The following is a 44,336-nucleotide window of genomic DNA, read 5'->3' on the forward strand; positions in this document are numbered from 1 at the left end:
ATGTGGAGCTGACGAATACTAATCGATCGAGGACTTAACTATCATGATGAACGCTTTAAACCGTTCGTTTTCGATGTCTATTCTTCTTATCTAGTTTTTAGGGTATATCCTAAATAAAAAGGAAGATCTGTTAATCCCGTTCACGTCCTGTGAACAACACAGATCGACTTACATCCTGTAAGTCTGGTAATGATAGCGGAGAGGTCACACCTGTTCCCATGCCGAACACAGCAGTTAAGCTCTCCAGCGCCCATGGTAGTTGGGGCTTTGCCCCCGCAAGAGTAGGACGTTGCCAGGCAATACAAATTAAAGCTGACTCAAATGATCGCAATTAGCGAATTTGAGTCAGCTTTTTTTGAGTTAAGGTCCCTGTCGTGATACTCAATTCTTGTCGAAGTGGAAGGTGTACTAAATGCGGAAGTCTTACGGAGAAATCTCTGTAAGGCTTTTTTGCTTCCATATTCATTTGGCTAATTTTCGATATAAGTATGGTAAAATGCATGTAAGATTGTGAATTAATGAACTTAAAGTAACGAAGCAGTAATGTGGAATAAAAAGATCATCATTTCCTTTAAGTAGAACAATTTCTGTTTTAGATGACTTTGTGAAAGAATGTACTTAAGCTAAAAGAGGTGAATTATTTTTCAATAAGAGTAACAATAGTATAAATCTGCCATAACTTACACAACCTATAATTAATCATTTTAGGGAGGGTTAATTATGCCAGAAAAAGCATCAATTACATCATCAGAATTAGGAACGTTATGGCTTACATATCAAGAAAAAACAATGATTTTACGAGTGTTAGAATATTTTATAGAGAAAGCAGATGACGAAAAAGCTAAGGATATTATGATTAATTTGCATGAAGAGCTTGAAATATATGTTGGGAAAATAGTTCAGATATATGAAGAGGAAGGTGCTGTTATACCAGTTGGATATACAGCACAAGATGTAAATAAGGATGTCCCAAAGCTATATGATAATGGTTTTGACATTATGTTTGTTCGCCTTTTAAAAGAAATTAGCATGGGGTTACATTCGTTAAATTTAACGATGACGTTTAGAGAAGATATAACTATTTTATTTGAAGATCTTACTGCTATCACCCAAAAGTATTTCAGAATTTGCTCTCAATATTTGCTTGAAAAGGGGTTACTTGTTAGAACACCTTACGTTTCGATGCCAAAATCAGTTGAGTTTGTTAAAAATAATAGTTATCTAGGTGGGATAGCTCTAAATCCATTTAGCCAAAAAAGAACATTGAATACGGTAGAGGTTTCACACGTTCATAAAGCTATTGAATCAAATCTTACAGGTTTACAATTGATTTTAGGTTTTGCACAATGTGCAGATGATGGAGAGGTTAAGAATTTTTTTAATGAAGGGGCAGAACTTGCCAAAGGTATTATAAAAGAATTGAGTGAAGTCATGATTCAAACAAACCTTTCAATTCCTCAAACTCCAGGAGGAAATGCAACTCGTTCAACAGTAGCTCCATTTTCTGATAAACTAATGATGTATTGCACAAGTCTGTTTTGTAGTTTTTCGATGGGAAGCAATTCACTCGGATCTGCTTTTAGTTTACGAAATGACTTGCCCGCAAAAAATACGATTTTTATGAAAGATATTTTTGAATATGCTCATAAAGGTGCGAAAATCATGATTAAAAATGGTTGGATGGAAGAGCCACCTCAAATGGAGGACCGCAAACAAAAGATGAATTGAGTGATATTGAGTGAGCTGTTATAAGAAACCTAAAAAACATGAGGCTTTACTATGGAGCATAGCATTACCAGGTTTTGGTCAGTTCTTAAATAGAAGGTTATTTAAAGGGAGTATATTCATTCTTTTAGAATTTCTTGTAAATGTACTAAGTAACTTCAACTTAGCGATTATATATTCATTTACAGGAGAAATACAAAAAGCCATTGATGTTACAAATTTTCAATGGCTTATGTTCTATCCTTGTTTGTATATGTTTGCCATGTGGGATGCATATAGGGATGCAGAAGGAGAAATAAATCCATATTCGTATATCCCCTTTGTATTTGGTGCTTTTTTTATAACAATTGGGTTGATTTTTTCAACAAAACTAAAAATAATGGGGGTCGTATTGGGGCCAGTAATTCTACCTATACTTTCTTTAGTGCCAGGTCTAACGATAGGATTTATCATTTATCACATTGTTCTAACAACTAACTATAGAAGACACTAAAAGGTTACTTCTGTTTTTCAACTAAGAGAGCTTTAGTTGAAGAAGGAATGATTTTAAAAGGCTTCTTTGTTGCGCAGTACAAATATACTGCGTATTCAAACAACATCTTTTGTACTAACTTTGTGAAAGAATGTGCTTAAAGTAAAGGAGTGCATGAGTTAAATAAGGCGATCATCATTGGTCGTCTTTTCATTTTAGCTGATAATTTTTGGAATATTATGTTAAAATTAATGCGACAAAAACAAGATAACGGGTGGCAAGAGTGTAACAAGGAGTTGTTTATGCGACAGCTCCTATTGTGTTAGAGTGACAGGATAGTTTAATAACGAGTTTTCATTTGTTCAGTAGGAATTTCGCAAAGGTGGTTGTGATGAAAATAAAAATAGGTTTTACTATTACGGTTATCATTTTACTTTTGATGTTATCTTCTTGTGGTGTTCAAGAAAAGGTAGAGTATAGTGGAAGGTCTTACGATGAACCCTCTACTTATACTGCAGAGGAGTTTAATAAAAAGTATGCGAAAGTAGAACCAATCGGAGATAAAGTAAATGATATGGAAGTAATGCTCTCTGAAGAAGGACAAAAAATGATAGAAGAACAAGAAACAGTCCCTACGCTCCTCTTCCTGAAGAAAAACGAAGAAGAATATGTGGTGTATAGTTTACAAGGTGGTCCTTAATGCGTATCCAGGGTGCTTTTCTAAAATAAGGGCTAGTGGAATTTAAGTGGAGGGTTTTAATTGAAAAGAGGAGTAATTAGACCAATTGTAATTTGTATATTTAGTAATAACGAATCTATTCTTGTAATTAGAGAAGGAAGAGTTTAATAAGATGAAAGGAAAATAAAGGGCGGGATTAAATGAAAAAATTATTAATATTAATTGGAATAATATCGATTACCATTATTGGATGTTCAAAATCAACAACAAAAGATGTTAAAAACAATGGATTAGATATTAGCAATATGCAATTTGGCATTGGTGCCTTAGAAAATACAGACACGTTCGACAAGCAGAAATTTAGTTATAACATAACAATAAGTAATAAAGAGAAAACAGAAGTTAAAAAGGAATCTATTGAGATTGTTTTAACTGATTGGATTAAACAAAATCAAATAGAAAATAAGATTACAGAATTAACATTCGGCACTGGTAATATTATTATCAAGGGTTATGTCAATTTTTATACAAAAGGCTTAAATAAATATGAAATAGTTAATCACAAACCATTTATGGATGGTGTTAATCTTGTAACCAAAGAAGGAGAGAAGATTTTTTTAAAAGCCCAATTCCATTAAAGCGAGTAATCCTGGTTAAGCTAAAGGGTGGCAAGAGTTAAACAAGGCGATCATTGATTGATCGTCTTTTTCTTATAACAAATGAGAATAAAATTGGAATATTATGTTAAAGTGGATTCAAAAAGATATTGTGCTAACTAGACAGAAGATTTTAAGAGTTAACATTTAAAGAAAACGCTAAGAAAGAAAAGGGGCACGAGAATGAAAAAGGTAATAAAGGTGGCTTTTGGTATCAGTTTTTTATTTTACTTATTCGTATTGGTAAGACTATTATTCTTGCAAGATAGGGGGGATATGTGGACAGACTTATCATTGTTAGAATATATAAGGACTTCTTCAAATTTTGTTCCATTAAAAACAATCAGTACATATTTTCAGGTAATATTTGATGGTAGTATGAATATGGATATACCTTTAAAAAACCTTGTTGGTAATTTATTTATATTTTTGCCAATGGGTATTTATCTACCGTTTTTCACACACAAATTAAATAAAGTAAGCATATTTACTATTTTAATGATTATAACGTTATTCTTTATTGAATTTATACAATTAGTTACCAGAAGAGGTAGGTTTGACATAGATGATTTCATTCTAAATATGCTTGGTGCTTTAGTTGGTTTTGCAATTTGGAAAACAAGACTTGTTCAGAAAATAATAAAATAATATTTATTTCAACAAACGGGTAAGATTACTATAACAGCAGATAACGATTTTATTGTTGTTGCAGTATATCAAAAAACGATCCCACTAATCCCAAATTATTAAAGTTAATCGTTAGATAACCATAAAAATATATGAAGAACTTTTTTTATTAATGAAGGGGTGGGATCGTGGAATTTGAGGTTGGATAGGTATTTCATTATTAATATCGGGAATTAAGCACAAAAAGGATCATCACGAAGAACCATACAAACCTATTAAGATGGGTAAAGCAAAGTATGATGAAGATGCGGAAAAATCGGTTGTCGGTTTATCACTTTTTGGATTACTTAGTATGTTTCGGTTTATTGTTTTTATATTTCGGTTTTTTTGGTAACAAATAATCAAGCATATTTGTTTTATACTAAAGGGATACGATTGTTGAACAAGCTTAAATGCTATAAAAAAATATATATAATGGCTTTTAAGCTAAGTGGTGCAAGAGTTGCAAAAAAATTCGATTACGAGTGTTAATATTAATGTTACTAAGAATGATGTGTATTATAATAATGATATAACACCTTTAAAAGGAGGTATGGTCATATGAGCACGAAAGAAGAAGTAATTAAACTAATTAAGGATTTACCGGAAAATGTAACCCTTGATGATATTATGCGGGAGCTTTATGTTAGAAAAAAAATAGATAAAGGGATTCAAGAGCTAGATGCTGGAAAATTTGTTTCTCATGAAGTAGTTAAGGAGAAATTAGGTAAATGGCTGAGTTAAGATGGGCAGAGTCTGCTGTAAAAGATTTAGATAACATCTGTACCTATATTGCTGAAGACTCTGAAAGAATATGCAAGGATGTTTGCCAGGAGAATTATGGATGCAATTGAAACAACTGCTGTTTTCCCTCACTCTGGTCGTATTGTTCCGGAATTGAAAGATGAAAAGATTAGAGAAAAGGTCTTATCTAACTATAGGGTAATTTATCGAATTAATAATGATGCAGTAGAAGTAGTTCGAATCATCCACAATGCTAGGAATTTTAAAGATATAAACCAATAAACATCATAGCTTTGAATTCGTGGCTATGGTGTTATTTTTTTATATTAAAAATACTGATGTTTGTGAAGCAGTGTACTTAAAGTAAAGGAATGCGTTTCTGCAACAGCAGTAGTAACGCTTTTTTACTATCGAAGCATAATGTGGAATAAGAAAATCGTCATTTGCTTATTGCGTAGTAGACGGATACTGTGCAATAGAGTTCTTCAATTTTAGATGATTTTTTGAATAAATGTTCTTGAGTTAGCGAGTCTAGTTTAAGGTGGTATTTAAGTAATGTAAACTGACAACTAAATAGGTCTATAAAAAAGAAGACCCTTTAATGGGTCTTCAAAGTGGTCTCGTTAAAAATTAAGAATTAACTCCAAGTTGACGTAGAATGTCATGTACATCAACGTGAGATCTTTTCTCAATAATTTTGCCGTCAGCTATTCGTAATAGCATCATCAGGGAGAATTTAACGTTTTTTCCCGTAGCGGGAACTCCAAGGAAAGGAATACCTGTATGTGTACCTTCAAATATTAAATATACAGCTACTTGATCACCTTCAGCCAATATCGCTTTGATTGGCATTTTAAAGTTTGGAAATGCATCAAAGTTTTTCTTTTCTGATTCTACAAGACCTTCTACCCCGGGAAAAGGCGTATAAAGTTGTGGATAAAACACAAAGTCTTTATGGCAAAAATCTTTAAGTGCCTCATAGTTCTCTTGTTCAATCGTTTCATAAAAACGGCGAACTAAATCCTTGTTAGCTTCAACTGACATCATGAATCCCCCTTACAATTAAAATCTGTATGCTTCTCCGTCATCCGGTACTAAAATATTTGAGGAGATCCCTTTTTCGTTAGCAAAGCTTTTTAATTCTTCTCTTGATAATGTCCAATGATTCACAGCTTCCATATGGACAGCAATAATTTTTGCGTTAGGGGCAGCTTTATTGACTTCATATACGTCGTCTTTACCCATTACTAGAGAACCACCTATATTAAATTGATTATCTCCAGCATTTACGACAATAATTTCAGGCTTATGTGCGTTAATTACTTCCTGAACTGCATCATACCAAACCGTATCTCCAGCAACATATAATGTTTTCTCCGAGGCGTGTTTAAAAACTACCCCACATACGAGACCAGCAGCTTTTAAGATTTCGCCTCTTCCGTGTTCACCTTTTGTTTTAGTCAATTGAATATCTTCAAAAACGGTATTCTCTTGTAAAACCTCGACATTTTGGAAACCAGCGTTGCGTATATCTGTTGCATCTTCTTCATTTTGGGAAAATAGTTTCATATCTTTTGGCAATGCTTCTATAGCTTCCTTATCCCAGTGGTCAGGATGCAGATGAGTGACGATGACCGCATCAATATCTTGAATAATATTGTCAATGGATGTTGGCAAGCTTACCAAAGGATTGTTCTGTTCTTGTCTTGGTGCTTCAGGTAAGCCTACCGCAGGTCCAAAGGCAGGCAAAGTCCTTTTTTCGGCTAACATTGGATCAATTAAGAACTTTTTCCCTGCATATTCAACGACGATTGTTGCATTTCGAATTAGTTGTATATTCATTTATTAAAACTCCTTTTCTTTAAAAATGTCTTCGAACAATGTATATTCTAAACTATGACTCATGGACGAATACATAGATTAAATAAAGTCTTTTGGACGTTTGACTTTATTTATGAAAGGAGTTCAAGAAATGTTAGATAAAACGGATATTCATATTTTAGACGAACTATCCAAGAACAGTCGGATTACAATGAAGGAATTAGGCGAGAAAGTCCACTTGACTGGACCAGCTACCTCCGCAAGAGTGGCAAAATTAGAAGATAGCGGAGTTATTGAAGGTTATACCATTAAAGTTAATCAAGAAAAAATGGGGTATTCCGTTCACGCTATCATACACATTTTTCTTAAAAACACTAATCATCAACCCTATTTGTCGTTCGTACAAAAACAAAATCAATATATCATAAACAATTATAAAATCAGTGGAGAGAGTTGCTATCTTCTTGAATGCAGATTTCCATCTAATGAAATGTTGGATGAATTTTTGACTGACATAAGTAATTATGTAAGTTATAAATTATCGATTGTTATTAATAAATAATTCAACCCAAAAAGGATGTTTGTGAAATAATATACTTAGATTAAAGGGTGGCGAAAACGAAACAAGCATTATGATCATCGATGGCTGATCATTTGTTGGCAGGTTTGTTGAATAAAAGGGGGAAATATTATTAGGTACCTCAAATACTTTGTGATGTTAGTCATTGTTTTGTTAATAACAGGTTGTAGTTCTGCTTCTACGGGTAATCCAACAGCAAAAGAAATCTTAGATGGTAATAGTGATGCCGACATAATAAAGTTAGATGGTTTAATTTATTCAAGAAACACTAATCCTGATAGAAAACCAGAAAATGGTTATTCCAAAGGTAAAAAAATAGGGGAAATTAAGAAAAAAACGACGAATACTTTGTGGTTCAGAAATCTTTATGCGAGTAAGCTACCAAAAGGAACAGAAGTATTTTCAACAAATGAAGAATATAAAAGTGGTGATGCACCATTTGTAATTTTAGTTGAAGTGGACGGAGAGTTAATTGATTATCACGCTTTAGTTGAAGGTTAAATTAACTTTTTGTCTTCAACTATTGGGGTGCAAAAGTTTAACAAGATGGTCGTCAATTGTGGCGATCTTTTTCTTTTGAATTTAAAAGGTTAAATGGGAGTTTATGTTAAGATCAATGTAGCTTGTGGTTAATGGCATTAATCTTCAACAATAATTTGGTATTTTTATGGTAAAGTCGAACTAAAGAAAATGAGGGGGAGAACATTGAAAAAAATTATAGTTTTGTTTTTATTTATAATACTTGTAGCTTGTCAAGAAAATAATGAAACATTAAATATGGAAAACCTTGAAGTTGATCAAGTGATACAGAATGCGAATGATCATGAAGGGAAGCAATACAAAGCACCATCTTTAGATGTAGCGATTAACGCAATACCATTCAATTTAAACGTCCCAAACTTACCTAAAACATTTGAGCCGTTCAAACCAATATCCATAATAGATTGGTTAGATACCGAAGATGGTGAAGATATTTCTATTCAGCTTTTAGCATCTTCAAATGATAAGAACAGCAAAACATTAACGATTTATGCAAGGGATTTTGAAATAAATGACCTAAACGAAGATTCCGAAAAAATTACCTTAGACAATAATAAAGAGGTTTATTTTATACCAGATAGACTTTCTAATGACGGTCATTCCGTTTCTGTGGAATGGAAACAAAATGGCGTTTTTTATTCTCTTAATTTTAGTGGGAAAACCGATAATCCTAATAAAGCGAATGAAATGCTAATTGATTTAGTACATAAAATGCAGTAGTAACAAAAAATGCTGTTCTTAAACAAACAGGTGGCGAATATTTAACAAGTAGATCGTCAATCGTGGACGATAAGTGTCATTTTCATTGTATGTCTTATTGATTTGGTATTTATTCAGCTGTTAAGTACCAAGTTTATGAGATCTAGTCTTGATTTTGGCACTTATCACCGTTATAAGTGTCATTTTTGGTCGTGTGGTTATTCATTTTGGTACTTAATGGTGGTTTAAGTACTATTTTGACAAATTACTTTTTTCTTTATGGTACTTAACCTTGTGATATGATCAAACGATCCCACTAATCCCGAATTATTGAAAGTTAATCGTTAGATAATCATAAAAATATATGAAGAACTTTTTTATTAATGAAGGGGTGGGATCGTGGAATTTGAGGTTGGACGAATTATTGTGATAATTATAGGTATTTCATTATTAATATTGGGAATTAAGCACAAAAAGGATCATCACGAAGAACCATACAAACCTATTAAGATGGGTAAAGCAAAGTATGATGAAGATGCGGAAAAATCGGTTGTCGGTTTATCACTTTTTGGATTACTTAGTATGTTTCCGTGATGGTTTATTAAAATCGTTAACATATGTTTAGGTTTATTGTTTTTATATTTCGGTTTTTTTGGTAACCAATAATCAAACATATGTGTTTTATCACTAAATGGCGGGATTGTTGAACAAAAAGTGTGAAACTATTTATCAAAACGATGCGTCTTTATTATTAAGGAGACAATAAAAAGTGAAGTACTTCTTCTTGTGCTAAAGGGTGGAGTTAGTGGAAGAGTTCAGATTTTAACATGAAACTAAAATACGACATAAGGAGGAGATTTGATGATATCTTGGGTTTCTTGGTTTGCTGTGGGACTTATTGTAGCTGTATTAATTTATGCGATTTTTAGCATATATTTAAAAAAACAGATAGGCTTATATATTGCAGCAGCTTTCCATATTGTTTTAGGTATTTTGTCACTTCCTTCAATTGGATTATATGTTTTAGGATTAGCCATTCTTGAAATAATCGCAGGAATTGCAATGACTGTAAAATATCGTCGTACACGGACTATTTAACGGAAATAAATGTGGCTATTGGCAGTAGAGTTTAAGAATCCTTTTGATTGAGATGTGAGTTCTGCCTAATATGAATAACTTATCCCAAAGTATTCATTTTTTAATTAGGTAAAGTAATAAGAACATTTTCAGAAGTTGGAGTTGATTGAATGGGAATATGGATCAGGCGTCTTATAATAATAGGTTGTGTAATTGCACTTATACCGAATATTATTTCGTTTTTTTCAGGGCTAACTAATGAGTTACCAGAGAATATTAAAGGTAAAGTGAATAACGAGGATGCAGTACTTATTGATTTAGATAGAAAGGTAAACTTTGAAAATGATGAGATTTTGTTTAAATATCTTGTATTAGCACCAGATGAAACCTCATTAATTTTTGAGGTACACTCCAATGAAAACGGATGGTCATTTCCAGGATCTGCACTTGAATTAAAGGATAAACAAGGAAATACTTATCGAATAACAAGTGGCTCTTCTTCAGGACATACATGGGGGCAGTACACGATTAATAATTATGAACCTTTGGAAGCAGGTGTAGAAACAATAGTAGTAGATTTTGAATGGTTTGATCGGATGTTTCAAACGGAGTTTTCATTAGATCAGGGGGGAATGCAATGAATAGAGAAAAAATAAAAGTGATAATAGAATGGACCATTGCATTTCTATTAATCTTTATTGTTATTAAAGACTCCCCTTATTTTAGTTATTACGAACTTTCACCAGAAGCAGCATTTGAAAGATCTGAACGAACCTATCATTATGGTCCATCAGAAGTATTAGAAAAGGTAGATTTAGATGATGTTCAAATTTTCCTATCAAAATATAAGAACTGGTTTTCAGCTACTTTAGTTAACAAACATGCTGGCATTTTTTGGGGACCAGGTAGCGGTGTTGGTGGAATGGAAATTAAAGACGACCAAGATATTACACATTCTTTGGGTGGTACCACTATTAATGAGGATTACATGTTGAAGCGGTATTATGGTATTGTTACTAACCCAGAAATAAATAAGGTGGAACTAGATGTTGCGGAAGGGTATGGTTGGGATGAACAAGTCCCTGCAGAAGATATTGTTACGTTAGCTTATCAGTTAAAAGATCATCGCATGTTTTTATTCCATTGGAATGAAGCGGAAGATAACTATCTCAGTATAGCTTTACGAGGGTTGAATAGCGATGGTGAAGTTATTTATGAAGAAGACCTAAGGTGAGCCTATTAGAAATTACTTTACTTAATCATGATACAACATAAGTAAATATTTCTGGAGGTGACTCATGATGAAGTGGGAAGATGTATGCCAAGCTTTCCCAGAACAATGGGTATTGATAGAAACTGTTCGAGCACATACAAATGAGAAAAGTGAGCGTATTTTAGATGATATTGCTCCCTTGAAAAAGTTTTCTAATTCTCCAGATTAACAGGGAATTTAAGTCCCTTTCTTCAAACACGAAGGATAAGTACTCTTCTCTATTGAATAAATGTAATTATGCTAAATGGCAGGTTAATACAAAAAGATAGAAACTTATCTCCAAATATAAGCGTCATATACAGAGGAGGGGTGGTATACTTTGAACAAATTGGTATTTATTTCACTGCTAATTCTTTTATCAATAATTTTAACTGGCTGTAATTTATTTGATTCTAAACATAATTTACCGATTGAGATGGTAGCTTTCAATAGCCTTACGAATGAAGAAAAAGATTTAATTCCAGTAAGTCCTAAAGATTCAATCGTAAAAAAGGTAGCTGTTAACGATGATATAGAATCATTAATTGATAATGACTATGACAAAGATCATGTTTACTCTGTTACATTTAATAATACCGAGACTGATTCTTCTGGGAAACTTGTAGTTTTTGTTAATTTGGATAAAAAAATAGTTGTTGGGAAAGGAATTACCAGCAAATAAATTGTGTTCTTCTTTTTCTAAAGCAGCAATTGTTTCATTGATTTCTCAATATGTCTTCCAAGGTATTGTGAATTTTACGAACCAAAGGGGAATGACAGATGAAAAAATTATTAGTGTTAATCCTGTTATTTTTTCTAATGTTAATCTTTAGTGCCTGCGAGGCGAATCAGCTAGTAGCACCTGATCAAGAGACGCTCACCCATGATGTTGAACAGAACGGGCTTGCACTACAAGCCACGATAAAAGTAGGCAAAGACATTAATGTAGACGCATCGATTACGAATACAAGTAGTGAGACAATTATTTATAATGGTCGTTGCGGCATTCCTTTTAGGATATCTGTTCAAAAGGAAGATGCTCATGCGAACCTCGTCCCACGTAATCGCAAGGGAGGGGGATGCACTGATGTATTCGATCCTGATGATTTAAGGGAAATGAAACCGAATGAAACATTTGATAAAAAAATAACCTTTAAACGTGAGGTCAGTTTAACGAATAAACGTACTGTACCTGCACTAAACGGCGAGTATAAAGTGTTCTTTTCGTTCGAAATGCATGAGAAGGAGAGATTCTTGTCTTCATTACCTATTAAACTTACGAATAATAAAGAAACTGAAATAATGACTGTAGATCAAGCAAAAAAGATGGCCAAAACGAATAAAGAAGTGAAGCGATGGTTTGACGAGCATGAAAAACAAGACATGCCGATTGAATCAGAGGATGCCATTTTAAGCGAGGGGATGTGGACAGTTGCTTTCCATGCTATTTATCAAGATGGTGCTAACCGAATTGTCATCAACATGAATGCCGAAACCGGGGAAGTTAAGGCGATTCATTATGAAGAAGTAGGTAAAGATGTATTGGGATTTTTGAAAGATTAAACTTGAATCACAATAACTGAAACGTTAGGACCTTACAAAACCACTTCCTAAAACTACCTCAATAATGGGTTCTATGATTGATGAGATATAATATTACTGTACAATGGTAGAATGGGTGCATTGTTGAATAAGAATGCCATGGTCGCTACATTATATATATGAATAAAATGTAGCAACCATTTTTCATAACTAGCACTGAAAATGAAAGCTGCAGTTGGTTTAAAAGTAGCGGCCCGCAGTAAAATCTGACAACAATTTAAGTTTGCATTAAATTTAATCATAGTAGAATCATAAAGGAAAATCATCTAAAATTCCTTTATAGCCGAGGAGTTTAGTGGTTTGCTTTTAATAGGTTCTCACATGTCATGTGATGCACCATGTTTTTGTCGGGAATGGTTTTTATTTTTTACTTTATGTGATCCTGCTAATGGTTCACCATAGGGCTGTTGTACGCTTTTGGGTAAATCAGGTTGTTCCTGCTGTTTCGGTCCTTTACGATTTTTGGTCATATTTATTCATCCTCCATGATTTATTTATGGTCTTTGAGCATACTTAATAAAGGTGTTTTCGTCTTCAATTAAGCCACATACACCGCATTGTATTCTCCTGCTAGGGCCGTTGTAGGCGACATGAAAAGCTTCTAACGGTTCCTGCTCGTAATTATTGATCACTTCCCCAGTAGCTGTGTTTAATTTTACTGGTTTGGCAACTTGTTCAATTACATTAAATCGTGAACGGTTTGTTTTACATTTAGGGCACCGGTAAGGCTGATTCAAGAAAAACACCTCCATGGTTACTTTGTTATTTGTATGAGTATTGCTACAAAGTTTGAACCATACTTACCTTTTATTTTTTCTGATTTCTGCTAAATTATACGGAGGCTTTAACCTTTTTGATAAAAGGTATAAAGATTAACAAGCCACCATTTTAGTTTAGTGCTGTGGTTTTGTCTACTTTATAGTAATACTCAGTCTTTTTAACTTGTTTTTCTCAGATTCATACGCATATTTCTCACCTGAATTCCCCGTTTTCATATTCTATTGTGTGAATTATTACACTTAAAGTAAAGGGTGCGAATATTTAACAAGTAGATCATCAATCGTGGACGATAAGTGTTATTTTCATTGTATTTCTTATTGATTTGGTATTTATTCAGCTGTTAAGTACCAAGTTTATGAGATCTAGTCTTGATTTTGGCAGTTATCACCGTTATAAGTGTCATTTTTGGTCATGTCGTTATTAATTTTGGTACTTAATGGTGGTTTAAGTACTGTTTTGACAAAGTACTTTTTTATTTTGGTACTTAACCTGGTGATATGATCAACACTGTTCCATGATAATAAATGGACATCTAGTACTCACTCCTTTTTTGATATTTTAAATAAACGTAAAAAACGCCCACCCAAATATTCAAAGTTCTGTCTTAGAAATTTTGAAAGCTTGAGTGAGCGTTTTTAGAAGTTCTCTTGTTTTAAAATTAAATGAACATTATAACAAGTTGCAGTATAGATGGCTTAGAGTTTGGTTATTGATATTAGATAACGTATTTTTCCTCTCTTATTTGTTTTAGGATTTTTGTTTTGATTGGATCTAAAAGAAGATAAGAGTAAAAATTTAACACACTTTCATATTGCTTTTTCTCGCTATTCCATAGGGAAAAATGGTGAAATTTCCAAGAATCTCTGTTTGTTTGCAGCTCTTTCTTTAAAGTGATTTTGCATTTGTACCACCAGGGAAAAGAATAAAACAAACCTGTAACCTCCATGAATCTACAAGTGGGATGATACTCTTTCCTATTAATAATATAAATGCAATCCTTCTTTATATACTCTCGGCCTATTTGTATGTCTTTAATGTGTTCTTCATATTTCACTATTATCCCTACTTTCATTTTTGTTTCTCTTTTAGTAGGCAGTTTAGGCAAATCGGTAAAGAAAAATACATAGTAAATTGGAATGAAATAATATTGTGGAGATGTAGAGGAATGGCATGTCTGGCTTACACCAAGACATCGTTAATCTACTCGCTTTTTTAAGATATATGTCGGAGAGGGGACACAATCATATACCAAAATGGTTATGGGCTTTGTTGTTGTCCCCCTTTTTTATTCTTAAACAATCCGGCAACAAGCATTAATACAGGTAAAACCAATCCAAATGTTAAAGAAAAAGGAATCCATGCACTAGTTAAAAACTGCTTTTGCTCCACTACACTTGGCCTCATAAAAACGGCAAATACCAGTAACACATACACGAATGGAATCGTCGTTGTTTTATAATCCTTTAATTGTAATAATTGCTTAAATCCTATTATTAACACGTAATATCCAATTGTAATTTTGAAAAAAATGGTAAAAAACCAAATGATAGCTACTAAAATCTCTATACGCTCTAAGAAATCAGCAATAGATATTTTTTTACCCAGAATATAGGTAGGATATATATTCCGAGTCGTCATATCCACTCCTAGCACCAATAAACACACCAATGTAATCACGACTAGCAGAAGCCCGCCAATAGTGACACCCACAAGGAATTGTTTTTCAATCCTCTTGTTATTCACATTTTGCATAAATGCTAAGAAAAGTACCATTTCTAAAAAAGGATATCCTAATAATGGTAATGCACCTGCAAAAGCACCAGCTACATCGGTTTGAAGAATGGGTTGAATATTCGTAATCTCTGCTTCTGGTGTTACTAAAATAAGTAACAAAAATATAGATAGGATAATATACGGGAAAAAGATTTCTGCTGCTCTGGCAATGACTTCAATCCCATACCTTACTCCAAAGAAGCATGTAATTAAAGCTAGAAACATAACCATTTCTACTGGCGTTTCGATCAAAATTTGGGTCGTAATGAAATCACCCATTACCCGCAAATTACCAATCGTAATATGAAAGGCAAATAACATAAACAAGAAAGATAGAAGTTTCCCGATCCACTTCCCAAATAATAGTTCTAGCTGTTGATAAATATTTTTGTCAGGATTTTTCTTGTAAATGGCGTTATAAACGACAACCATACCAATTCCGAATATAGTTGCTAATAAAACGGAAAACCAACCATTCTGTTTTCCATAGGCAGAAACAATGGCTGGCACCGTAATAATTGCTGTTCCTAATACGTTCATAATCACGAGAATAGTAAACTGACGACCACTTATTTTCACAAGTTCACTCAAAATACTTCCTCCGTTCAGGTAGATGAACTATTTATAAGAATTACTGATCTTGAAAAGACTCAAGCATATTGGAAAAAGGCTCACCAACCGGTTGGAATACTTTCCCAACAAGCTTATTCATACTTGGGACAGGCAGATCAAGAATCATACTAACTATAAAATATAACGCGATCATAAAGCCGATACTAAGCGTCCATTTATCTTTTTTCGACTGTAATTTTTTCACTCGCTTATATTCCAAAAGAAATATGAAAAGGGATAGTAAGCAAATAAAGGATGCTTGCACCATAGTTATTCATCCTTTTTTTTATTTTTTTCCATTTTATTAAGGAAGCTTTCCGATATAGTACCTGTTCTCCGTATCTTTACATCCGCTTTAACATCAACATTTAGATTTGTAAATTCTTCGTCCCAATTTTGTTCCCAATTCTTCCACTGTTTTGGTACTTGTCGTTTTAATACTTCTCCAAACCCAAATATGTCACTGTTTAATTCTTTCGCTTTATCGATACTAGCATACATAATATCTTTCATTTTCTTTTCTACCTTTTTTTCAACATCTGAAATGTTCTTTTTTTTCATGATATCAATGGGACAAAGAACCTCTCCAATATTGACTTCACTTGTTACATGAACAACCATTTTCGGACTGCCATTTTCTGTTTTACCTTTAAGCTCTGTATTCGTATTAATAACCTCGATGACAATTCTCCCAGGCTTGTCACACGCAACCGAGCCAACTGTGTTTGATACGTTATTCGTAATATAGTTAAACCCTTTACTTTGTTCTTCATCTAACCATCCGATTAATTGATCGTGACGAAACACGCCGATATGATCAATTTTAATCAAAGTAGGTGAGTTTACTCTTTCAACATTATCTAGCGTAGATCCTATTTCTATATCACCTTGAACGTATAAACCATTTAAGACCGCTTGCTTACTAGGACTAGTAAGGGAGTCAATTAATTCATCTACATGAACAACTTTCGTTGGAGCCCAGGCATCCTGCGACATTTCCAGACTAGAAAAAACCTTGTTTGCTGGTACTTTTTCCAATGGCGTTAATATTTTTAACACATCTTCTGCACGCATACCTTTCGCGATGGATAAAGTAAAGTCTGTGCGCATTTCATGATCTCTAGAAACAAAATCTATCGCTCGACCAATGCCTTCTTCAGCTAATTCTTCTCCAAATATAATGATGCGAAGATGGGATAAATATAATTTTCTTGGTGTCGTTTGAGTTAACCGTCTAACTGCTTCAAAAATAGTCTTACCAGTAGTAGAGTACGTAGAGACCGATAATCGGTTTGTCATTTGTGCACCAGCAATTTCACCAGGATTTAACACTTGTGCAGTAACTGTATACTCGTCTCCTTCTTTATCGATCGCTAATCCAGTTGCTAATGCCATTTCTGTCAGTTCATGTGAATCCCAGCACCCAGCTGTTATTAAACACATAAAAAAACTAAGCAGAAGAATCATGATTTTTCTTTTCATCCCAAAAACCTCTTTACTTTATTGTCTCGTTGGCTTTGGCTCTTTTGTATTTGCTCGTATTTTATCTTGTTTATTTAGATATGTCGGTCTCCTACTTTGCATCCATAATGGGAGGCGAATAAGCGCATCTTTTTGATCTTTTATTCCCATTGGTGCCATCGGGGACAGATATGGAATCCCAAATGAACGAAGACTGGCTAGATGGAGTACCATGATGATTAACCCAAGGATAATTCCGTACAACCCAAAGATTGCTGCTAAGATCATAAAACAAAACCGTATCATTCGTACCGAAATCGCTATGTTATAATGAGGTAAAACGAAACTGCTGATAGCTGTTAAGGATACGACGATAACCATTGCTGGTGATACAATCCCTGCTTCCACTGCTGATTGCCCTAAAATTAACGTTCCAACAATCGAAATAGCTGATCCAACAGCTCTAGGCATTCGTATTCCTGCCTCTCTCAATATTTCAAAAGTGGCCTCCATCATTAATGCTTCAACTAAAGCAGGAAATGGAACGCCCTCCCGTTGTGCTGCTATACTAATTAATAGTGGGGTTGGTATCATTTCCTGATGAAATGTCGTTAAGGCAATGTACGCGGATGGAGTAATCATCGCTAAAAAGAATGCAAAAAAACGAAGCAAACGAAGCAAACTCGAAATATCACTTCGCTGATAATAATCTTCACTTGATTGAAAGAAATCAATAAATAACGCGGGTACTAATAAAACAAACGGTGTACCATCAACTAATATCGCCACTCTTCCTTCTAATAGTCCTGCACAAATCGCATCCGGTCGTTCTGTATGATACATCAATGGAAACGGTGTGTAGGTTTCATCCTGAATCAACTCTTCTATATATCCGCTTTCTAATATGGAATCAATATCAATTTTTTGAAGTCGTTCCTTGACTTCTGAAACAATATCGTCACTGGCTACCCCTTTAATATAAGCAACGGCAATATCTGTCTTCGTACGCTTACCAATTTTTTGGGTGTCAAACCATAGATTAGTATCTTTAATCCGTCGTCTAATTAATGCCGTATTTGTTCGTATCGTTTCTGTGAAGGCATCTTTTGGACCTCTAACGACTTGTTCTGAACTTGGTTCTTGTACTCCCCGATCTTGCCACCCTCTAGAACCAACACCAAATCCGTTAGTGAAGCCATCAAGCAACACAATGGTGTCCCCTGATAGTAAGTGATTAAAAATTGCTTTCATCGTAGTGATTTCCGTTAACTCTGCTCCAGTTAACGAAAATTCTTTAATCCTGTTGTATAAATCCTGTGAATTCGCTATTTGCTGATTTAATTCCGCTTCTCTAACATCAATCATTAAGGTTTCTAGCACATAATTATGTACCAAATCTTTATCTGCGAGTCCGTCCGTATACATCACAGCAGCCTTGATCGGATTCTTTTTCCCAAGCTTAAATTCTCTAATAACAATATCAAAGCTATTTCCTAATTCGGCGTTCACAAATGTTTTGTTTTCTTCAATTGTTTGCTTGATTGGTTGATTATAATCAGAAGAAATATTTTCAACGATTTTCTTCTTCTTCTTTTTTCTAGTACGTCTTAATATTTTCGCCATAGCATTCAGCCTCACCGTGAATGAAATAAATATACCAAAAACCAATGACAGGGAATCGGCAATATTTTTAACTAAAGTTAGTTATTTACAACTTTGGATTTGTTATTCAAGATCCCTGTCACTTCCTGTTTAAACGATAAGTGTCATTTTCATTGTATTTCTTATTGATTTGGTATTTATTCAGCTGTTAAGTACCAAGTTTATTAGATCTAGTCTTGATTTTGGCACTTATCACCGTTATAAGTGTCATTTTGGGTCGTGTGGCTATTCATTTTGGTACTTATCGGTGGTTTAAGTACTATTTTGACAAAGTACTTTTTTATTTTAGTACTTATTCAGGATCTCTATAAATGAGATATAGTTTTTAAAAAAAGTGCCTATCCTAAGAGATAGACACTTTTTCATTTTATTTATTTTGTTCGATGGGTTGGTTACGGTCACGCTCATGCGGCATTAGCAGGCGTTTTGGTTTTTGTTTGTTTTTGGTTAATTCGGAAACGATATAGATCATTAAAAATGCTGCAATCGTTGCCGTTGTACGGAAGGGGAATAATACTATCCCATCTTCAACCATTGGGTACGGCAAAAATGCAGGTAAACCAAAAGCAGGTTCACCGCCTCCTAAACGCAAGAAAATTGCTGCAAGGAAACCACTTAGAGCACCATAAAAGTTTGCGTTTTTATAGAATAAAGCCATCGTTAATTGAGGAAACAATATACAATAAACAAGATCTGAAGCTAAATACCAAAGCGTATAAACACTTTGAACACTTAGTGCAATAATCATTGTTCCCGTACCAATAATGATAATACTACGTTTAATCATTTTCTTCACATCATCATTAGTTACGCGTCTTTTTACAAGTGGACGATAAACATTCCAACCCGCCATAGAGGAAGCTGATAAAATAGATGAGTCCATTGATGACATGACAGCTGCAGCTAATGCTCCTAATCCAAGTGCAGCGACCCATTCAGGAGTTAGATAACGTAAAACATAAGGTAATATCATAGATGGATTCTCAGGCTCCGTTACACCGAAGCTTGCCCAGTCTGCACTATATCCAATTGCTCCAATTAATACGGCAGGAATAGCAGCGATAATACAGATGATTCCAGCTGTAATCGATAACCACATGGCTGTCTTTTCATTTTTAGCAGATAGAACACGTTGGAAATAAACTTGCCAAGCTATTCCGCCAAAAACTAGTAATAAGGCATAATCCCACCAGTTCCAATACCAGTTACCCCAAGCTGGGTCTTTCCAGCCATCTAATGGTGGAATGAGGTTTGCATAGCTTCCAAAATCCGCTTGGTAGGATGACCAGATTGCGCCAAGATTCCCCACGTTACCTAAGGCGAAAGGTACAACAAGCGCTAAACCAACAATTAAAATAACTAGCTGAATCAAGTCTGTATAGGCAACTGCCCACATACCTCCCAAAACGGTATAAGCAATGGCTATAACCCCTGATAGAATGATGGATGTTTGAAAATCAATACCTAAAATGGTACCGAATGTTGTTCCGAGAGCGGTCAGTATCGCTGCACTCCAGAATAGTTCACCTAATAATGCTGGAATATATAAAACTCCGGCTAATTTTTTTCCATAACGTTGTTCAAGTGGGTCAATAATGGTCATAAACTCATAACGGCGCATTTTTCGCGCATAGAAAATACCACCAATAATCAAGCTTAGCGCATATCCCCACGGGGCTTGTACCCAAGCCAAACCAGCGCTGTAAGTATATTCAGCGGTACCATTAATATAGCCTCCGCCAGTCCATGTAGCAGCCATCGTAAACATCGCAATTCCTAACGGGAGACTACGCTTCGCTACCATCATATCATCTAAAGTATCCGTTTTTTTCGTCGCAACAAACGCACCAATATAGTAAATCAATGCATAGAAGACTAACATGGAAATAAAGCCGCCCCAATGCATATCGGCGTTTGAAAATTGTAAATAGATGAATAAGCCTGCGAATATGGCTAAAAATCCTAGTACTTTGAAAGAGTTCTTTTGCTTTTCTGTCACTCTACCACTCCTATTAGTTTACTGTTTGAAATTTAATTTTTTGACATCATTTGACTCGAACACGTCTCTTTTCACAGAAATAGACTGTGGAATCTGTGAACGTGCTTGAACTAGTTTAATAAGTGAATGATCAAGCTACCATCACGAATGACAGTCATATTTATGGGTATGTCTTACCATTACGAATTCCGGCAATCCGTTTATCTAAAGGACCATCGCTTCACCAATGGATACAATGACAAGATCTTTAGCTTAGTCCATCGTCTGCTTGGCTTGATCATCAGATTGGTTCATTTCATAACCTCCTCTGATTTTGTTTATTTTGTTAAATATAAATTATACAAACTTTATATTAACGAATATGAGAAATATGTCAAAAAATATTTTTTTCTGAATAATCTCTAAGCCTTGGTATAAGGGCGGTTAAAACGAATTTAAAAAATTTTTATAGTTAAGAATAAATTTAACAAACTTAACAGTTAGCTTTTGAAAAGGAGGTAAAGCGCGCTTGGATTGAAAATAGATAAATAGCAATGGGAAATGGGTTGAAGCTAAACGGCTGGGACAGGGGGAAGAAAACATACTGGGACGGACTTTTTTATAAAGAGAAATTAATAAATGGAAAAAGTATGATCGAATAATGGGATATCTATTATCTGTGGGTGGGATAAGTAGATATGTGGGAAGTGCATATGGACATGGTGGCTTTCAATTAGAGGAACGATGTTTAACAAAGCTCAGACATGAATCTGAGCTTTTCATTCTTGATTAGATATCCCAAATTTGTCTGTATTCATAGGGGCATGTCTAACTCGCTATCTTCTTACTAATTTCAAGGGATTTTGTAGATCTTGTTTGATCCATGTTCATTTGTGATCGTTATCGTTTGGATGCGATTTTTCAATCGGTAAAAATTCAAAAATCTCACCAGATTCAATGGAATGGGCTAGCCGTTCCAGCCAGTGACAATAACTTCTGTATTCCTCAAGTTGCCGTAAATCTTGTTCGGCTCGTTGTTTCAATTCTTCTTCTGCTTCTTCATCTTCCAGTATTTGTTTCAGATTCTCTTTAGCATAATGGATGGCGGAAAGATTTAATTTGGCTTCCCTTTCCCACTTATCCCCGAAGAACTGGGAAAAATATTGAAAGAAATTTTTCTCGGCTAAAAACAAGTCCTTACGTGAACCTTTTTTCCAGACTTTCTTAACAATATTGATATCTTGTAATTTTCGAACAGCGGTACTCATGCTCGGCTTGCTCATGCCAAGGTCATCTTTCATATCATCAAGAGTCATCGGACTATGCTTAAAATACATGGTTGCGTATAATCTGCCGATTGATGGAGTAACGCCGTAAAGATCCATAGTATCAGCAATCGAGTTAATGACTGCGCGTTCTGCTTGTTCAAGCAATTCTTCTGCTTTCTCCTGTTTTGCATCTGTTTCTTCTTCCAATGAAATCCCTCTTTTCTCATTATGTTTTGCGGAATTTTAAAATTCAATTGATTAAATATAAATTGAATTACTTTAATTATTACTATAACGCATCTGGAGTAATTTTCAAAAACATGTAATTAAAAAAACGTTAGTTTACAAAAAAAATTCACTGTGATAGTATTAAAATTGTTAAAAACGTTAAAAAATAATTTAATAAAATAAACGCGAGGAGGAGATTAGATGAAAAAAATGTTCATCAACGGGGAATGGATGGAGTCCCGTTCCAAGAAAACGAGGGACATCATCAACCCGTACAATCAGGAAACCATTGCAACGGCAGCTGAAGGAAACGAAGAGGATGCGAAGATGGCAATCGCTGCGGCTCGAGAAGCCTTTGATCATGGGGATTGGAGGCATACACCGGCTAGTGAACGCGGTAAAAAAGTACTCCAAATCGCTGAATTGATCGAAAGGGATAAGGAAGAACTTACTGAGCTCGAATCACTTGATACTGGTAAAACAATGGTAGAAAGCCGTGAAGATATGGATGATATTGCAGGGGTTTTTCGCTATTTTGCTGGTTTAGCTGATAAAGACGGCGGAGAAATGATTGAATCACCAATTCCGAATAGCCAAAGCAAAGTAGTTCGTGAACCAGTTGGAGTATGTGGTCAAATCACACCGTGGAATTATCCACTTTTACAAGCAGCTTGGAAAATTGCTCCCGCGCTTGCGACTGGAAATACCATTGTGATGAAACCAAGTGAAATTACTCCATTGACCACTATTAAAGTGACAGAATTAATGGAAGAAGTAGGTTTTCCAAATGGCGTAGTCAATCTTGTACTCGGTAAAGGTGATACAGTTGGTAACGAGCTAGCTGTGAGCCATGATGTCGATCTCATATCTTTTACAGGTGGCATTGTGACAGGTAAGAAGATTATGCAGGCGGCAAGCGGAAACGTGAAAAAGGTTGCGCTGGAGCTTGGAGGCAAAAATCCGAACATCGTTTTTGCTGATGCTGATTTTGATACAGCACTTGATCAGGCTTTGAATGCCGTTTTCTTCCATGCTGGTCAAGTTTGTTCTGCAGGGGCTAGATTACTCGTTGAAGATTCCATTCATGACCGTTTTGTCGAAGCACTTGCTGAAAGAGCCAACCGAATTAAATTAGGCAATGGATTCGATGAAGAAACTCAATCCGGCCCATTGATTTCGAAAGAGCATCGAGCAAAAGTGGAAAATTACGTAGAAATCGGTAAAAAAGAAGGAGCTACCGTGTTAGTTGGCGGCTCTCGTCCTGATGATCCCGAACTGCAAAACGGATTCTTCTACTTGCCTACCATTTTGACTGACTGTCGTTCTGATATGCGGATCGTGCAGGAGGAAGTATTTGGTCCAGTTTTAACGGTTGAACGATTTAAAGGGGAAGAAGAAGCAGTACGTCTTGCTAATGACACCATCTATGGCCTTGCCGGTGCAGTATGGACGACTGACGTTGATAAGGCGGAACGAGCTGCATCTGCATTGAGGATGGGCACAGTATGGATCAACGACTTTCACCCATATTTTGCACAGGCTCCATGGGGTGGATATAAACAGTCTGGAATTGGACGTGAGTTAGGCAAACCTGGATTGGAAGAATACACCGAAACGAAACATGTTTATCGCAATCTTCAGCCAGAGCCGCTGAATTGGTTTAAGTAAATTTTATATACGAAACTACAAACTATTAATTTGTTTTTCTAACCGTATAGGAATGTATAAATTGTCAGCAAGGAAGTTATTACAGCGTAGTGGGCAATTTTAGGAATATAGATAAGCACAACTAGGCTATCGCACTGCGCCTAAAGGCTTGGCTAAGCCAAGTTTCCTTTATACTTTCATTCCTAGATTCAATATTTAAGGAGGTTCGTAAAATGAAAGAAAGATACGATTATGTAATCATTGGCGGCGGTAGTGCGGGTTCTGTACTCGGTAACCGTCTTAGTGAAGATGGGACACGCAGCGTTCTTGTCTTAGAGGCAGGACGTAGTGACTATCCATGGGATTTATTGATTCAAATGCCAGCAGCTTTGCCGTACCCAGCTGGGAAAAGCTTATACGACTGGAAATACGAGTCTGACCCTGAACCTTATATGAATGGACGGCGTGTCAAGCATGCCAGGGGAAAGGTGCTTGGAGGTTCGAGTTCCATCAACGGCATGATTTATCAACGCGGTAATCCAAAGGACTATGAACGCTGGGGAGCTGACCCAGGTATGGAAACGTGGGATTTTGCACACTGTCTTCCGTATTTCAAACGCTTGGAAAATACTTTAGCATCGGATCCAGATGATGAATACCGCGGACATGATGGTCCTATTAAATTAGAGCGTGGACCAGCCAAGAATCCTTTATTCCAAGCCTTTTTTGATGCAGCGGTCGAAGCAGGCTACTCTCGAACACCTGATGTGAACGGTTATCGTCAAGAAGGATTCGGACCATTTGATAAACATGTTTACAAAGGGAGACGCTTATCAGCTTCACGTGCTTATTTACATCCGGTTAAGCGTCGTAAGAATCTCACTATAAGAACACGTGCTTTTGTTTCAAATATCGACTTCGATGGTACCCGAGCTAAGGGAGTGACATATCGCCGAAACGGAAAGACTCATCAAGTTCATGCAGGTGAAGTGATTCTCGCTGGAGGTGCAATCAACACACCGCAGCTGCTCCAATTGTCAGGTGTGGGTGATGCAGAGCACTTGCGCTCACTTGGCATTAAACCGGTAGTTCATCTTCCAGGTGTAGGTGAAAACCTTCAGGATCACCTTGAAGCTTATATTCAATACTCTTGTCCAAAACCGGTTTCTGAGCAGCCAAACTTAAATAAAGCCCGTATGCCGTGGATTGGATTACAGTGGTTGCTCGGCCGAAAAGGTCCAGCAGCAACCAACCATTTCGAAGGTGGAGGTTTTATCCGTTCGAACGATGAAGTCGACTATCCTAACTTGATGTATCACTTCCTGCCGGTAGCGGTACGCTATGATGGACAAAAAGCGGATACGGAACACGGATTCCAGGTACACGTCGGACCTATGTACTCAGATGCTAGAGGGTCATTAAAGATTCGTTCCAAGGATCCTAAAGAGCACCCAAGTATGGTCTATAACTACCTTTCGACCGAACAGGACCGACGTGAGTGGGTTGAAGCAGTACGAATTACAAGGGAAATTATGTCTCAGTCAGCTATTGCACCATACAATTCAGGAGAAATTTCACCTGGACCTTCCGTTCAGACAGATGAAGAGATTTTGGATTGGGTGGCGAACGATGCAGAGACGGCACTTCACCCGTCTTGTACTGCAAAAATGGGACCAGATTCAGACCCTATGTCCGTTGTCGATCCGAAAACCATGAAAGTCCACGGACTCGACAATGTCCGAGTGGTTGATGCATCTGCCATGCCATACGTTACGAACGGCAATATCCATGCACCAGTATTGATGTTAGCAGAAAAGGCAGCAGACTTAATCATTGGAAAAGAACCGCTCAAACCTGTTTATGTTGATTATTACCGTCATGGAGTAGATCCGGCTGACGCTGGTACAGTAACTGGTTAAGCTTTCTCTGAGAAGGACTCTATCAAAATGTATTATACATTTTATGATAGAGTTCTTCTCTTTTTTTGGCTCTAAATATATGATTCTTATACAAACAAAGTTATAGGTTATGTACCGCAAGCAAACAAGTGTTGGTAACTGGATCAAACGATAAGTGCTATTTTTATTGTATTTCTGATTGATTTGGTATTTATTCAGCTGTTAAGTACCAAGTTTATTAGATCTAGTCTTGATTTTGGCACTTATCACCGTTATAAGTGCCATTTTTGGTTGTGTGGTTATTCATTTTGGTACTTAATGGTGGTTTAAGTACTATTTTGACAAAGTATTTTTTTATTTTGGTGCTTAACCTAAGATAAGGCCCCTGTCACTTACATCGATCGCTTGTTCGAAAAAAATTAACGCAATTAAAAAAGGAATTCGTTTGGTTAAAAGAAGTAGACAGCATTGCTCTACAGTCATCCCTTCAAACCGTGCTGATTCGTATAATCTATTCTTTAAGAAACAAAACCAATTACCACGGTTCAAGTCTAAAAAGAATAAGGTACGGTCTTACACGACTAACCTACGGCAACAATGCGGTGGTGGATCATAAGATAAAACAGAGCTTTAAGTAATGAGCGATCGCCATGTTATTTGGTCCCCTGCTGTTAAAGAAAAACTTACAAACTTGAGGTTTATTAATCCGTAAAAACAGAATTAACCTGTTAAAATATCTTCATTTGGATACTTAATTTTCTCTTCTTTTGGTTGTGCAAGCGAGAATGCCAACGTTAATGGTCCAAGTTTACCGATGAACATAATGAAAACTATTACGACTTTCCCTATAAAAGTAAGAGTACTAGTTAAACCCATAGAAAGACCAACCGTTCCAAAAGCAGAGATTACTTCAAATAAAATAGTTAAAAATGGTTGCTTTTCGGTTATGTTTAAAATGAAAACTGCTACAACAATAAATAGAATACCCATTGTAGAGATAGCTAAAGAGCGTAATATGAAAGATTGATCAATAGACCGACGGGCAATAGTTATTTCTTTTTTACCTCTTAAGAAAATCGAAACAGAAAATATAATGACCATAAAAGTGGTTAATTTAATTCCACCACCAGTAGAAGCACTACCAGCACCTATAAACATTAAGAGTAATATAAAGAATATGGTTGATTCATTCAAACTCCCTATATCTAATGTGTTAAACCCAGCCGTTCTAGGCGTAATAGCTTGGAAATAAGAAGCCCAGACCTTATCACCCAAAGTAGATAAACTGTCTAACGTCTGTGGATTACTGTACTCTAGTGTAAATACAGTAATCATAGCCATAGTATTTATAAGAAAAGTACCTATAATCATCATTTTTGAGTGAAGGGATAACGTTTTGAATTTCTTTTTGTACCACAGGTCGGAGAGTACTGTAAAACCAATCCCGCCAATAATAAACAAAAACGATATAACAATATTAACTACTGGATCTCCAACATCCCCCATTAAACTATCTGACCATAAGGAAAATCCAGCATTATTAAAAGCAGAGATAGAATGAAAGAAGCTGACATATATTCCTTGTCCCCATCCCATTTCAGGTACCCAATTTATAGATAAAAATATCATTGCAATAAATTCGATGGTTAAAGAAAAAATAAACAAATTTTTTACAAGTTTAATAACTCCTCCAAGGGAAGTTTGATTAAGAGCTTGTTGAACAACCAATCGTTCTTTAATTCCAATTTTTTTACCAAGCATCATGTAAATCAGTATGGCAAAGGACATAATTCCTAAACCGCCCAGTTGTATTAAAGAAACAATGACTATTTCACCAAACAAAGTAAAGGCAGCTCCTGTATCCACTACAATTAAACCTGTTACTGTCATAGCAGATGTAGCTGTAAATAAGGCATTAATCCAACTAATTTGATCAGTAGTCGCAAATGGTAGTTTAAGTAAAAAACTACCTATTAATATACAAATTGCAAATACAGTAATAAGTAGTTGGGAAGGGTTAAGTTTAATATATCTATATTTCATACTTTATACTCCTTCTTTTTCAAAGCGACCAATATCAGTATTATGCCCCATTATAATTAATATATCGTCCTTCAAAATGTGTTCGTCTGCTGAAGGACTTACCATGATTTTTTTCTCTCTTTCTATACCAACAATGGTTATTCCATATTTTTCTCTGACACTTAAATCGGTTAAAGATTTGTTATGAAGTTTATCGGAAGCAACAATTTCAACTATACTGTAATCTTCTGATAATTCTACATAGTCGATGATATTATCTGATACTGTATGATGGGCTATCCGTCTTGCCATCTCTCTTTCAGGGTGAATGACTCGTTCAACACCAATTCTACTTAAAACTTTATTATGATATTCATTTTGTGCCTTTGCCCAAACTTTTGGAACACCTAGCTCTTTGAGTAATAGTGATGTTAAGATACTTGCTTCAATGTTTTCTCCGAATGAGACAAAAGCATGGTCTACATTTCTAATTCCTGCTTGTTTTAAGGAGTTTTCATCAATTCCATTAGCTTGAATAGCATGTGTAGCAATATTTGAATATTCTTTTACTTTTTCTTTATCTATATCTATAGCTAGTACTTCAACTTCCATTGCGGAAAATTCTTTCACTAAACTACTGCCAAATTGGCCTAATCCAAACACTGCATACTGTTTTTTCATAACTATCCATCCTTTCAAAACGACAAAAAAAGACCACCCTTAAAAAGAATGGTCAATGAAATCATTAACCTTTCTCTCTACATTGCTTACGGAGTTAGCTGTCGGATTAGGGATTGAGAGTATCCCTTCTTAAACATACCTAGTATGTTTAAGATTCACCCCAAGATAAACATGGTTTATCAAAAATGGTTCCCCCGCTCATAACGATTCAGCAAAAAGGTTGTTGTATAAAATTGATAAATATAACATACTCCTTTGATAATCAATAGTCAATATTATTTTGACATATTTAACATTTTAATAAGTCAATTTGACACTGTTACAAAACATAGATTCCTATTACAAAGGACTCTTTATAACTGTCAAATGTATTAATAATAAACAATAGCATAAGTTTCAATCAGTTAACAGTAATGGAGTGATTGAAAATCGATTAGTCCACTGAAAAGGTAATTTCCGAAACTTTTAAGTAGCCTTTCATTGGTGAAATGGATGTGGAGATTCTATTATTGGTGCTTCTGGTATAAACTTCGTAAAAGTAAAAAATAGAAAAGTAATCAATAAGATACTGATACATAATCCGAAAGCCAATTGTTTGTGTGATAACAATTGGGACAGATGCCTTTTAATCTCTAAAATGGTCATACATACTAGTAAAAGAACGCTCAAAAGAAGTAAAAATAAACTTTCCGAAACGTGAAGCATAACGGACAGCATGGCTCCCATCATGGCAGACATCATTCCGGAAAAAAGACCTTCCAGGCAGACATGGTAACCTAACGGCAATCCGCTCACCGTTGTCATGATGGAAATAATGACTACGCTATATAATGTTGCCCAGAATAAATTATCATGAAAAAGGATACCTACCAAAAGACCTATACATAAACCGAAGGCCATAGGAAGTACCATGCCAATCATTGCAGGACGTCTCTCTTTTTCCTTGAAGATCAAAAAATAAAACGTCAAAACACACAAAATTAATATCCCTACCGTATATTGGATTAACATACATGTCCACCTCTCTATCATGTTTATGCTTTGTTGGGTGTTGGTATCCCTACAATGTTCTGGAATTTTGTCATATGCCTGATAACTTTCCTTAATCAAAAGAGGTTAAATTTCTTTTTAAAGACGAATTGTTATATAGAATAAAAAAACAGTTTTGCTAAAACCTATTTGTATCATTGATATAAGGAAGTGGTTGTTTTGGAACTTATCTATTCCGTCATCCCATCATTGGTCGCCATCATTATTGCCATATGGACGAAACAAGTGATTCCTTCTCTGTTAATTGGATTATGGGTAGGGAGTCTTTTATTAACCCAATCATTATTTTTATCTGTGGGGCAGACTATAGATTATATCGTTGGAGTGTTAACTGATACAGGAAATATAAATGTACTTATGTTTTTATATATATTTAGTGGGTTAGTAGCCCTTATTCAAATATCTGGTGGGATACAAGCTTTTGGAAATTGGATGAAAAAATATATTACCAATTCAAAAAGAGTGTTTGGTGTACTATGGGGGTTATTACCCATTACCTTTATCGATTGCGGATTTCGTGTAGTGGCTGCTGGTTCGATCGTAAAATCTCTTTCTCAAAAATATCATGTTTCCAGAGAGAGGTTAGCATATATGCTGAATAATTCCGCTAGCCCTGTTATTATTCTAATTCCTTTAGCGACAACGTTTGTCGGTTATGTTTTAGGTGTTGTAGAAAAAGGGATGCAAGCTTCAGGAGTAGAGGGGTCTGCATTAGCATTATTTATTCAATCCTTACCTTTTCAATTTTTTAGTTATACTGCGATAGGAATTGCCATTTTATCTATCATGCCTAGATTTAATTTTAGCGGGATGAAAGAATTAATAAAAATGAATCATGCACCGCTTAAACCTGCACACGATGCTGAAATGTCTGAGGAATTTCATCATCATGAAAAAGGGGAATCTGCAAAAGACCAAACAGGGAATGCAGTAAAGGGGAGTATGGAACACAACCATGATATGGATGAGAAACCAATTTTAAAACCAAGATTGATGAACTTGATTGTACCTTTAGTTGTATTAATTCCATTAAGTTTTTTCTTAATGTGGAATAGTGAAGAACCATCTCGCTCTATGTTGATTGCGTTATTGATTACAATGGTTATTACTTCCATATTATATAGGATACAAGGGATTAAGTTAGAAACGCTGGTTGAACGATTTATTAAAGGCGGTAATCAACTCATTGCTACCATTGCTATTTTAGCAGTAGCTTGGCCGATATCTGATGTATCACAAGATCTAGGGCTTGGTCAGTTAATTGAAAACACGTTAGCAGGGAATTTAAGTCCTTTTCTTGTCCCAGGTTTACTTTTTGTGGTGACAGGTGCTGTATCATACTTTATTGGGTCATCATGGGGAAGTTGGGCGTTGATGGTGCCTATTGCATTTACATTAGCTGTATCTACAGGTAGCGCTATACCGATTGCATTGGCTGCTGTATTATCTGGAGGTACTTTTGGAGATGTTACTTCTCCAGTATCAGGGATGACGGCAATGTCTGCTGGGATTGCAGAAGCAGATCACATGAAATATGTCAAAGCAATGTCACCCTATAATCTTACAGCAGGCGTAGTGGCGGCTCTGCTTTTCTTTGTTGTTCCTTTTATCATCTAGCTTTTCATAAGGATTCATTTTTTCATGATAAAGCAAACATATAAAACAGGAATAGCAGTGTAAGTGCAATGACGGATGAATGGAGTGATTGTTGATTATTAAGGCTATAGGGGTGGGCGAATGCTTAATATGAGTATTTGCTTAATTCGTTATTGAAGCAGGTTAGTTGAATAAAATTTCAACAATACATTTAAGACTGTTCTCTTAAATACCATTCTAATATTTCCTCTTTATGTTTTGAGGGAGTATGATTGTAATTAACTAATTTTAGTCCGTCAATTTCTCGTGTAAATTTAAGTGTATCGGTGCCAATTGTATTATGTGCACCAACAAAAGCATCCAGTTGAATTGTTATTTCAAAAGAAAGTCCATCTGTCATTTTTAAATCTAACACTTTTTTATTCCACGTTTGAACACCTGTAAGTCCTTCATTGTTCAGGTAGTATTCATCAACAGCTCGGTAAATTTCTTCCCACATTAAAGATAATAATGCTTTTTCATAATTGGATTGATTTGATGCAAATGCTGGAGTCGAAAACATAAGAAATAGCGATAAAAAAATAATTAATACTTTTTTCACTAACAACACCTCTAATACCTTTTAATGATATGTTTACCTAAAGAACTTCAAATATTACTAATAATATAGGATAACTATAATCTTTATTGTTGTTAGAAATTCAAGTAGCTCAGCAGAAGAAGTCTATAAGTTTTTAAGCAATGGTTAATTAATAAACAAACGAGCCTCGTTAGTACAATAAGAAAACCATATTTACCGTGTTATTAATCTTGAATTTTGGTATACTTCAATTGATAAACTAAGGAAAATGGTGAGGTAAAGAATATTTAATAATTTTATAGAGGGAGTGTGTTACATAATGGTTGGCGTAGAAATTGATATGGTTGTGAAAGATAGCTTAAAAGCATTGGAATTATACGAAAAAATATTTGAGATCGAACGAGTTGAGGTTTCAGACTTTCCTCGAGGCGAAAATGAGGTAATCTTTACCCTTTACGGCGTTCACTTTCATATGCTGGATGAAAACCCGGAATTCCACTTGATCGCACCAACCCCTGATGATCCTAAAACACTTTGGTTTAACATCATGGTCTCAGACATTGAGGATACCTATGCAAAGGCGATGGATTTAGGTTGTAAAGAGGTGCAACCAGTGACGGAAATACCTGACTACGGAGTATCGAATGCCATATTTATGGACCCTTTTAGTTATATATGGATGCTGCACCAAGTACATAAAGAGGTTAGTCATGAAGAACGTACCCAGCTTTGGGAGGAAAAAAGGGAGTATTAACAATGGGGGCGAGAGATGAAGATCAAAAAAAGAATGGCGGCTCTATTTTGGTTATTGAAGTAAAGAGGCAGATTTCTTAGAAGGAAAAGTCTCCTTTTTATTGAACTTTTTATTAGTACAGTAGTAAATTAGGTATATATATTTAAATAAATATATGAATACTCCAGCCATGTGTAACTATAGGAAACTGTAATACATTCGAAAAAAGGAGGTAACATTCATGAGTAACTATGGCAGTCTCTATGAAAAAGAAGGAAGACAGGTTTTGGTTTTTGAACGTAAATATCCATTTAGTCCCGAAAAAGTATTTCGTTTTATAACGGATCCTGATTACTTTACTCAGTGGTATCCATTTGCAACTGGAGATATGGATCTTACTGTTGGTGGAAAGATAAAGTTCGATGATGGTGAAGGGTCAATCTATGAGGCAGTTATTACCGAATTAAATCCCCCATATTCCTTTTGTTTTCGGGAAGTTGATGATTTGTTAGAGATAAGCATACATGTAGCGAATCAAGGGTGCACCTTGACATTTAGTCATACGTTTGATGATCGAGAAATGGCGATATATATAGCTGCAGGATGGCATAGATGCTTGGATGTCCTTGGTCAATTAATTCATGGGCGTTCAATAGAATGGGAAGATAATGCACTTGAATTACGTGAATACTACAAAAAAAGTTTGTATAAAAATTAAGCATTTTGTAGTTAACTTACATATATATTAGCAGAATGCACAATAAGTAATACGTTCAACAATAAAAGAATAGCCATGGTGGACATTCGTTCCTTTATTTGTGGAAAAATAGGTGTTTTTGGATGGCTAACGGACATTTGTTCCTTTATTCAGCGAAAAGGCATTCGTTTTCCTAAGGTTATGAGCATATAACGACTGATGTCCGAACCTCCTTCAAAAATGCCATTTTTTTAGAAAAAGGTACTCAGTGTCCGTAATAATTAGATCTCTTATCATAGTTTCAAAATGGATGTTGGCAAGCTTACCAAAGGATCTTGTCTTGGTGCATCGGGATAGCCTATGGCGGGTAATCCCCTTTCTCCGCTGTAGAACAGATAATCTTATCATAGACTAACTAATCAAGAACAGTCGGATTACGATGAAAGAATTGGGCGAGAAAGTCCATTTAACTGGACCATAATAAATAGTGATGGGATGGATAATAATTACATACACTTGAATCCATAATTACGACTGCTGAAGAAAAAAGCAGTCGCTTTTTTTGGCTAAAGTTACTAATTTATTCTAAATAGAAGCGTTTTATGGGGCGAATTTGGAATTGGAAAATTAGTTATGGAAAAAATAAAAACAAGTATCAATAAGGACAGACTAGGTAGCGTCCATTTTCGAGTTTCTATAATTGACAATTAATACTATAGGGGGGTATAGTATAATTACAAAAGAAAAGGAAGTGATTGGTTTGGAAGAAAACTGCTCTCAAAATCATCCAAGTACACCGAGAACAAAAGCTGAAATGGATAAAATAATAAACCGTTTAAAACGAATAGAAGGTCAAATTCGCGGAGTACAGAAAATGGTAGAAGAAGATCGATATTGTATAGATATTTTAGTCCAAATTACTGCCATTCAATCTGCATTAAAAAATGTAGGGTTCTCTGTAACTGAACGACATATAAACCACTGTGTTAGTGATGCCATTATAAAAGGTGAAGGTAAAGAATCTATCGAAGAATTGATGAATGTGATGAAGCAATTTTCCAAGTAAGGAGGGTGTGTGATGAGTGATGAAAAACATGTAACTCTTGGTGTAACAGGAATGACTTGTGCAGCGTGTTCGAACCGCATTGAAAAAGTTCTAAATAAAATGGATGGCGTAGAAGCCCAAGTCAACTTAACAACAGAAAAGGCGACGGTGGACTACGATCCAGAGAAAACGACTATGGAAGATATTACAAAGAAAATAGAAGATATTGGGTACGGTGTTCGAACGGAAAAAGCTGAACTTGATGTCTTCGGGATGACCTGTGCAGCCTGTTCTAACCGAATCGAAAAGGTTTTAAATAAACAAGAAGGAGTATCACTTGCTACTGTCAACTTAACTACGGAAAATGCTTCTATTGAATATAACCCTGTATTAGTAGATCAACATGCCTTGATCGAAAAAATAAGTAAGCTCGGATATGAAGCGAAACCAAAGGCAGAATCGGAAGAAAAACAAACCTATAAAGAAAAGGAACTGAAAAAACAGAAGACTAAATTATTCATTTCAGCGATTCTTTCTGCTCCCTTATTAATAACGATGCTGGTTCATTTATTTAACATGACGATACCGGGTATATTGATGAATCCATGGTTCCAATTTGCTTTAGCAACACCAGTTCAATTTATTATTGGGTGGCCATTTTATGTTGGTGCCTATAAAAATCTGAAAAATGGGGCAGCTAACATGGATGTGTTAGTTGCATTAGGTACTAGTGCTGCCTATTTCTATAGTTTGTACGAGTCATTTAGGACGATCGGAAATCCTGAATATATGGCCCATTTATATTTTGAAACGAGTGCCGTTTTAATCACACTCATTTTATTTGGTAAATATTTAGAAACAAGAGCCAAGAGTCAAACAACGAATGCTATATCTGAATTGCTCCATTTACAAGCAAAAGAAGCCCGTGTGATTAGAGATGGTAAAGAAGAGATGATTCCTGCCCGCGACGTTATAGTGGGGGATCATTTAATCGTAAAACCAGGTGAAAAGATACCTGTAGATGGTATCGTTGTGAAAGGGAGAACATCTGTTGATGAATCCATGCTCACTGGTGAATCGATTCCGATTGAAAAGGACTCGGGTGCAAAAGTCATTGGATCTACTATCAATAAAAATGGTTCGATTGAAATGGAAGCAACAAAGGTTGGGAAAGATACGGCACTTGCATCGATTATCAAAGTAGTGGAAGAAGCACAAGGATCAAAAGCACCAATCCAGCGGTTAGCTGATGTTATTTCCGGTTATTTTGTGCCGATTGTAGTCGGTATTGCCATTATTACTTTTGTTATCTGGATTGCTTTTGTAGAGCTTGGTCAATTTGAACCAGCACTGGTTGCAGCAATAGCTGTACTTGTCATTGCTTGTCCGTGTGCGTTGGGATTAGCCACTCCCACTTCCATAATGGTGGGAACAGGAAAAGCTGCGGAAAGTGGAATATTATTTAAAGGCGGAGAACACTTAGAAGGAACAAATCAATTAGAAGCAATTGTTCTTGATAAGACTGGAACAATCACAAAAGGAAAACCAGAAGTAACTGATTTTTCTGGTGATGAAGAAACATTACAATTATTGGCTAGTGCAGAAAGAGGATCAGAACATCCACTTGCGGAAGCGATTGTGACATACGCAACAGAACAGGATATTGATTTTGTTGATGTGGACGATTTCTCCGCTATACCTGGTCACGGTATCAAGGCAACAATCGCAGGAAAACACATTCTTGTTGGAAATCGAAAATTAATGCAAAATCATCAAATTGAGATGGAAGGTTCTGAAGAGAAGTTAGTTGATTATGAAAAAAGTGGTAAAACAGCCATGTTGATCGCCATTGATGGTCAGAATCGGGGTATAGTTGCGGTTGCAGACACCATTAAGGAAACAGCACCTGAAGCGATCAAGCAGTTAAAAGAATTAGGAATCGAAGTGATCATGTTAACAGGGGATAACGAAAGAACGGCACATGCTATTGCTAAACAAGTAGGAATTGATCAAGTAATTGCTCAAGTATTACCTGAAGAAAAGTCAGATAAGGTAAAAGAAATTCAATCGAAAGGTAAAAAAGTAGCCATGGTTGGCGATGGTGTGAATGATGCACCTGCATTAGTTACTGCAGATATTGGGATTGCGATTGGAACTGGAACGGAAGTAGCGATTGAAGCTGCTGACATTACCATTCTTGGTGGAGAGTTGTTGCTCATTCCAAAAGCCATTAAGGTCAGTCATGCAACAATTCGAAATATCCGTCAAAACCTTTTCTGGGCTTTCGGATACAATACGGCAGGAATTCCAGTTGCAGCACTGGGATTACTTGCGCCATGGATTGCTGGTGCAGCAATGGCATTAAGTTCAGTTAGTGTTGTTACGAACTCACTTCGTTTAAAACGAGTGAAACTATAAAAATATAAATTTAAAGGAGTGTAAAGTCATGGAAAAGACAATAAGCGTTCAAGGCATGTCATGTGGTCACTGCAAAATGTCAGTGGAAGGTGCATTAAAAGATTTAGATGGCGTTACAGCTGCTGAAGTTAATTTAGACGCGGGTAGTGTGGATGTTACCTATGATGACTCAAAAGTTACATTTGATGCTTTGAAAGAAGCTATTGAAGAACAAGGCTATGATGTGGAGGCTTAATCATTTTCTAATGGAAATCAACCCTCGGGAGTGTACCATTCAGGTATACGCTCTCTAGGGTTAGCATTAGTAGGTACTATATTGGCGATTCACTATCTGATTTGTGAAAGAAGGGGCGATTGTGGAATAAGCTGCAATCGTCTTTTCTGTTAGGCAAACGATAAGTGTCATTTTCATTGTATTTCTTATTGATTTGGTATTTATTCAGCTCTTAAGTACCAAGTTTATTAGATCTAGTCTTGATTTTGGCACTTATCATCGTTATAAGTGCCATTTTTGGTCGTATGGTGATTCATTTTGGTACTTAATGTTGGATTAAATACTAGTTTGACAAAGTATTTTTTTATTTCCGTATAGGAAAGCATAAATTGTCCCTTTCTTCAACACGAAGAATAAGCACCCTTCTTTATTGAATAAATGTAATTATGCTAAATGGCAGGAATTATAATGACATGTTGCATTTTGGTGGAAAAATTTACACTGAAAAATCCGCTGAAAAAGGTGATGTTGTGTTAAAGTGGCAGGTTAGTGGAATAAGTATTTAAATATTTTGTAGGGAGAGATATAATTTTGAAAAAAAAGATTACAACATTGTTAGGACTAATGATTCTTTTGTTGGTTGGATGCTCAAATGAAGAGATTCCTAACCATCTAGTGTTTGAAGGAAAAAGTGAAAATTTTAAAGTTCATTTTGAAGTAAGTCAATCCCCTAACGAGAATAAAAAAGGAAAGTATCATTATTCAGAAAGACCAATGATTGATTATATAGGAGATGATTACGAACTAGGTACTCATTTTAAATGGAAAATCACTGGTTCTGATATTATACAATCACGAGCTTCGGGTACTAGTAAAAAAAGAAAATTTGGTGTAATCCCACCCCAAAATTGGTATGAATCCACTGCATTTGATTCCTATCTAAAAGAAGATGCTTCACTTACTTTTAAAATGGATTGGGGACAAAAAAGTGAGTCTATCCCTTTAAAACTTACAAAAGTTTCATACACCGAATAAATTTCTCGATACAAAGAGATAAAACTAACAATAAATAGAAACATCTACCGAAATATAAGATAAATAAAGTGAAATTAAAGTATATGGGTCTCCTAATGGAGGCTTATCTGGAACAAGAAACGTAGACCTTATTGCGTTAAAGGGAAGGTTAATTTAAAAACAAAAATTTATTGATAGATTGGAGGAGTAAGATGTCTAAGCGGAAAATAAGTGTAATTGCTATGATTTCTATAGTGTTAAATATTGCTTTGATTTGGTTTGGATTTTCTTTTTATCAAGAAAATAAGACTATTAAAAAAGGAATTATTACTCAATATTCAACACAACAAGAGGAAGCACTGTTTGAATTGGAAAGAGCACTAGAAAATCAAGATGACAAAGAGGAATTTGTCAAAGCATTAACATCGGCATATGGAATCATATATCATAATGAAGTCTTAACGAGAACTTATACACCTATTGGTGAGAATGTGGAAATTCCTGAGAATATAAACATAATAAATAGTCCTTACACATCCAAAGCGATTGGGAATGCACTATTCGAACGAACAATGGATAGGATGGATAATGACGATATGCAAAAATTAGAAGAATATACATCATATGTTGATGATGTGGTTAAAACACTTGATTATCGAAATACAATAGAGGAAAAAAGTTTAAGCCAGCAATATAAAGTCTTAAATGAAGTTAGTAATTTAATCGAAGGTTTTGATTTAGAAGACTAAAAATGTAACTTCATCTTATTGTGTGAATTATTACACTTAAACAAACGAAGGGCGAATATTTAACAAGTAGATCGTCAATCGAGGACGATAAGTGTCATTTTCATTGTATTTCTTATTGATTTGGTTTTTATTCAGCTGTTAAGTACCAAGTTTATTAGATCTAGTCTTGATTTTGGCACTTATCACCGTTATAAGTGCCATTTTTGGTCGTGTGGTTATTGTTTTTGGTACTTAATGGTGGTTTAAGTACTATTTTGACAAATTACTTTTTTATTTCCGTATAGGAAGTATAAATTGTCAGCAAGGAAGCAATTTCGACGTAGTGGACAATTTTAGGAATATAGATAAGGGCAACTACGTCTCTGACTTCACCAAAGGCTCGTCAATCGACGAGTTTTCTTTATGGTGCTTAACCTTGTGATATGATCAAAGCTTGGTCAGTCAATTGAAAACACATTAGCAGGGAATTTAAGTCCCTTTCTTCAAACATGAAGGATAAGTACCCTTCTTTATTGAATAAATATAATTATGCTAAAGGGCAGTTATGTTGAAGAAGAAGTATCCTTTTGGTTAAAGTATAAGAAATGACAATGAAAAGGTGGTATAAAAAGTGATAAAAAGAGAACTTCGGAAAACAGCTGATGGTGGATGGCTTCGTTTACAAACAGTCACGAATATTTGTCAGAGCAAGTGTGGGAAGTATTAACAAATGAAGATTATGTTAATAAGTGGCATCCAGAACTTCGAATGCACCAACTACGTGACGGTGGTAACATAATTTTTGATTTCGGGAATGGTGAATTTCATAAGTTACCTATTCGAGAGTTTAAAGAAGGTAAGATTTATGGATTTGACTGGTACGGAAGTTACATACGATTTGAAGTGGAAGAGGATGGACAGTTGCTGATGACGTTTAAAGTCAACGAAGTAAATGAGCAATCACTTCGGGACCTTACAGGATGGACGATGATTAGTGAAGCAATTGATGCCACATTACGTGGAGAAAGTTTCACGTTTGATAAGGAACGGGCTGGAAAGATACGTCAAGAATATGAGCGTGAGTTGGAAGTATAGTTACTTAAAAAGAAATAGTTATTCAACTATCGCGTGCTTTTCTTCAATAAGATTTGAATCATTATCTTCCACAATCGAGGCACGATTGTGGAACTAGATATATCAAAAAAAGCAGATTTCTTAAAATTTAGGAAACCTGCTTTGTAAAAATGAATCCGAGTACTGGAATTAATGGGATCACCTATTAAATGGGTATATTTCAAGAAAATACTAAAAATGCAATAAAGTGCAAAGAGCGTAAAAAAAACTTGTTGTATCAAGGGTTTAACCCTCTGCAAAAAATGATGATTGCAATAAAAATGAAAGCGGTTTAATCTAAGTGTAAGACATGAAGCAGTTACCCAAGATTAATTGATAAAGTGAATGGATCAAGTAACTGAAAATGTGAGAAACAGATCTGAGTTGGCCCGTTTAAATGGTAAATCAATTAAAGGAATAGGCACTGCCAAGGAAGCAATTTCGACGTAGTGGACAATTTTAGCGAATATAGATAAGTGCAACTATGTCTCTGACTTCGCCAAAGGCTCGTCAATCGACGAGTTTTCTTTATATGCTTTTAAAGGAGGTGACTTTAAGTAACCTGTTGTGCCTATACTCCTTGTTCAGGGAAATAAGGAATCTATCAAACATTTAAAGCAAGGGCATTTAACTCGGAAAAATCATTAACGAGAGGAGACTTTTTTGTGAAAAAAATTGGAAGTTTGATTATGACTATTTGTATGCTTGCAACCGTGCTTACGACAAATACTGTTAGTGCGAATGCAGAGGGTTATACGGAGACGGGATCGAATTCGGCAATTTACTACATATCTCCAACTGGTAGTGATAGCAATCCAGGAACTAAAAGTGAGCCATTTAAAAGTTTGATGAAGGCGCAAGCCGAAGCTTCCTCTGGGGATACCGTATATATTCGTGGCGGAGTTTATGATGAGTTTGAGTTTGATCAAGATACAGATAATCTGCACGAGTCTGTTTATCATTTTGTGCATGATATTTATAAGAGCGGGATTACCTATCAGGCTTATCCTGGAGACGAAAGACCTGTTTTTGATTTCAGTAATGTACCAACTGATCAACGTGTAGCTGCTTTTTACATAGGAAGAGAAGTTACTGATATCAATTTCATCGGATTTGATGTGACTGGAGTTAAAGTAGGTGACCAAAAGCAGTCCGAAGCTTTTAGAATTGGTGGTGAAGCGAACTTCGAGAATATGGCTGCTTATAATAATGAAGCAAATGGTTTTTACTATTTTGCCAATGGGACAGGAGTTGTTCTAAATACAGATGCTTATAACAACATTGGACCAACTCCTAGATCAGCTGGAAATATAGATGGTTTTGGTGCTCATGGAGAAGCAGTTTGGTTCATTAACAGCCGTGCATGGAATAACAGTGATGATGGATTTGACAGTATCAATTCAAATGGGCCAGTAACTCATATCAATAGCTGGGCTTTTAATCATAATGGTAATCAAGAGCGTATAGGCGACAAAAATGGGTTTAAAGTCGGCGGATATGCTTATATAACAGAGGGACTTCCAGATCCATTGCCAGTTCATACCGTTATAAATAATTTATCTGTTAATAACGGAGGTAATAACTTTTATGCGAATCATCAGCCAGGGCAATCAGCTTATTGGATTAATAACACGGCTTCCAATCCTGGCTATGGTGCTAACTTCAATATGCTAGAGCGTGTCAGTCCAACTAGTACAGAAGACATCCCTGGTTACCGAGAAGTTTTACACAATAACATTGCTTATGAGGGTCCACTAACATCAAATTTAGACAATGATAAGACTCCGCAAGAAAATATAACGAATAATTCTTGGACCATAGATGGTGGTCTTGATGTCACTGCTGATGATTTTGAAAGTATGGATATGGAACAATTAACTGCACCTAGAAAATCAGACGGCAGTTTACCTGATGTGACATTTATGAAACCTGTACCTACTAGTCCGCTTTACCAAAACGGTTTAGGCTACCTTGCTGACAAAAATGATCCTTTTGTAACCTTACAAAAACTAGTGTCAGTATACGCCCAATCCGGAAATATAGATAATCATGGAATTGAAAGAAGTCTCCAGATGAAACTAAAGAACCATAATCTGTCTGGTTTTATTAATGAGTTAGAGGCTCAATCAGGAAAGCATATAGATGAGGAAACAGCACATAGTCTGACTCTAGTAGCGAATGCTTTGATAAAATAAGGAATTATGATCACTGAAAGAGGCACCTCATATTGGGTGTCTCTCTCTTTTTTTAATAAAAGTGTATTTTTCTAGTGAATGCAATTGCAAGTTTTATGCTTTATTTAGTTTTAGGAAAATTCAAGTTTTTTTGTTAATGTACGTATTTTTGTTAATAAAAATGTTCTTAGCACTATAATGGGCTTCTATTAGCTGGTTCGTATTATAAGGTTAGAAAGCACAAAGAAATCCTTTGAAAGTATAAAAAGTCAGCATTATTAAGCTATCCATAGGGTGGCATTTTTAATTTTGTTGTATATTAAATTAAAGAGAGAAACTCTCATGTGAAGCGTTTCACTTAAACAATCGGGCTAGTATTTAACAAGTAGATCGTCAATCGAGGACGATAAGTGTTATTTTCATTGTAATTCTTATTGATTTGGTATTTATTCAGCTGTTAAGTACCAAGTTTATTAGATCTAGTCTTGATTTTGGCACTTATGACCGTTATAAGTGCCATTTTTGGTCGTGTGGTTATTAATTTTGGTACTTAATGGTGGTTTAAGTACTATTTTGACAAAGTACTTTTTTATTTTGGTACTTAACCTTGTGATATTTTCAGCTGCTTGGTAAGTCGAAGTTGCAATATATTAAAAACGATCCCACTAATCCCAAATTATTGAAAGTTAATCGTTAGATAATCATAAAAATAAATGAAGAACTTTTTTTACTAATGAAGGGGTGGGATCGTGGAATTTGAGGTTGGGCGAAATATTGTGATAATTATAGGTATTTCATTATTAATATTGGGAATTAAACACAAAAAGGATCATCACGAAGAACCATACAAACCTATTAAGATGGGTAAAGTAAAGTATGATGAAGATGCGGAAAAATCGGTTGTCGGTTTATCACTTTTTGGATTACTTAGTATGTTTCCGTGGTGGTTTATTAAAATCGTTAACATATGTTTAGGTTTATTGTTTTTATATTTAGGTTTTTTTGGTAACCAATAATCAAGCATATGTGTTTTATCACTAAATGGCAGTTTAGTACAAGAATCAATATTTAGATACTCTTTACAAAGAATTACGATTCCTAAGTATGGATACTGACAACTAGTTACTTAAAATAATTTGTAGACTTACTTACAACAGAATAGATATGTTTTCCAGATTATAGTAGTATGAATCCTATTATTAGGTTCTCATTTATTGAGGGAAAGGAGTAGGAAATGTCAAAAATAGTTTCATTTGTTGGTGGAGTTCAAGGACCTTGGAAAGTTGTCAAAATTGAAAATGTAGTTGGAAAACCCATGGAACCAGTTGAGAAACTCCAAATAGTTGATGGTTCTGTAGAAAATCCTTCTTTCAACACAAATTGGATACTACGGGGTGTAACAAGCAACTTGCGTTATACCACAAGTCAAGAGAAAGAACATTTAAATAAGCATTCACCGCCACTTGGTAGAAAAGAAGATACTTGTGCTGCATTGATACCAATAAAGAAATCAGTTGAATGGTGGGAGCTTGCACAGGACGAAAGACGTGAGATTTTGGAGGAACAGTCTCAACATATTAAAATAGGACTACGACACTTGCCTGCCATTGCACGAAGATTACACCACTCGCGTGACCTTGGTGAACCATTTGATTTTATCACTTGGTTTGAATATTCTCCAGATTATTCTAGGGATTTCGAAGAGTTAGTATCAAGTCTTCGTACTACACTTGAGTGGAAGTATGTAGAGCGAGAAGTAGATATTAGATTGGCTTTAGACTAATTTTCCATAAGATAAACCAATAATCGTTTTTAAAAGTATAATTAAAAAATGATTTAAGATTAATTTTTTTAAGTAAAGGGGTGCTTATCTAGAAAGTTCCACTTAAAAGACCAAATGAATATTGGAGTGGAGTGTACTATGCGTGAATTGCTTCTAGAAATTGAACTATTTAAGAATTGGGCTAAACCAGCAGATAAATCCTTTGGAGAATGGGAAACTGAATACCTCCATTGGGACAGAATATATCACTTTGTTAACAAGCTAATTGAAGATAGCCCTGTTGAAAAATGGAGTCCAGACCTAATAAACGAATTTTTATATATTTTAGCGAGAGACAACGAATGCGAAATAATTATTGATACTTTAATAGAAAATCCACCTCAATTACTATCCATTGCTAAACACTCGGTATCGTTTCCAGACCACGATGCAAGGTGGCAAATAGCCTATGGACTTGGGGAAATAAATGAAAATGAACAAGAAATAAAAAATATTCTAAAAAAGTTACTAAATGATGATAAGGAATACGTTAGGATAAGAGCATCTTTTGCTTTTGAGAAAAAGGGATTTAAATTGTAATTCCTATATTGCATTAACGGGTGCGTTAGTTTAACAAGCCGATATTATAAAAATGGAACTTCCATAAACTAGGAAGTTCCATTTTTATA

47 protein-coding genes, 1 rRNA gene, 1 pseudogene and 1 riboswitch are annotated in these 44,336 nt (G+C 35.3%); of the genes and pseudogenes, 34 read left to right on the forward strand and 15 right to left on the reverse strand.

Going from position 1 to position 44,336, the window contains the following annotated elements; translation table 11 throughout:
• Window positions 1-182: 182 nt before the first annotated feature.
• The 8 genes from rrf (at window position 183) to GHD00_RS17780 (ending at window position 5,224) form a co-directional block, all read left to right on the forward strand.
• A 5S ribosomal RNA gene (gene rrf / locus GHD00_RS17745) occupies window positions 183-298 on the forward strand.
• Between the two features lie 422 nt (window positions 299-720).
• Window positions 721-1,728, forward strand: a complete 1,008-nt coding sequence (locus tag GHD00_RS17750; protein ID WP_163539550.1) for a DUF3231 family protein — start codon at window positions 721-723, stop codon at window positions 1,726-1,728.
• Between the two features lie 10 nt (window positions 1,729-1,738).
• Window positions 1,739-2,218, forward strand: a complete 480-nt coding sequence (locus tag GHD00_RS17755; RefSeq protein ID WP_163539551.1) for a hypothetical protein — start codon at window positions 1,739-1,741, stop codon at window positions 2,216-2,218.
• A gap of 370 nt (window positions 2,219-2,588) precedes the next feature.
• Window positions 2,589-2,897 (forward strand): hypothetical protein, encoded by a 309-nt coding sequence (locus GHD00_RS17760; RefSeq protein ID WP_163539552.1) that lies wholly within the window; start codon window positions 2,589-2,591, stop codon window positions 2,895-2,897.
• A gap of 179 nt (window positions 2,898-3,076) precedes the next feature.
• A complete protein-coding gene (locus GHD00_RS17765; RefSeq protein ID WP_163539553.1) occupies window positions 3,077-3,514 on the forward strand; it encodes a hypothetical protein in 438 nt (145 codons plus the stop codon).
• A 201-nt stretch (window positions 3,515-3,715) separates the two neighbouring features.
• A complete protein-coding gene (locus GHD00_RS17770; protein ID WP_163539554.1) occupies window positions 3,716-4,180 on the forward strand; it encodes a VanZ family protein in 465 nt (154 codons plus the stop codon).
• A gap of 579 nt (window positions 4,181-4,759) precedes the next feature.
• Complete coding sequence (locus tag GHD00_RS17775; RefSeq protein ID WP_163539555.1) at window positions 4,760-4,942, forward strand: hypothetical protein; 183 nt, start codon at window positions 4,760-4,762, stop codon at window positions 4,940-4,942.
• Between the two features lie 78 nt (window positions 4,943-5,020).
• A complete protein-coding gene (locus tag GHD00_RS17780; protein ID WP_163539556.1) occupies window positions 5,021-5,224 on the forward strand; it encodes a type II toxin-antitoxin system RelE/ParE family toxin in 204 nt (67 codons plus the stop codon).
• 348 nt (window positions 5,225-5,572) lie between these two features.
• Here the strand turns inward: GHD00_RS17780 and GHD00_RS17785 are convergent, their stop codons facing one another.
• A complete protein-coding gene (locus GHD00_RS17785) occupies window positions 5,573-5,986 on the reverse strand; it encodes an ester cyclase (RefSeq protein ID WP_240468745.1) in 414 nt (137 codons plus the stop codon).
• An 18-nt stretch (window positions 5,987-6,004) separates the two neighbouring features.
• On the reverse strand, window positions 6,005-6,784 hold the full coding sequence (locus GHD00_RS17790) for an MBL fold metallo-hydrolase (protein ID WP_163539558.1): 780 nt from the start codon (window positions 6,782-6,784) through the stop codon (window positions 6,005-6,007).
• Between the two features lie 130 nt (window positions 6,785-6,914).
• Here GHD00_RS17790 and GHD00_RS17795 point away from each other — a divergent pair, with 130 nt between their 5' ends.
• The 10 genes from GHD00_RS17795 (at window position 6,915) to GHD00_RS17840 (ending at window position 12,474) form a co-directional block, all read left to right on the forward strand.
• Window positions 6,915-7,325, forward strand: coding sequence for an Lrp/AsnC family transcriptional regulator (locus tag GHD00_RS17795; RefSeq protein ID WP_163539559.1), 411 nt, complete (start codon window positions 6,915-6,917; stop codon window positions 7,323-7,325).
• A gap of 168 nt (window positions 7,326-7,493) precedes the next feature.
• Entirely contained in the window at window positions 7,494-7,844 is a 351-nt protein-coding gene (locus tag GHD00_RS17800) for a hypothetical protein (RefSeq protein WP_205600787.1), read from the forward strand.
• A gap of 204 nt (window positions 7,845-8,048) precedes the next feature.
• Window positions 8,049-8,603, forward strand: coding sequence for a hypothetical protein (locus GHD00_RS17805; protein ID WP_163539561.1), 555 nt, complete (start codon window positions 8,049-8,051; stop codon window positions 8,601-8,603).
• 378 nt (window positions 8,604-8,981) lie between these two features.
• Entirely contained in the window at window positions 8,982-9,176 is a 195-nt protein-coding gene (locus GHD00_RS17810) for a hypothetical protein (RefSeq protein ID WP_163539562.1), read from the forward strand.
• A gap of 267 nt (window positions 9,177-9,443) precedes the next feature.
• Window positions 9,444-9,680, forward strand: coding sequence for a hypothetical protein (locus GHD00_RS17815; RefSeq protein ID WP_163539563.1), 237 nt, complete (start codon window positions 9,444-9,446; stop codon window positions 9,678-9,680).
• Window positions 9,681-9,829: 149 nt separating this feature from the next.
• Window positions 9,830-10,300, forward strand: coding sequence for a hypothetical protein (locus tag GHD00_RS17820; RefSeq protein ID WP_163539564.1), 471 nt, complete (start codon window positions 9,830-9,832; stop codon window positions 10,298-10,300).
• Window positions 10,297-10,893 carry a hypothetical protein gene (locus GHD00_RS17825; RefSeq protein WP_163539565.1) on the forward strand — a complete coding sequence of 199 codons (597 nt, stop codon included), beginning with the start codon at window positions 10,297-10,299 and terminating at the stop codon, window positions 10,891-10,893. The genes GHD00_RS17820 and GHD00_RS17825 overlap by 4 nt, the downstream gene beginning before the upstream one ends.
• A 64-nt stretch (window positions 10,894-10,957) precedes the next feature.
• Window positions 10,958-11,101 carry a hypothetical protein gene (locus tag GHD00_RS17830; RefSeq protein WP_163539566.1) on the forward strand — a complete coding sequence of 48 codons (144 nt, stop codon included), beginning with the start codon at window positions 10,958-10,960 and terminating at the stop codon, window positions 11,099-11,101.
• Between the two features lie 150 nt (window positions 11,102-11,251).
• Entirely contained in the window at window positions 11,252-11,593 is a 342-nt protein-coding gene (locus GHD00_RS17835; protein WP_163539567.1) for a hypothetical protein, read from the forward strand.
• Window positions 11,594-11,691: 98 nt separating this feature from the next.
• Window positions 11,692-12,474 carry a hypothetical protein gene (locus tag GHD00_RS17840; RefSeq protein ID WP_163539568.1) on the forward strand — a complete coding sequence of 261 codons (783 nt, stop codon included), beginning with the start codon at window positions 11,692-11,694 and terminating at the stop codon, window positions 12,472-12,474.
• A gap of 356 nt (window positions 12,475-12,830) precedes the next feature.
• On the opposite strand, the gene GHD00_RS17845 is transcribed toward GHD00_RS17840, so the two are convergent.
• From GHD00_RS17845 to cudC, 9 genes are all read right to left on the reverse strand, one after another.
• Window positions 12,831-12,983 carry a small acid-soluble spore protein P gene (locus GHD00_RS17845; protein ID WP_100360704.1) on the reverse strand — a complete coding sequence of 51 codons (153 nt, stop codon included), beginning with the start codon at window positions 12,981-12,983 and terminating at the stop codon, window positions 12,831-12,833.
• Between the two features lie 24 nt (window positions 12,984-13,007).
• A complete protein-coding gene (locus GHD00_RS17850) occupies window positions 13,008-13,250 on the reverse strand; it encodes a DNA alkylation repair protein (protein ID WP_163539569.1) in 243 nt (80 codons plus the stop codon).
• Between the two features lie 758 nt (window positions 13,251-14,008).
• Complete coding sequence (locus GHD00_RS17855; RefSeq protein WP_163539570.1) at window positions 14,009-14,347, reverse strand: hypothetical protein; 339 nt, start codon at window positions 14,345-14,347, stop codon at window positions 14,009-14,011.
• Window positions 14,348-14,550: 203 nt separating this feature from the next.
• Window positions 14,551-15,657 (reverse strand): GerAB/ArcD/ProY family transporter, encoded by a 1,107-nt coding sequence (locus GHD00_RS17860; RefSeq protein ID WP_163539571.1) that lies wholly within the window; start codon window positions 15,655-15,657, stop codon window positions 14,551-14,553.
• A gap of 40 nt (window positions 15,658-15,697) precedes the next feature.
• A complete protein-coding gene (locus GHD00_RS17865; protein WP_163539572.1) occupies window positions 15,698-15,883 on the reverse strand; it encodes a hypothetical protein in 186 nt (61 codons plus the stop codon).
• Window positions 15,884-15,948: 65 nt separating this feature from the next.
• On the reverse strand, window positions 15,949-17,160 hold the full coding sequence (locus tag GHD00_RS17870) for a Ger(x)C family spore germination protein (RefSeq protein WP_163539573.1): 1,212 nt from the start codon (window positions 17,158-17,160) through the stop codon (window positions 15,949-15,951).
• A gap of 18 nt (window positions 17,161-17,178) precedes the next feature.
• Window positions 17,179-18,762, reverse strand: a complete 1,584-nt coding sequence (locus tag GHD00_RS17875) for a spore germination protein (protein WP_163539574.1) — start codon at window positions 18,760-18,762, stop codon at window positions 17,179-17,181.
• 406 nt (window positions 18,763-19,168) lie between these two features.
• On the reverse strand, window positions 19,169-20,707 hold the full coding sequence (locus tag GHD00_RS17880) for a high affinity choline transporter 1 (protein WP_163539592.1): 1,539 nt from the start codon (window positions 20,705-20,707) through the stop codon (window positions 19,169-19,171).
• A 959-nt stretch (window positions 20,708-21,666) separates the two neighbouring features.
• On the reverse strand, window positions 21,667-22,254 hold the full coding sequence (gene cudC / locus GHD00_RS17885) for a choline uptake/conversion transcriptional regulator CudC (protein ID WP_240468746.1): 588 nt from the start codon (window positions 22,252-22,254) through the stop codon (window positions 21,667-21,669).
• Between the two features lie 222 nt (window positions 22,255-22,476).
• Between cudC and betB the strand changes: the two genes are divergently transcribed.
• From betB to GHD00_RS17900, 3 genes and pseudogenes are all read left to right on the forward strand, one after another.
• Window positions 22,477-23,943, forward strand: coding sequence for a betaine-aldehyde dehydrogenase (gene betB, locus GHD00_RS17890; protein WP_163539575.1), 1,467 nt, complete (start codon window positions 22,477-22,479; stop codon window positions 23,941-23,943).
• A 212-nt stretch (window positions 23,944-24,155) separates the two neighbouring features.
• Window positions 24,156-25,841: a choline dehydrogenase gene (gene betA, locus GHD00_RS17895; RefSeq protein WP_163539576.1), complete on the forward strand. Its 1,686-nt coding sequence runs from the start codon at window positions 24,156-24,158 to the stop codon at window positions 25,839-25,841.
• Window positions 25,842-26,236: 395 nt separating this feature from the next.
• A pseudogene (locus GHD00_RS17900) lies at window positions 26,237-26,403 on the forward strand (IS200/IS605 family element RNA-guided endonuclease TnpB); the annotation flags it as partial.
• A gap of 137 nt (window positions 26,404-26,540) precedes the next feature.
• On the opposite strand, the gene GHD00_RS17905 reads toward GHD00_RS17900, so the two are convergent.
• The 3 genes from GHD00_RS17905 to GHD00_RS17915 form a co-directional block, all read right to left on the reverse strand.
• On the reverse strand, window positions 26,541-27,863 hold the full coding sequence (locus GHD00_RS17905; RefSeq protein ID WP_163539577.1) for a TrkH family potassium uptake protein: 1,323 nt from the start codon (window positions 27,861-27,863) through the stop codon (window positions 26,541-26,543).
• A 3-nt stretch (window positions 27,864-27,866) separates the two neighbouring features.
• Window positions 27,867-28,523, reverse strand: coding sequence for a potassium channel family protein (locus tag GHD00_RS17910; RefSeq protein WP_163539578.1), 657 nt, complete (start codon window positions 28,521-28,523; stop codon window positions 27,867-27,869).
• A gap of 68 nt (window positions 28,524-28,591) precedes the next feature.
• Window positions 28,592-28,747: riboswitch (cyclic di-AMP (ydaO/yuaA leader) on the reverse strand.
• 253 nt (window positions 28,748-29,000) lie between these two features.
• Entirely contained in the window at window positions 29,001-29,534 is a 534-nt protein-coding gene (locus GHD00_RS17915; protein ID WP_163539579.1) for a hypothetical protein, read from the reverse strand.
• Window positions 29,535-29,732: 198 nt separating this feature from the next.
• On the opposite strand from GHD00_RS17915, the gene GHD00_RS17920 reads away from it, so the two are divergent.
• Window positions 29,733-31,190 carry a Na+/H+ antiporter NhaC family protein gene (locus tag GHD00_RS17920; RefSeq protein WP_163539580.1) on the forward strand — a complete coding sequence of 486 codons (1,458 nt, stop codon included), beginning with the start codon at window positions 29,733-29,735 and terminating at the stop codon, window positions 31,188-31,190.
• Window positions 31,191-31,380: 190 nt separating this feature from the next.
• Here the strand turns inward: GHD00_RS17920 and GHD00_RS17925 are convergent, their stop codons facing one another.
• On the reverse strand, window positions 31,381-31,770 hold the full coding sequence (locus GHD00_RS17925) for a DUF3888 domain-containing protein (protein ID WP_163539581.1): 390 nt from the start codon (window positions 31,768-31,770) through the stop codon (window positions 31,381-31,383).
• Window positions 31,771-32,068: 298 nt separating this feature from the next.
• Here GHD00_RS17925 and GHD00_RS17930 point away from each other — a divergent pair, with 298 nt between their 5' ends.
• From GHD00_RS17930 to GHD00_RS17990, 12 genes are all read left to right on the forward strand, one after another.
• Window positions 32,069-32,503 carry a VOC family protein gene (locus GHD00_RS17930; RefSeq protein ID WP_163539582.1) on the forward strand — a complete coding sequence of 145 codons (435 nt, stop codon included), beginning with the start codon at window positions 32,069-32,071 and terminating at the stop codon, window positions 32,501-32,503.
• A 220-nt stretch (window positions 32,504-32,723) separates the two neighbouring features.
• The gene (locus GHD00_RS17935) at window positions 32,724-33,200 is read left to right on the forward strand and encodes an SRPBCC family protein (protein WP_163539583.1); all 477 of its coding nucleotides are present in this window, start codon (window positions 32,724-32,726) and stop codon (window positions 33,198-33,200) included.
• 793 nt (window positions 33,201-33,993) lie between these two features.
• Window positions 33,994-34,245 carry a metal-sensing transcriptional repressor gene (locus GHD00_RS17945; RefSeq protein ID WP_163539594.1) on the forward strand — a complete coding sequence of 84 codons (252 nt, stop codon included), beginning with the start codon at window positions 33,994-33,996 and terminating at the stop codon, window positions 34,243-34,245.
• A gap of 12 nt (window positions 34,246-34,257) precedes the next feature.
• Window positions 34,258-36,642 (forward strand): heavy metal translocating P-type ATPase, encoded by a 2,385-nt coding sequence (locus tag GHD00_RS17950; RefSeq protein WP_163539584.1) that lies wholly within the window; start codon window positions 34,258-34,260, stop codon window positions 36,640-36,642.
• A 28-nt stretch (window positions 36,643-36,670) separates the two neighbouring features.
• Entirely contained in the window at window positions 36,671-36,877 is a 207-nt protein-coding gene (copZ, locus tag GHD00_RS17955) for a copper chaperone CopZ (protein WP_163539585.1), read from the forward strand.
• Window positions 36,878-37,447: 570 nt separating this feature from the next.
• Entirely contained in the window at window positions 37,448-37,891 is a 444-nt protein-coding gene (locus tag GHD00_RS17960) for a hypothetical protein (protein WP_163539586.1), read from the forward strand.
• A 191-nt stretch (window positions 37,892-38,082) separates the two neighbouring features.
• Window positions 38,083-38,619: a hypothetical protein gene (locus GHD00_RS17965; RefSeq protein ID WP_163539587.1), complete on the forward strand. Its 537-nt coding sequence runs from the start codon at window positions 38,083-38,085 to the stop codon at window positions 38,617-38,619.
• Window positions 38,620-39,267: 648 nt separating this feature from the next.
• Window positions 39,268-39,693 (forward strand): SRPBCC domain-containing protein, encoded by a 426-nt coding sequence (locus GHD00_RS17970; protein ID WP_163539588.1) that lies wholly within the window; start codon window positions 39,268-39,270, stop codon window positions 39,691-39,693.
• Window positions 39,694-40,376: 683 nt separating this feature from the next.
• On the forward strand, window positions 40,377-41,906 hold the full coding sequence (locus GHD00_RS17975; protein ID WP_240468747.1) for a DUF1565 domain-containing protein: 1,530 nt from the start codon (window positions 40,377-40,379) through the stop codon (window positions 41,904-41,906).
• A 728-nt stretch (window positions 41,907-42,634) separates the two neighbouring features.
• Complete coding sequence (locus GHD00_RS17980) at window positions 42,635-42,901, forward strand: hypothetical protein (RefSeq protein WP_163539589.1); 267 nt, start codon at window positions 42,635-42,637, stop codon at window positions 42,899-42,901.
• 218 nt (window positions 42,902-43,119) lie between these two features.
• Window positions 43,120-43,668 (forward strand): chlorite dismutase family protein, encoded by a 549-nt coding sequence (locus GHD00_RS17985; RefSeq protein ID WP_163539590.1) that lies wholly within the window; start codon window positions 43,120-43,122, stop codon window positions 43,666-43,668.
• A gap of 138 nt (window positions 43,669-43,806) precedes the next feature.
• Complete coding sequence (locus GHD00_RS17990; RefSeq protein WP_163539591.1) at window positions 43,807-44,247, forward strand: HEAT repeat domain-containing protein; 441 nt, start codon at window positions 43,807-43,809, stop codon at window positions 44,245-44,247.
• Window positions 44,248-44,336: the final 89 nt, after the last annotated feature.

The organism is Gracilibacillus sp. YIM 98692 (genome assembly GCF_010993965.1).
Taxonomy (GTDB): Bacteria; Bacillota; Bacilli; order Bacillales; family Amphibacillaceae; genus Gracilibacillus.

Excerpts from the sequence above, each read along its gene's own strand:
- GHD00_RS17750 (WP_163539550.1), top strand. The coding sequence starts at position 721 with ATGCCAGAAAAAGCATCAATTACATCATCAGAATTAGGAACGTTATGG.
- GHD00_RS17760 (WP_163539552.1), top strand. The coding sequence starts at position 2,589 with ATGAAAATAAAAATAGGTTTTACTATTACGGTTATCATTTTACTTTTG.
- GHD00_RS17765 (WP_163539553.1), top strand. The coding sequence starts at position 3,077 with ATGAAAAAATTATTAATATTAATTGGAATAATATCGATTACCATTATT.
- GHD00_RS17770 (WP_163539554.1), top strand. The coding sequence starts at position 3,716 with ATGAAAAAGGTAATAAAGGTGGCTTTTGGTATCAGTTTTTTATTTTAC.
- GHD00_RS17775 (WP_163539555.1), top strand. The coding sequence starts at position 4,760 with ATGAGCACGAAAGAAGAAGTAATTAAACTAATTAAGGATTTACCGGAA.
- GHD00_RS17780 (WP_163539556.1), top strand. The coding sequence starts at position 5,021 with ATGTTTGCCAGGAGAATTATGGATGCAATTGAAACAACTGCTGTTTTC.
- GHD00_RS17785 (WP_240468745.1), bottom strand. The coding sequence starts at position 5,986 with ATGTCAGTTGAAGCTAACAAGGATTTAGTTCGCCGTTTTTATGAAACG.
- GHD00_RS17790 (WP_163539558.1), bottom strand. The coding sequence starts at position 6,784 with ATGAATATACAACTAATTCGAAATGCAACAATCGTCGTTGAATATGCA.
- GHD00_RS17795 (WP_163539559.1), top strand. The coding sequence starts at position 6,915 with ATGTTAGATAAAACGGATATTCATATTTTAGACGAACTATCCAAGAAC.
- GHD00_RS17815 (WP_163539563.1), top strand. The coding sequence starts at position 9,444 with ATGATATCTTGGGTTTCTTGGTTTGCTGTGGGACTTATTGTAGCTGTA.
- GHD00_RS17820 (WP_163539564.1), top strand. The coding sequence starts at position 9,830 with ATGGGAATATGGATCAGGCGTCTTATAATAATAGGTTGTGTAATTGCA.
- GHD00_RS17825 (WP_163539565.1), top strand. The coding sequence starts at position 10,297 with ATGAATAGAGAAAAAATAAAAGTGATAATAGAATGGACCATTGCATTT.
- GHD00_RS17830 (WP_163539566.1), top strand. The coding sequence starts at position 10,958 with ATGATGAAGTGGGAAGATGTATGCCAAGCTTTCCCAGAACAATGGGTA.
- GHD00_RS17840 (WP_163539568.1), top strand. The coding sequence starts at position 11,692 with ATGAAAAAATTATTAGTGTTAATCCTGTTATTTTTTCTAATGTTAATC.
- GHD00_RS17845 (WP_100360704.1), bottom strand. The coding sequence starts at position 12,983 with ATGACCAAAAATCGTAAAGGACCGAAACAGCAGGAACAACCTGATTTA.
- GHD00_RS17870 (WP_163539573.1), bottom strand. The coding sequence starts at position 17,160 with ATGAAAAGAAAAATCATGATTCTTCTGCTTAGTTTTTTTATGTGTTTA.
- GHD00_RS17875 (WP_163539574.1), bottom strand. The coding sequence starts at position 18,762 with ATGGCGAAAATATTAAGACGTACTAGAAAAAAGAAGAAGAAGAAAATC.
- GHD00_RS17880 (WP_163539592.1), bottom strand. The coding sequence starts at position 20,707 with ATGCATTGGGGCGGCTTTATTTCCATGTTAGTCTTCTATGCATTGATT.
- betB (WP_163539575.1), top strand. The coding sequence starts at position 22,477 with ATGAAAAAAATGTTCATCAACGGGGAATGGATGGAGTCCCGTTCCAAG.
- betA (WP_163539576.1), top strand. The coding sequence starts at position 24,156 with ATGAAAGAAAGATACGATTATGTAATCATTGGCGGCGGTAGTGCGGGT.
- GHD00_RS17905 (WP_163539577.1), bottom strand. The coding sequence starts at position 27,863 with ATGAAATATAGATATATTAAACTTAACCCTTCCCAACTACTTATTACT.
- GHD00_RS17910 (WP_163539578.1), bottom strand. The coding sequence starts at position 28,523 with ATGAAAAAACAGTATGCAGTGTTTGGATTAGGCCAATTTGGCAGTAGT.
- GHD00_RS17915 (WP_163539579.1), bottom strand. The coding sequence starts at position 29,534 with ATGTTAATCCAATATACGGTAGGGATATTAATTTTGTGTGTTTTGACG.
- GHD00_RS17930 (WP_163539582.1), top strand. The coding sequence starts at position 32,069 with ATGGTTGGCGTAGAAATTGATATGGTTGTGAAAGATAGCTTAAAAGCA.
- GHD00_RS17935 (WP_163539583.1), top strand. The coding sequence starts at position 32,724 with ATGAGTAACTATGGCAGTCTCTATGAAAAAGAAGGAAGACAGGTTTTG.
- GHD00_RS17945 (WP_163539594.1), top strand. The coding sequence starts at position 33,994 with ATGGATAAAATAATAAACCGTTTAAAACGAATAGAAGGTCAAATTCGC.
- GHD00_RS17950 (WP_163539584.1), top strand. The coding sequence starts at position 34,258 with ATGAGTGATGAAAAACATGTAACTCTTGGTGTAACAGGAATGACTTGT.
- copZ (WP_163539585.1), top strand. The coding sequence starts at position 36,671 with ATGGAAAAGACAATAAGCGTTCAAGGCATGTCATGTGGTCACTGCAAA.
- GHD00_RS17965 (WP_163539587.1), top strand. The coding sequence starts at position 38,083 with ATGTCTAAGCGGAAAATAAGTGTAATTGCTATGATTTCTATAGTGTTA.
- GHD00_RS17970 (WP_163539588.1), top strand. The coding sequence starts at position 39,268 with ATGGCTTCGTTTACAAACAGTCACGAATATTTGTCAGAGCAAGTGTGG.
- GHD00_RS17985 (WP_163539590.1), top strand. The coding sequence starts at position 43,120 with ATGTCAAAAATAGTTTCATTTGTTGGTGGAGTTCAAGGACCTTGGAAA.
- GHD00_RS17990 (WP_163539591.1), top strand. The coding sequence starts at position 43,807 with ATGCGTGAATTGCTTCTAGAAATTGAACTATTTAAGAATTGGGCTAAA.